At 69.1% G+C, this 57,671-nt stretch carries 47 protein-coding genes, 11 pseudogenes and 1 riboswitch (1 of these 59 running past the window's edge); of the genes and pseudogenes, 36 read left to right on the top strand and 22 right to left on the bottom strand.

Features of this window, described 5'->3' with window-relative positions; all coding sequences use genetic code 11:
* Positions 1–420 precede the first annotated feature (420 nt).
* A complete protein-coding gene (locus tag BW737_RS11315; protein ID WP_086615143.1) occupies positions 421–2,463 on the bottom strand; it encodes a glucose PTS transporter subunit IIA in 2,043 nt (680 codons plus the stop codon).
* A gap of 732 nt (positions 2,464–3,195) precedes the next feature.
* On the opposite strand from BW737_RS11315, the gene BW737_RS18565 reads away from it, so the two are divergent.
* From BW737_RS18565 to BW737_RS11340, 5 genes and pseudogenes are all read left to right on the top strand, one after another.
* The gene (locus BW737_RS18565; protein WP_257210758.1) at positions 3,196–3,576 is read left to right on the top strand and encodes a hypothetical protein; all 381 of its coding nucleotides are present in this window, start codon (positions 3,196–3,198) and stop codon (positions 3,574–3,576) included.
* 110 nt (positions 3,577–3,686) lie between these two features.
* Positions 3,687–5,345 (top strand): ABC-F family ATP-binding cassette domain-containing protein, encoded by a 1,659-nt coding sequence (locus BW737_RS11325; RefSeq protein ID WP_086615144.1) that lies wholly within the window; start codon positions 3,687–3,689, stop codon positions 5,343–5,345.
* A gap of 136 nt (positions 5,346–5,481) precedes the next feature.
* Positions 5,482–5,876, top strand: a pseudogene (locus BW737_RS11330) (HesB/IscA family protein).
* A 444-nt stretch (positions 5,877–6,320) separates the two neighbouring features.
* Entirely contained in the window at positions 6,321–6,569 is a 249-nt protein-coding gene (locus BW737_RS20030; RefSeq protein WP_420835748.1) for an FKBP-type peptidyl-prolyl cis-trans isomerase, read from the top strand.
* Positions 6,570–6,580: 11 nt separating this feature from the next.
* Entirely contained in the window at positions 6,581–7,018 is a 438-nt protein-coding gene (locus tag BW737_RS11340) for an FKBP-type peptidyl-prolyl cis-trans isomerase (RefSeq protein ID WP_086615145.1), read from the top strand.
* Between the two features lie 107 nt (positions 7,019–7,125).
* Here BW737_RS11340 and BW737_RS11345 read toward each other — a convergent pair whose 3' ends face one another.
* On the bottom strand, positions 7,126–7,773 hold the full coding sequence (locus tag BW737_RS11345; protein ID WP_086615146.1) for a superoxide dismutase: 648 nt from the start codon (positions 7,771–7,773) through the stop codon (positions 7,126–7,128).
* 188 nt (positions 7,774–7,961) lie between these two features.
* On the opposite strand from BW737_RS11345, the gene BW737_RS11350 reads away from it, so the two are divergent.
* Positions 7,962–8,405 carry a hypothetical protein gene (locus tag BW737_RS11350; RefSeq protein WP_086615147.1) on the top strand — a complete coding sequence of 148 codons (444 nt, stop codon included), beginning with the start codon at positions 7,962–7,964 and terminating at the stop codon, positions 8,403–8,405.
* Positions 8,406–8,445: 40 nt separating this feature from the next.
* Here BW737_RS11350 and BW737_RS19530 read toward each other — a convergent pair whose 3' ends face one another.
* Together BW737_RS19530 and BW737_RS19535 are read right to left on the bottom strand one after the other, a co-directional pair.
* Positions 8,446–9,258: a hypothetical protein gene (locus tag BW737_RS19530; RefSeq protein ID WP_338063918.1), complete on the bottom strand. Its 813-nt coding sequence runs from the start codon at positions 9,256–9,258 to the stop codon at positions 8,446–8,448.
* 115 nt (positions 9,259–9,373) lie between these two features.
* Positions 9,374–10,080 (bottom strand): annotated as a pseudogene (locus tag BW737_RS19535) (exonuclease domain-containing protein); the annotation flags it as partial.
* 231 nt (positions 10,081–10,311) lie between these two features.
* Between BW737_RS19535 and BW737_RS11360 the strand changes: the two are divergent.
* Positions 10,312–11,262 (top strand): lysophospholipid acyltransferase family protein, encoded by a 951-nt coding sequence (locus BW737_RS11360; RefSeq protein ID WP_086615148.1) that lies wholly within the window; start codon positions 10,312–10,314, stop codon positions 11,260–11,262.
* Between the two features lie 154 nt (positions 11,263–11,416).
* Here the strand turns inward: BW737_RS11360 and BW737_RS11365 are convergent, their stop codons facing one another.
* Positions 11,417–11,767, bottom strand: a complete 351-nt coding sequence (locus tag BW737_RS11365) for a HepT-like ribonuclease domain-containing protein (protein ID WP_180272206.1) — start codon at positions 11,765–11,767, stop codon at positions 11,417–11,419.
* The gene (locus tag BW737_RS11370) at positions 11,764–12,225 is read right to left on the bottom strand and encodes a helix-turn-helix domain-containing protein (RefSeq protein ID WP_257210760.1); all 462 of its coding nucleotides are present in this window, start codon (positions 12,223–12,225) and stop codon (positions 11,764–11,766) included. Before BW737_RS11370 ends, BW737_RS11365 begins: the two co-directional genes overlap by 4 nt.
* Before the next feature lie 220 nt (positions 12,226–12,445).
* Between BW737_RS11370 and BW737_RS11375 the strand changes: the two genes are divergently transcribed.
* Positions 12,446–13,678, top strand: coding sequence for a pyrophosphate--fructose-6-phosphate 1-phosphotransferase (locus tag BW737_RS11375; RefSeq protein WP_086615150.1), 1,233 nt, complete (start codon positions 12,446–12,448; stop codon positions 13,676–13,678).
* Between the two features lie 153 nt (positions 13,679–13,831).
* Positions 13,832–15,174, top strand: a pseudogene (locus BW737_RS11380) (class II 3-deoxy-7-phosphoheptulonate synthase).
* Between the two features lie 13 nt (positions 15,175–15,187).
* Here the strand turns inward: BW737_RS11380 and pknB are convergent.
* From pknB to BW737_RS11390, 4 genes and pseudogenes are all read right to left on the bottom strand, one after another.
* Positions 15,188–17,235, bottom strand: a pseudogene (gene pknB / locus BW737_RS11385) (Stk1 family PASTA domain-containing Ser/Thr kinase).
* Positions 17,236–17,293: 58 nt separating this feature from the next.
* Positions 17,294–17,473: a hypothetical protein gene (locus BW737_RS18575; protein WP_257210761.1), complete on the bottom strand. Its 180-nt coding sequence runs from the start codon at positions 17,471–17,473 to the stop codon at positions 17,294–17,296.
* On the bottom strand, positions 17,470–17,643 hold the full coding sequence (locus BW737_RS18580; protein ID WP_257210762.1) for a polyprenyl synthetase family protein: 174 nt from the start codon (positions 17,641–17,643) through the stop codon (positions 17,470–17,472). The genes BW737_RS18575 and BW737_RS18580 overlap by 4 nt, the downstream gene beginning before the upstream one ends.
* A complete protein-coding gene (locus BW737_RS11390) occupies positions 17,606–18,436 on the bottom strand; it encodes a polyprenyl synthetase family protein (RefSeq protein ID WP_257210763.1) in 831 nt (276 codons plus the stop codon). Before BW737_RS11390 ends, BW737_RS18580 begins: the two co-directional genes overlap by 38 nt.
* Positions 18,437–18,635: 199 nt before the next feature.
* Here BW737_RS11390 and BW737_RS19160 point away from each other — a divergent pair.
* The 6 genes and pseudogenes from BW737_RS19160 to thiD all read left to right on the top strand — a co-directional run bounded on the left by BW737_RS19160 (position 18,636) and on the right by thiD (position 22,790).
* A pseudogene (locus tag BW737_RS19160) lies at positions 18,636–20,302 on the top strand (RNA polymerase sigma factor).
* A gap of 83 nt (positions 20,303–20,385) precedes the next feature.
* A riboswitch (TPP riboswitch) is annotated at positions 20,386–20,474 on the top strand.
* The gene (locus BW737_RS20235) at positions 20,464–20,706 is read left to right on the top strand and encodes a hydroxyethylthiazole kinase (RefSeq protein WP_257210764.1); all 243 of its coding nucleotides are present in this window, start codon (positions 20,464–20,466) and stop codon (positions 20,704–20,706) included. (Overlaps the previous riboswitch by 11 nt.)
* 146 nt (positions 20,707–20,852) lie before the next feature.
* Positions 20,853–21,047 (top strand): hydroxyethylthiazole kinase, encoded by a 195-nt coding sequence (locus BW737_RS20240; RefSeq protein ID WP_257210765.1) that lies wholly within the window; start codon positions 20,853–20,855, stop codon positions 21,045–21,047.
* Between the two features lie 5 nt (positions 21,048–21,052).
* The gene (locus BW737_RS20245) at positions 21,053–21,313 is read left to right on the top strand and encodes a hydroxyethylthiazole kinase (RefSeq protein ID WP_257210766.1); all 261 of its coding nucleotides are present in this window, start codon (positions 21,053–21,055) and stop codon (positions 21,311–21,313) included.
* A 117-nt stretch (positions 21,314–21,430) separates the two neighbouring features.
* Positions 21,431–21,964 carry a thiamine phosphate synthase gene (locus tag BW737_RS11405; protein ID WP_257210767.1) on the top strand — a complete coding sequence of 178 codons (534 nt, stop codon included), beginning with the start codon at positions 21,431–21,433 and terminating at the stop codon, positions 21,962–21,964.
* Positions 21,961–22,790, top strand: a pseudogene (gene thiD, locus BW737_RS11410) (bifunctional hydroxymethylpyrimidine kinase/phosphomethylpyrimidine kinase). Before BW737_RS11405 ends, thiD begins: the two are co-directional and overlap by 4 nt.
* Before the next feature lie 31 nt (positions 22,791–22,821).
* Here thiD and BW737_RS11415 read toward each other — a convergent pair.
* Positions 22,822–23,100, bottom strand: a complete 279-nt coding sequence (locus BW737_RS11415) for a DUF7455 domain-containing protein (RefSeq protein WP_086615151.1) — start codon at positions 23,098–23,100, stop codon at positions 22,822–22,824.
* Positions 23,101–23,303: 203 nt separating this feature from the next.
* On the opposite strand from BW737_RS11415, the gene BW737_RS11420 reads away from it, so the two are divergent.
* The 17 genes and pseudogenes from BW737_RS11420 to BW737_RS11490 all read left to right on the top strand — a co-directional run bounded on the left by BW737_RS11420 (position 23,304) and on the right by BW737_RS11490 (position 41,763).
* Positions 23,304–25,136, top strand: a complete 1,833-nt coding sequence (locus BW737_RS11420; protein ID WP_257210768.1) for an ATP-binding protein — start codon at positions 23,304–23,306, stop codon at positions 25,134–25,136.
* Positions 25,124–25,519: a hypothetical protein gene (locus BW737_RS18605; protein WP_257210769.1), complete on the top strand. Its 396-nt coding sequence runs from the start codon at positions 25,124–25,126 to the stop codon at positions 25,517–25,519. Before BW737_RS11420 ends, BW737_RS18605 begins: the two co-directional genes overlap by 13 nt.
* A 52-nt stretch (positions 25,520–25,571) precedes the next feature.
* Positions 25,572–26,627 carry a GNAT family N-acetyltransferase gene (locus tag BW737_RS11425; protein ID WP_086615152.1) on the top strand — a complete coding sequence of 352 codons (1,056 nt, stop codon included), beginning with the start codon at positions 25,572–25,574 and terminating at the stop codon, positions 26,625–26,627.
* Positions 26,628–26,719: 92 nt separating this feature from the next.
* Positions 26,720–28,449 (top strand): annotated as a pseudogene (locus BW737_RS11430) (CTP synthase).
* Positions 28,450–28,687: 238 nt separating this feature from the next.
* Complete coding sequence (locus BW737_RS11435; RefSeq protein ID WP_086615153.1) at positions 28,688–29,695, top strand: LacI family DNA-binding transcriptional regulator; 1,008 nt, start codon at positions 28,688–28,690, stop codon at positions 29,693–29,695.
* A 100-nt stretch (positions 29,696–29,795) separates the two neighbouring features.
* Positions 29,796–31,091: an extracellular solute-binding protein gene (locus tag BW737_RS11440; RefSeq protein WP_086615154.1), complete on the top strand. Its 1,296-nt coding sequence runs from the start codon at positions 29,796–29,798 to the stop codon at positions 31,089–31,091.
* Positions 31,092–31,111: 20 nt separating this feature from the next.
* A complete protein-coding gene (locus tag BW737_RS11445; protein WP_257210770.1) occupies positions 31,112–32,023 on the top strand; it encodes a carbohydrate ABC transporter permease in 912 nt (303 codons plus the stop codon).
* 1 nt (position 32,024) lies between these two features.
* Positions 32,025–32,969 carry a carbohydrate ABC transporter permease gene (locus BW737_RS11450; protein WP_086615155.1) on the top strand — a complete coding sequence of 315 codons (945 nt, stop codon included), beginning with the start codon at positions 32,025–32,027 and terminating at the stop codon, positions 32,967–32,969.
* Between the two features lie 3 nt (positions 32,970–32,972).
* Positions 32,973–33,221, top strand: coding sequence for a glycoside hydrolase family protein (locus tag BW737_RS18610; protein ID WP_257210771.1), 249 nt, complete (start codon positions 32,973–32,975; stop codon positions 33,219–33,221).
* Positions 33,161–33,886, top strand: coding sequence for a glycoside hydrolase family protein (locus tag BW737_RS11455; protein ID WP_257210772.1), 726 nt, complete (start codon positions 33,161–33,163; stop codon positions 33,884–33,886). The genes BW737_RS18610 and BW737_RS11455 overlap by 61 nt, the downstream gene beginning before the upstream one ends.
* 1,244 nt (positions 33,887–35,130) lie before the next feature.
* The gene (locus BW737_RS11460; RefSeq protein WP_086615156.1) at positions 35,131–35,859 is read left to right on the top strand and encodes a helix-turn-helix transcriptional regulator; all 729 of its coding nucleotides are present in this window, start codon (positions 35,131–35,133) and stop codon (positions 35,857–35,859) included.
* A pseudogene (sufB, locus tag BW737_RS11465) lies at positions 35,859–37,297 on the top strand (Fe-S cluster assembly protein SufB). The gene BW737_RS11460 and the pseudogene sufB overlap by 1 nt, the downstream one beginning before the upstream one ends.
* Positions 37,298–37,359: 62 nt before the next feature.
* Positions 37,360–38,595 (top strand): Fe-S cluster assembly protein SufD, encoded by a 1,236-nt coding sequence (gene sufD, locus BW737_RS11470; protein WP_086615157.1) that lies wholly within the window; start codon positions 37,360–37,362, stop codon positions 38,593–38,595.
* Between the two features lie 77 nt (positions 38,596–38,672).
* A pseudogene (gene sufC / locus BW737_RS11475) lies at positions 38,673–39,421 on the top strand (Fe-S cluster assembly ATPase SufC).
* A gap of 61 nt (positions 39,422–39,482) precedes the next feature.
* Positions 39,483–40,850, top strand: coding sequence for an aminotransferase class V-fold PLP-dependent enzyme (locus tag BW737_RS11480; protein ID WP_086615159.1), 1,368 nt, complete (start codon positions 39,483–39,485; stop codon positions 40,848–40,850).
* Between the two features lie 2 nt (positions 40,851–40,852).
* Positions 40,853–41,319 (top strand): annotated as a pseudogene (sufU, locus tag BW737_RS11485) (Fe-S cluster assembly sulfur transfer protein SufU).
* A 72-nt stretch (positions 41,320–41,391) separates the two neighbouring features.
* Entirely contained in the window at positions 41,392–41,763 is a 372-nt protein-coding gene (locus BW737_RS11490) for a metal-sulfur cluster assembly factor (RefSeq protein WP_086615160.1), read from the top strand.
* Here the strand turns inward: BW737_RS11490 and BW737_RS11495 are convergent.
* From BW737_RS11495 to BW737_RS11515, 5 genes are read right to left on the bottom strand one after another with little or no spacing between them, the layout of a single operon-like run.
* On the bottom strand, positions 41,753–43,369 hold the full coding sequence (locus tag BW737_RS11495) for a hypothetical protein (protein ID WP_086615161.1): 1,617 nt from the start codon (positions 43,367–43,369) through the stop codon (positions 41,753–41,755). The genes BW737_RS11490 and BW737_RS11495 overlap by 11 nt on opposite strands.
* Positions 43,366–44,307, bottom strand: a complete 942-nt coding sequence (locus tag BW737_RS11500; protein ID WP_086615162.1) for an ABC transporter ATP-binding protein — start codon at positions 44,305–44,307, stop codon at positions 43,366–43,368. The genes BW737_RS11495 and BW737_RS11500 overlap by 4 nt, the downstream gene beginning before the upstream one ends.
* Before the next feature lie 33 nt (positions 44,308–44,340).
* Positions 44,341–45,135 (bottom strand): MerR family transcriptional regulator, encoded by a 795-nt coding sequence (locus tag BW737_RS11505; RefSeq protein ID WP_086615163.1) that lies wholly within the window; start codon positions 45,133–45,135, stop codon positions 44,341–44,343.
* 43 nt (positions 45,136–45,178) lie between these two features.
* Positions 45,179–45,604, bottom strand: coding sequence for a DUF488 domain-containing protein (locus tag BW737_RS11510; protein ID WP_180272207.1), 426 nt, complete (start codon positions 45,602–45,604; stop codon positions 45,179–45,181).
* Positions 45,605–45,635: 31 nt separating this feature from the next.
* Positions 45,636–46,154, bottom strand: coding sequence for a flavodoxin family protein (locus BW737_RS11515; protein WP_086615164.1), 519 nt, complete (start codon positions 46,152–46,154; stop codon positions 45,636–45,638).
* Positions 46,155–46,492: 338 nt separating this feature from the next.
* Between BW737_RS11515 and gap the strand changes: the two genes are divergently transcribed.
* Entirely contained in the window at positions 46,493–47,503 is a 1,011-nt protein-coding gene (gene gap, locus BW737_RS11520; protein WP_086615165.1) for a type I glyceraldehyde-3-phosphate dehydrogenase, read from the top strand.
* Between the two features lie 162 nt (positions 47,504–47,665).
* On the opposite strand, the gene ypfJ is transcribed toward gap, so the two are convergent.
* Positions 47,666–48,571, bottom strand: coding sequence for a KPN_02809 family neutral zinc metallopeptidase (gene ypfJ, locus BW737_RS11525; protein ID WP_086615166.1), 906 nt, complete (start codon positions 48,569–48,571; stop codon positions 47,666–47,668).
* 127 nt (positions 48,572–48,698) lie between these two features.
* Between ypfJ and BW737_RS11530 the strand changes: the two genes are divergently transcribed.
* Entirely contained in the window at positions 48,699–49,748 is a 1,050-nt protein-coding gene (locus tag BW737_RS11530; RefSeq protein WP_086615178.1) for a quinone-dependent dihydroorotate dehydrogenase, read from the top strand.
* A 134-nt stretch (positions 49,749–49,882) separates the two neighbouring features.
* On the opposite strand, the pseudogene BW737_RS11535 reads toward BW737_RS11530, so the two are convergent.
* Together BW737_RS11535 and BW737_RS11540 are read right to left on the bottom strand one after the other, a co-directional pair.
* Positions 49,883–50,889 (bottom strand): annotated as a pseudogene (locus BW737_RS11535) (aldo/keto reductase family protein).
* Between the two features lie 128 nt (positions 50,890–51,017).
* The gene (locus BW737_RS11540; RefSeq protein WP_257210773.1) at positions 51,018–51,644 is read right to left on the bottom strand and encodes a DUF3043 domain-containing protein; all 627 of its coding nucleotides are present in this window, start codon (positions 51,642–51,644) and stop codon (positions 51,018–51,020) included.
* A 41-nt stretch (positions 51,645–51,685) separates the two neighbouring features.
* On the opposite strand from BW737_RS11540, the gene BW737_RS11545 reads away from it, so the two are divergent.
* Both BW737_RS11545 and BW737_RS11550 read left to right on the top strand, forming a co-directional pair.
* A complete protein-coding gene (locus BW737_RS11545; RefSeq protein WP_086615167.1) occupies positions 51,686–53,071 on the top strand; it encodes a M20/M25/M40 family metallo-hydrolase in 1,386 nt (461 codons plus the stop codon).
* A 170-nt stretch (positions 53,072–53,241) separates the two neighbouring features.
* Complete coding sequence (locus BW737_RS11550; RefSeq protein ID WP_257210780.1) at positions 53,242–54,279, top strand: glycerate kinase; 1,038 nt, start codon at positions 53,242–53,244, stop codon at positions 54,277–54,279.
* Positions 54,280–54,365: 86 nt separating this feature from the next.
* Here the strand turns inward: BW737_RS11550 and BW737_RS11555 are convergent, their stop codons facing one another.
* The 3 genes from BW737_RS11555 to BW737_RS11565 form a co-directional block, all read right to left on the bottom strand.
* Complete coding sequence (locus tag BW737_RS11555; protein WP_086615180.1) at positions 54,366–55,388, bottom strand: LacI family DNA-binding transcriptional regulator; 1,023 nt, start codon at positions 55,386–55,388, stop codon at positions 54,366–54,368.
* Positions 55,389–55,474: 86 nt separating this feature from the next.
* On the bottom strand, positions 55,475–57,433 hold the full coding sequence (locus tag BW737_RS11560) for an alpha-amylase family glycosyl hydrolase (protein ID WP_086615168.1): 1,959 nt from the start codon (positions 57,431–57,433) through the stop codon (positions 55,475–55,477).
* A gap of 37 nt (positions 57,434–57,470) precedes the next feature.
* On the bottom strand, positions 57,471–57,671 hold the end of the coding sequence (locus BW737_RS11565; protein ID WP_086615169.1) for a sugar ABC transporter permease. Its footprint extends 735 nt past the window's final position; the window shows 201 of its 936 coding nt (coding positions 736–936); the start codon falls outside the window, past its right edge — the gene reads right to left on this strand; it ends in the stop codon at positions 57,471–57,473.

A 57,671-nucleotide genomic window follows, 5' to 3' on the forward strand; every position in this document is an offset into this window, starting at 1 on the left:
CCTGGCGCCGGGCCGCCGCCCCTGCCTGCCACCGCCCGGCCAGGCGCACCTCCAGCCCAGCCACTCATGCGCCGCGCCACCCCGAGTTTGAACCCCTTACGTCGGTTTGGACCCCTTACGTCGGTTTGGACCCCTTGCGTCGGTTTGGACCGCCCGCGTCGGTTTGGACCGCCCCAGTTGCACACAACGGCGGTCCAAACAGGGGACAGCGGTCCAAATAGACTTTCGCGGTCCAAACAGGGGACAACGGTCCAAACCGCGAAGACCGGCAGCGGGAATCCCCACGACACGCCGCTCTAAAGCACCACGCTCGCACCGATAACCCGAAGCCGCAAAAGAGTGCCGGTGGGCGACGCCCCGCAGAGGGGCGTCGCCCACCGGCACTCGGTCCGACCGGCGTCGTCGGCCGGCCGACACGGCTCAGGCGGTGAGCCGCAGCAGCGGGTCGCCCGGGGCGACCTCGCCGGAGGCGATCGCCTCCACGGAGGCGAAGGCCGCCGTGTTGGTGATCAGCACTGGCGTGGTCAGCGGGTGCCCGGCCTGCTCGACGGCGGCCCGGTCCACGCGCACCAGCTCCTGTCCCGCCGCGACGCGGTCGCCCTGCTTGACCAGGACCTCGAAGCCCTTGCCCTCCATCTCAACCGTGTCCAGGCCGACGTGGATGAGGACCTCGACGCCCGAGTCCAGGTTGATGCCGTAGGCGTGCCCGGACTCGGGTGCCACCACCACGGTTCCGGCCGCAGGGGCGGTGACTACGATCTGCTGCTCGGAGGGTTCGATACCGACGCCCTGGCCGACGGCGCCGCCGGCGAACACCGGGTCGGCGACTTCGGCGAGCGGCACCACGGTGCCGCGCACGGGGGAGACAAGCTCGGTGACCGCGCCCTCAGCCAATGCCGGCTTGGGCTGCTCGGCCTGGGCCTTGACCGCCGCCTCCAGCGCCAGGTCGGCGGCGGTCTCCTCCGGGGAGGCCTCGACCACGCCGCCGGCTGCCGCGAGTGCTTCGGCCTTCTCCTCGGCGGTGCGGTAGTCGGAGATGAACAGAATGATGAAGGAGGTGAAGAAGGCCGCTGCGATGCCGATCGCGTAAAGGGCCATGGGGCTGAACACCGGGATGGTCAGCAGCGAGGTGAACGCGAAGGTCTTGGCGTTCACACCGCCGCCCAGACCAATGACCAGACCGCCCACGGCGCAGCCGACCAGCATGCGCGGGTAGATGCGCTTGAAGCGCAGGTGAATACCGTACAGGCTCGGCTCGGAGATACCGCCGAACAGGCCGGCCACCAGGGCGCCGAAGGCGGTCTGCCGCATCTCGTTGTCACGGTCCCGGATGGAGATGGCCAGCACCGCCGCGGTAGCGCCGAAGCAGGCGAAGTTCCAGGCACCCATGGGGCCCTGAATGAAGTCGTAGCCCAAGGAGTCGAGGTTGGCCAGCATCAGGGCGTTGAGCGGCCAGTGCAGGCCCAGCGGCACCAGGAACGGATACAACAGCGGGATGATGATGGCGAAGACGACCGGTGCGGCGGTATTCAGCGTAGACAGCGCTGTACCCAGGGCCGTACCGAGCCAGATGCCGATGGGGCCGAGGAGGAACGCCGTGATCGGCATCATGATCACGAAGGACAGGAAGGGCACGAACACCATCTGCAGGTTCGGGGAGATGATCCGCGTCAGTCCCTTGTACAGCGGCGCCAGGAGCGCCACCATGATCAACGGCGTGAACACCTGGCCACCGTAGTCGTTGAGCTGCATGGGCAGCCCGAACACTGTGGCGGTGCAGAAGTCCTTGTCGAGGAGAGCATTGTGGGTGCAGACCACATTGGTCGTCTTCTCAAGGTTGCTCATGTCGATGAAGTTCGGTGTGAGGAGCGCTGCCATGATGGCCGTGCCCACCCACGGGTCGATCCGCAGCTTCTTGGAGGCGTTGTAGGCCACCATGATCGGCAGGAAGTAGAACACCGAACGGTACATCGCGTCCACGAAGGCCAGCCAGGCCGGCTTGACCTCGGCGCGGGTGTCGATGAGCCCGAAGGCCTCGGCCATCGCCTCGCCAGCGATGATCAGGGAGGTGCCCAGCAGCACCGGCAGCAGCGGCCGGAAGGAGTCGGACAGGTACTCGAAGAATGAGTCCACAAAGGCGTTCTTGCCGCGGGCCTTGGCGCGGGCGGCGGCTTTCACGTCGGCATTGGACTGTGCCGCCTTGCCGCCCTTCATGGCGGGCAGGTTCATTATCTCGTCGTACACGCCCTGGACGGCACCGCCGATGATGATCTGGTAGCGGTCGCCGGCCTGCGGCACTGCGCCCATGACCCCGGGGATCTTCTCGACCGTGGCCTTGTCGACCACGGAGGCGTCCTGGAGCTCAAAGCGCAATCGTGTGGCGCAATGGCTGAGGTTGACGATGTTCTCGGGGCCGCCTACGGCCTCAAGAATCGCTTCTGGAGCGGATGTGGTAGTTGCCATGTTGACCTTACCGTCGGCCGCCGGCCTCGCCCCGAAGGGAGGGACCGACGGGCTGGGGTGAAGGGGCCCGGTTGCATAAGACCCCGTGCGCCAGAGTAGCGCCCCTGAAGGTGATCTGGGGCATATTTCCTTGCCCGACCGCGCGTCGCTGGGCGACACGCCGAATGCCGCTGGTGAGCGGCTTGTGAGCCCATGACCGTCTGCTGGTGACGGCCCGAGAACTCACCGAAGTCCACCGGTGAGCTTCGCGGCACCCTCGGCGATCCGTATTCACAGGGGCTCGGCGCCCGGCCCCCGGGGTGGCACAGGCTGGGAGGCGACGGCGACGCCGCCGCCGTCGTAGCACCCCAATCTGAGGAGACTGATCATGACCCCGCTTGCATCCACCCCGATCAATGCACCCACTGGGGCCGAGGCGCCGCCGACACCGCGACCCACACCGCCTTCGGCGCGCGACAGGGACCAGGAGCCCGGCTTGTACGGGCCACGCGGGTGGACGGTACGCGCCGGCGTGTGGCACGCCCTCGCCGACTGTCGTGACGAGCTGCGTTCCACCGTGATCCCGGCGCAATTCGCTTCGCCCCCGCCGGCATCATTACCGACGGCACGCCGGAGGATGATTACACGCCCTTCCACGACCTGGGTCCGAGCACTGCCAGGCGCCTGCTGGAGATTCTGCCCGCCGAACAACTCGCCGACCGGCAGAATCTCGGCCCCAGCCTGGGCTCCCTCTTGCGCGCCTGCATTCGCGCCGACGGGCGGGTACGCCTATCGGGCTACGGCATTGGTCCGCAGCGAAAGGATGAACGCGTCAGTGTGGAAGGACTGTGGATCGCCGACCCCGACCTGCTCGACGCCCTGTTTGAGGTGATCGACGGCCTCGATGACGACGACGAGGACAACGACGATGAAGACTACTGCTGGGCATGTGAGGATCGCGACCCCTACGACGCCGAGGAACTGGAGGCGTTGGTCGCCCTGGGCCTGCGGGAGGTGTGGTGCTGCGTGGCCGAGCGCTATCAGTTGGACGCTCACGCCGACCCCGATGAACTCAAGCCTCTACATCGCCACTGGACCCACGGGCCGCTCGGCACCTGGCTGTGGTGGGACTGATCTTCCCGGGGCGCCGGGCTCGTCCGCGTCCTGAAGATGTGACGGACAACCGGGGTGGCCGTCGCGCTCCGACGGGTGGGTGACCTCCCCGATGCCCGTACCATGCGGGCGTGATCAACGTCCAGAACCTCACCATGCGCATCGGCGCCCGGCAACTAGTAGCCGACGCCTCCTTTCGGGTGGACAAGGGCATGCGCATCGGACTGGTCGGACGCAACGGGGCAGGCAAGACCACCATGACCAAGCTCCTGGCCGCCGCCTCGGTGGCGCAGGGCACCAGCCAGGCGGTCGCAGATGCTGACGAGCGCCATGGTCTCGAGGCCGTCGAGCACGAGGGCCTGATCACCTGCAACGGCTCGGTCGGCTACCTGCCGCAGGACACTCGGGTCGGGGACCTGAACGAGATCACTCGCGACCGGGTCCTGTCCGCCCGCGGCATCGACGCCCTGCTCGCACGCATTCGCCGGGCCGAGGAGAAGATCGCTACCACCACCGGCAACGCGCAGGCCAAGGCCCTGGACCGCTACACCCGGATCGACCACGAGTTCACCATGGCGGGCGGCTACGCCGCCGCCAGTGAGGCCGCCCGCATCTGTGCCTCCCTGGGGCTGCCCGACCGGGTGCTTGACCAGCCGATCGGCACCCTGTCCGGGGGCCAGCGCCGGCGCGTGGAGCTGGCCCGGGTGCTGTTCCAACAGCCCGACACGCTGCTCCTGGACGAGCCCACCAACCACCTGGACCACGACTCGATCCTGTGGCTGCGCGACCACCTGCGCGCCTACTCGGGCGGCTTCATCGTTATCAGCCACGACGTCGAGCTGCTGCGCGACACCGTCAACCAGATCATGTATCTGGACGCCGGCCGCGGTGTCCTCGACGTCTACCACCTCGGCTGGGACGCCTACCTCAAGCAGCGCGCCAACGATGAGAATCGGCGTCGCCGCGAACGTGCCAACGCCGAGAAGAAGGCGGCGGCACTGCGCGCCCAGGGGGAGAAGATGCGCGCCAAGGCCACCAAGGCGGTGGCTGCGCAGCAGATGTTCAAGCGTGCCGACCGCCTCATGGCGGGCCTGGAGGCCGAGCGCGCCCAGGAGAAGGTCGCCCACCTGCGCTTCCCCGACCCTGCGCCCTGCGGCAAAGTGCCGCTGCGCGCGGACGGACTGTCCAAGGCCTACGGCTCGCTGGAGGTGTTCGCCGGCGTCGACCTGGCCATCGACCGCGGCAGCCGCGTGGTGGTCCTCGGACTCAACGGCGCCGGGAAGACCACGCTCCTGCGCCTGCTCGCAGGCATTGAGCCCCCAGACTCCGGGCAGGTCGTGGCCGGCACCGGCCTCAAGCTCGGCTACTACGCCCAGGAGCACGAGACCATCGACGATTCGCGCACCGTGGTGGAGAACCTGCGCAGCGCCGCCCCCGGCCTGGACGACACCGAGGTGCGCAGCGTGCTGGGCTCCTTCCTGTTCTCCGGTGCGGACGCCGACAAGCCCGCCAGCGTGCTGTCCGGCGGGGAAAAGACCCGACTGGCCCTGGCCCTGCTGGTGGTCTCCAGCGCCAACGTGCTGCTGCTGGATGAGCCGACCAACAACCTCGATCCCGCCAGCCGGGAGGAGATTCTGCGTGCTCTGAGCACGTTCGTCGGCGCCGTCGTCCTGGTTACGCACGACGAGGGGGCGGTCAAGGCGCTGGACCCCGATCGGGTACTGCTGCTGCCCGACGGCGACGAGGACCTGTGGAGCGAGGACTACCTCGAACTGGTCACGCTCGCCTGAGACACCCGGCACGGTGAGTGCCATCACGCCCGCCGGTGTTCCTGTTCACCATGCGGCCCGACGTAGGGTGAGGGGAACATCTCGGACCGTCGGCGTGTTCGCCCCGGTGTAAGGCACCCCTTAGGAGGAGACAGACATGGCTCAGACCACCGTGACCGAGGCTTCCAGCGACACGACCGCTCCCACCCACGAGGTCTTCCTCACCGAGGCCGCCGCGGCCAAGGTCGCCGGCCTGCTGATCCAGGAGGCCGCGATGATCTGCGCCTGCGCGTGGCCGTGCAGCCGGGCGGCTGCTCCGGGCTCGTGTACCAACTCTACTTCGACGAGCGTGTCCTGGACGGCGACGCCATCCGCTCTTTCGCCACCGGCGACGCGGAGTTGGCGTCCGTGGAGGTGGTCGTGGACCGTATGAGCGTGCCTTACCTGAACGGCGCCACCATCGACTTCTCCGACACGATCGAGAAGCAGGGGTTCACCATCGACAACCCCAATGCCGTGGGCACCTGCGCCTGCGGTGAGTCCTTCCACTGAGCACACCGGGCGCTGACTGTCCTGTCCCACGTGCAGCCGGCACACGGGTGTCGGTGCCGTCAAGCGCCGGGGTGGCGCAGCGGACGCACGTTTCCCGCCTCACCCCGTCGCTATTCGCACGCATCCGAGGAGTGTTCAATTGCGCCGTGCCGCAACCATCCTGCCCGCTCTGGCTCTGACCGCTTGTCTGACCCTGGTGGGCTGCTCTGATTCGTCCGGGGGAGCCAGCGCCTCTGCGTCGGCCGAGGCCACCGTCACTCCCTTGAGCAGCGTTGATTGCTCCACGTTGACGATTGACGATGACTCCGACTCCCTGCCCACTCTCGAAGGGGAGGCTGGATCCGAGCCCACCATCACCTGGGGCGACGGCGACGCACCCGCCAACCTGACCGTCAAGACCCTTGACGCGGGAGACGGCGCCGAGGTGACCGAGGCTCCATCGTCATCGCCAACTACGCCGGCTGGGAGTGGGGCGCCACCGAGGCCTTCGACTCCTCCTATGCGCGGGGAGAGGCGACGCCGTTCAGCCTGCAGGGGGTCATCTCCGGCTGGCGTTGCGGGCTGAGCGGGCACCGTGTCGGTGACCGCCTGGAAATCGCCATTCCGGCGGAACTCGGCTACGGTCAGCCGGCGAGTTCGCCGAACGCTCCGTCCGGCGCCTGGTGTTTGTTGTCGAAATCAGGCATGCGGTAGCGACCTCCGAAGTGACAGAGACTGCCGAGTCAGCTGCTACGGCATCGAAGGATGCGGTTGCCGATCCCCAGGCGGAACAGGCACTGGCGGATCGTGGCGTAACCGTCTCCGGCGACCTCGGCGCCGCAGCCACCGTCTCGGTGGCGGACGACGCTGAAGCGCCTACCGAGCAGGAGACCTTCGTTCTGGCGCGCGGCACGGGGGAACCGGTTGCCGACGGCGACTACGTGTTGCTACACATGGCCTTTGTCAATTGGGATGACCCGGGTTCCCTGCAGTCCTCCTGGGACGCCGGTGCCGCGCAAGACATGGTGATCTCGGGGAACTCGCCCGCCGGCGCCTTGATCGATATCCCGGTGGGTTCCCGCGTGGTGTTCCTTATCCCCGGTGACGAATCCCAGGAGACAGTGCCTGCGGCCTTTGTCATGGACATCGCCGCGATTCTGTAGGTGACTCCCAAACGCCTGTGGCCCTCCCACACCGAAAGTCGGCGGGGGAGGGCCACTGCTTTTGCGTACGGGGCTGGGGCGCCGCACGTATTCGATTCGGTCAGGCCTCAGCGCACGATCAGACCCTCGGCATGGGCGACGGCGTTCGCCAGGCGCTCGGTGACGTCCTCCCAGTTGACGATCTGCCAGATGGCCGCCAGGTAGTCGGCCTTGACGTTGAGGTAGTCCAGGTAGAAGGCGTGCTCCCACATGTCGATCTGGAACAGCGGGATGGTCCCCACGGGTACGTTCCCCTGCTGGTCGGACAGCTGGAAGGTGACCAGCTTGCCGGACAGGGAGTCGTAGGCCAGTACCGCCCAGCCCGAGCCCTGGATGCCCAGCGCGGCGGCGTTCAGCTGTTGCTTGAGGGCGGCGAAAGAACCGAAGGAGTCCTTGATGGCCTCGGCCAGCTCGCCCTCGGGCTCGCCGCCGCCGTTGGGGGAGAGGTTCTTCCAGAAGATCGAGTGGTTGATGTGCCCGCCGAGGTTGAAGGCCAGGTTCTTCTCCCACAGGTTGATGGCGGCGAAATCGCCGGTGGCGCGGGCCGCGGCCAGCTGCTCCAGGGCGGCGTTCGCGCCGGTTACGTAGGCGGCGTGGTGGCGATCGTGGTGGAGCTCCATAATGCGTCCGGAGATGTGCGGTTCCAGGGCGGCGTAGTCATAGGGGAGCTCGGGCAGCGTGTACTTCGGAGTGTTGATGTCGGTCGGTGCGCTCATAGCGTCCTGCCTCGCGGTGTGCGGTTGTCGATACTGACGTCGCGGTACGCAGCCTCACTCATGGGTGCGACTGAAGTCCTAGACGCAATTCATCGTAGACGGTGATCGATTGGCTTTGAAGAGGGCGACGCCGCTTCGCGTCGCGATTACACTGACCGCTAAAGCCCCGTCGTCCACTGGAGGACCGCATGACCGATCAGGCAGCACCCGCCACCCTTGACCTTCTCGTCTTCTCCGACGACGCCACCGTGCGTCAGCAGGTGATGAACGGCGTTGGCCGCCGTCCCGCCAAGGGGATGCCACTGGTGTCCTGGACCGAGGCCGCTACCGCCGAGGGTGTCCGCCTGGCCATGAAGGACCGGCAGCAGGCCGGGCAGGATCCCTTTGCCGCGCTGGTACTGGACGCCGAGACGAAGAAGCTCGGCGGCATGGGATTGGCGCACGAGCTGTTCACCGAGCTCGAGCAGCGGCCCCCGGTGGTGCTGCTGACCGCCCGCCCCCAGGACGACTGGCTGGCCGCCTGGGCCAAGGCGGAAGTCGTGGTGCCGCGCCCCCTGGACCCGCTCGGCCTGCAGGAGGGTGTGGCCAAGGCGCTGCGGGCGCGACGCGGCTCCGTGACTCCGGCCGGCTGACCGACGGCTGCCAAAGGGGACGCTGCCGAGCCCAGTCGCATCAGGTCTCGGCATTGAGAACGCGCCGGTGTCTGGCGGCGGCTCCCACCGGCCAACACAGCGCGGCGCCGGTGCCGTCCGCCTGGGCAGCGTCGTCGAGCCCCTCGACCTCCACCAGGCGTGCCCCGGCATCCAGCACCCAGTCGGCTAGCAGTGCCGTCTCCTCCACACTCGTATCCGTCCCGATGCGCGCGGGTCGCTCCACCACCTGCGCGGTGGCGCGCAGCGTGGCAATGGTGGGGCGGGGATCCGCTCCGGGAGGAGTGACCGCCGAGCCCGCCAGGCGCCCCCAGCGCACGGTCACTAGTTCCCAGCCGCCGCGCTCGCGCCGTCGGGCCGCCATCAGGTGCGGGCAGGTCAGCAGCGGACGGACCTTCTCCGCCCGGCACGCCCCTACCAACAGCGCCCGCAGCCGCTGCGTCCACAGTCCCGCCTCCTCGTAGCGCTCCTCGTCCGACAGCTCGCCGATACGCTCCAGCAGCGGAAGCGCCACCAGATCGATCTCTCCCGCCAGCGCCCGCTCGGCTGTATCGGCATCGGCGGGTGTATCGGAGCGGCGCACCGCGCGGGCAGTGCGCCCGTCCCAGACCTCCAGGCGCAGCACCGACTCCGCTGCCCGCTGGGCTTCCCGCGCCGCGGTGCGCGAACTGAAGGGGCCGACGGCGCGGTCCGCCTCTGCCAGCGGCAGTGTGGTCGTCAGCGCCAGATGCGGGCGCGGGGAGTTGGACAAGTGCAGCCAGGGGCGGCGCTGTGGGGCGCGGGAACGGCGGTTGACCGGCGGATCCAGCTCCGCGATGAGGCGCAACTCGCGCACGCGCGCTCGATCTCGGTGGCGTCTCAATCGCCCGCACCGCCACGGTCGTGTCCAGCATGTGCGCCACTTTGGTGCGCTTCTCCGTAGCCGTGAAGTACGAGCGCACCCGCCGGTGCAGGTTCACGGCGCTGCCCACGTACAGCACCTGCCCGGCGGGGGAGAGGAACTGGTACACGCCGGGGGCGGCGGGCAGGTCGTCGGCGAGCCGGCTCTTAACCCGCCGGGATGCGGGTACGGGGTCGGTGGCAGTGGCCAGATCCTCCAGGTGAGTCACGCCCTGAGGGGCGAGCCGCTCCAGGGCGGCGTGCAGCACATTCACGGTGGCGCGGGCATCGTCCAGCGCGCGGTGGGTGGGCGCCGTCGGAGAACCCACGAGGGCGGCGAGCGTGCCCAGCTTATGGTTGGGTACCTCGGTGCGGTCCCAGGCTCGGCGGGCCAACGCCAGTGTGTCCAGCACGACCGGCTCATGCCAGTTCAGGCCGAGGGCGTGGGCCGCACCACGCAGGTGTCCGAGGTCGAAGCGGGCGTTGTGGGCGACCGCTACCGTGGTCGGTTCGGTCAGGTGTGCCCAGGCCAGGAAGGCGGCCACCGCCTGCTCCACCGCGGGGGCGTCTACCACCATGCGTTGGTGATGCCGGTCAACACGGTGATTTGGGCGGGAATGACGGAACCCGGATTTACGAGCGTGGAGAATTCTGAATTGACCACGCCGTCGCGTACCTTGACCGCGCCGATCTCGGTGATCGCGTGCGCGCCCGGGCCGCCTCCGGTGGTCTCCAGGTCGACGACGACGAAGGTCACGTCGCGAAGCGCCGTTCCCATGTCCGTGAAGGCCGCCTGGACCGGCTGAGACTGCGGGAGCGGCGTTCGCGCCGGCTCGCGCTGCCCCCGGTCGACGGCGATGCCGACGGACGGGGGCGGCGAGAGCACCTGTTGGACCACACCGCGAGGCTAGACTTGATCAGCAGCCGATCCAGCCGCGGACACGCCCGACGCGTGTACCCGGACGGCCCGGCCAGTTCCCGACCGCGGATGCACACAGGAGGTCCCACAGTGGGTTACCGAGGTATCAAGGCCGCCGTCGGCCCGGCCATGGAGATGCTGTACCAGCCCTGGATCCGCGGCGAGGAGAACATTCCCGCCGAGGGGCCGGCCATCCTGGCCTCTAACCACCTGGCTGTGATCGACTCCTTCTTCCTGCCGCTGCTGATGGATCGCGAGGTTGCCTTCATCGGCAAGTCCGACTACTTCACCGGCAAGGGCATCAAGGGCTGGGCGGTGAAGAACTTCATGACGGCCGTCGGCACCATCCCGGTGGATCGTTCCGGGGGCAAGGCCTCCATGGCGGCCCTGCAGGCCGGCATCGACCGGCTGCGCTCGGGGGAGCTGTTCGGCATCTACCCCGAGGGCACGCGCAGCCCCGACGGGCGTCTATACCGCGGCAAGACCGGGGTGGCGCGTGTCGCCCTGGCCACTGGTGCGCCGGTGATCCCGGTGGCCATGATTGGTTCCAACCTGGCCCAGCCCATTGGTCAGGTGGTCCCCTCCACCCGGCACCGGGTGGGCATCGTCGTCGGCGAGCCGCTGGACTTCTCTCGCTATCAGGGCCTGGAGAACGACCGCTTCGTGCTGCGCTCCATCACCGACGAGATCATGTACGCGCTGATGTCCCTGTCCGGTCAGGAGTATGTGGATCTGTACGCCGCGGACGTGAAGAAGGCGATGGACGCGGAGAAGAAGACGGCTGAGGAAGTCGTTAACGAAATGCTGGAAGAACTGGCCGCCAAGCGTCCCGCCGCCGCGCCCGTGGAGGCGCCCGGCGGCCGCCCCGCCCCCGACGTCGAGATCCCCGAGCCCCCGGCGGAGCCGGATGACGCTGCCGAATCGGAGGATGACCAGGCCGAGGGCTCCGAGAGGGCGCAGACGAATCCGGCTGATTCGTCGGCAGACATTGCGACGCCCGGGCAAGACGCGGACGATGAGCCGCACGTGAACGAGTCCTGACGGACCCTGCTTAAGAAAATGTCCAAGATCGGCATAAACAAGCGGTCCGCGCCGGTCGGCGCTTTCGGGAGGGTTGAAACCATGCGGTTTCTCCAAGTCGCACCGAGCATGCCGACGCCGTTCGTGCCGAATCCGGACAGTACGCCGAGCCCGTTCACAGTCCGAGCGCGGTCAGCAGGCCGGGGATGCGAACTTCGAGTGCGCGGAACATCAGATCATCATTGACCTTGTCGTAGTGGTGCGCGACCAGGTTTCGCATGCGCATGATCCCTACCCAGTCGACGTTGGGGAACTGCGCCTTGTACTCCCGGGGTAGTTTCTCGACGACAGTGGCGATCTTGATCAGCACCCGTTCACCGGCATTGCGCAGCAGCGCTCCTTCCATCGAGTCTGCTGCATATGCGTCGAAGCCGTGGCTGACAATGAAGGCGGCCTCGGCTCCGAAGCGTCTCAGATCCGCCAGGCGTCGTTCCACTCGGTCCGTGGGCGATGATGTAGTACTCATATCCCTACCGACTCCAGGGAAGTCCCGGACGTCGCGACTGAGCCGCTGCTGGCCGAGATCACGTCGACGGGCACCGTCAGAAGATCCGACAGCTCTTCCTCAAGCTCCAACAGGTCGAGGATGTCCGCATCTGCTGGAAAGCGGACCAGCAAGTCGATGTCTGATTCAGGGCGATCCTCGCCGCTGGCAACGGAGCCGAAGACTCCGATGACTTGGCATCCATGCGCAGCGGCCAACGCGATGACCTCCTGGCGTGCAGCGTGCAGCAGGTCCGAAGGACGCACCTGCAACGCCTGTGTCAGCCGCTGCAGTGTGCTCCGGGAGGCACGACGCACGCCGGACTCAATGGCTGCGATGAGTGGCTGGCTGACACCCGCAAGATCCGCAAGCTCGCGCTGGCTCAGCCCCGCCGCGTGGCGACGGAAGCGGATCCACTCACGTTCGGTGCGCTGTGTCACCCACTCATGATAACGCATATGTGATCGCCAACTGGGGCCGCCAGGGCGGTAGTCCGACCGGCCTTGGCCGGTTCCGGCACGTCACTTCCACCGGTCTCGGTGCGTAACGGGTGCCGGTCTCGGCGGGTGTTGAGGTTGGGGTGGAACGATCTGGCCGCACGGCGGCGGCATCCCGGTAGGATGACCGCGTCAAGCCCCATCAACTGACGAAAGGTTTCCGATGTCGATCCGTCGCGTCGCCCTCCTCACCGCGGGCGGCTTCGCCCCCTGTCTCTCCGCCGCCGTCGGCGACCTCATCGAGCGCTACACCGAGGTCGCCCCCGACGTCGAGATCATCGCCTACCAGTACGGTTACCACGGCCTGCTCACCGGCAACTACGTCGTCATCGACGAGGCGGCTCGCAAGAACGCGGGCGTGCTGCGTCAGTACGGCGGCTCCCCGATCGGCAACTCGCGTGTCAAGCTCACCAACGCCAAGAACCTGGTCGAGCGCGGCCTGGTCGAAGAGGGCGTGGACCCGCTCGCCTTCGCCGCCGAGCGGCTGCGCGAGGACGGCGTCGACGTGCTGCACACCATTGGCGGAGACGACACCAACACCACCGCCGCCGACCTGGCCGCCTACCTGCGCGACCACGACTACGACCTGACCGTCGTCGGCCTGCCCAAGACCATCGACAACGACATCGTCCCGATCCGGCAGTCGCTGGGCGCCTGGACCGCCGCCGAGCAGGGCGCCGGCTTCGCCTTCAATGTCATCGGCGAGCACCGTTCCAACCCGCGCATGCTGATCGTCCACGAGTGCATGGGGCGCAACTGCGGCTACCTCACCGCCGAGACCGCCCGCCGCTACCACGAGCTGCTCAAGGACCGTCAGTGGGCCCCCTCGCTGGGCCTGACCAAGGAACGCTGGGACGTGCACGCCGTCTTCGTGCCCGAGGCCAAACTGGACATCGCCGCCGAGGCCGAACGTCTCAAGGCCATCATGGACGAGCAGGGCAACGTCAACATCTTCCTGTCCGAGGGCGCCGGTGTGCCCGAGATCATTGCGGAGATGGAGGCCAAGGGCGAGGAGGTCCAGCGCGACCCCTTCGGCCACGTCAAGCTCGACACCATCAACCCCGGTCAGTGGTTCGCCCGTCAGTTCGCCGACCTGATCGGCGCCGAGAAGGTCATGGTGCAGAAGTCCGGCTACTACTCGCGCGCCGCCGCCGCCAACGAGCAGGACCTGGCCCTGATCAAGCAGATGTGCGACCTGGCCGTCGAGTGCGCGCTGCGCGGCGAGCCCGGCGTCATCGGCCAGGACGAGGAGAACGGCGATCAGCTCGGCGCCATCGCCTTCGAGCGGATCGCCGGCGGCAAGCCCTTCGACATCACCCAGCAGTGGTTCGTTGACCTGATGGCCGAGCTCGGCCAGACCCTCGAGCCCGCCGCTCCCAGCGACGGCGAGGCCTGAGACGCGCGCGCAACGGGCGCGAGTAGCCCGGCACTCCCGGTAGGCGGGTCGCCGGACGTGATCCCTCACGTCCGGCCGACCCGGCCGCGTGCCCTGCGTCCCACCTTTTGGCGTGACGGTTCGGCGGGGGCTCCGCACGCCTATGCTGAGCTCATGATGAACGAGCTCCAGGTACCCGGCGGGGCGGCCGGCTGGCGCCAGCACCACGCCGCCCAACAGCCCCGCTACCCGGACCCGCAGGCGCTTGCCGACGCCGCGGCCGACCTGCGTACCCGCCCGCCACTGGTGTTCGCCGGTGAGGTCGACTCACTGCGCGAGAAGATGGTGCTGGCCTCCCAGGGGCGCGCCTTCGTGCTCATGGGCGGGGACTGTGCCGAGTCCTTCCACGACAACACCGCCGTAAACATCCGCTTGAAGCTGCAGACCCTCCTGCAAATGGCAGCCGTGCTCACCTACGGCGCCTCCACCCCGGTGGTCAAGATCGGCCGCATGGCCGGCCAGTACGCCAAGCCCCGCAGCTCGGACACCGAGACCCGCGACGGCGTCACCCTGCCCTCCTACCGCGGTGACTCGGTCAACGACCATGCCTTCACCGCGGAGGCCCGCATCCCCGACCCGCAGCGCATGGTCGACGCCTACCTGCGCGCCGGCACCACCCTGAACCTGATCCGCTCCTTCACCATGGGCGGGTACGCGGACCTGCGCGAGGTCCACTCCTGGAACCGCGGCTTCACCGCCAACCCCGCCTACAAGCGCTTCGAGTCCTTCGCCGAGGAGATCGACCGGGCCATGCGCTTCATGGAGCCGCCGGCGTCGACTTCGAGGCGCTGCGGCAGGTCGACTTCTACGCCGCCCACGAGGCCCTCCTGCTGGAGTACGAGGACGCCATGACGCGGGAGGACTCCCGCAGCGGGCGCCTGTACGACACCTCCGCCCACTTCCTGTGGGTGGGGGAGCGCACCCGCGGCGCCGACGACGCCCATGTCGCGCTGCTGGCGGGCGTCCACAACCCGGTGGGCGTCAAGATCGGCCCGACGACGACCCGCGATGAGCTGCTGTCCCTCATCGACCACCTCAACCCGGAGGGGGACCCCGGTCGGCTCAGTCTGATCACCCGCATGGGCGCGGGCCGCATCCGCGACGTGCTGCCGCCCCTGGTGGAGATTGTCCGCGCCGACGGCCGGCCGGTCACCTGGATCACTGACCCCATGCACGGCAACACCATCACCTCCGAAAACGGCTACAAGACCCGCCGCTTCGACACGATCATGGACGAGGTGCGCGGCTTCTTCGAGGTGCACCGCTCCCTGGGCACCGTGCCCGCCGGCATTCACGTGGAACTCACCGGCGACGATGTCACCGAGGTCCTCGGCGGCGGCGAGCACATCGACGAGGCCGGGCTGGCGCGCCGCTACGAGACGCTCGTAGACCCGCGGCTGAACCACCAGCAATCCCTGGAGATGGCATTCGAGGTGGCGGAGATGCTGCGCGGCTGACCCCACCCGGGTTTCAGACCACGTTCACCGTCACCTGCGATCCCTTCTCCACGCTCTGCCCGGCAGGCGGGTCGGTGGAGCGGACCGTGTCGAACAAGCCGCCCATGAGGCGGGAGACGTGCGGATCGAGCCCTGCGTCCTCGAGCGCGGTGACGGCTTCGTTCTCGCTCATACCCACGACGTCAGGCACGCTCACCATCTCCGGTCCCTTGGACACCACCACGTCCACCGCGTCGCCGTGGTAGTAGCCCTCCGCCCCCGAGGCCGGGGTGGAGGAAATGATGATCCCCGAGGCCACATCGTCGGAGTAGGCCTCCGACTGAGTGCCGAGCGTGAGCCCGGCCGCCTCCAGCGTGGTGGTGGCATTGTCCACGCTCATGCCGGTCACGTCCGGGACGGTGGCGGGCTGGCGCCCAAGGGACACGACGATCGCCACCGCGGAGGAATGATCACCGTGGTGCCCGACTGCGGCTCGCAGGAAATCACCATGCCGGAGGCGACATCGTCGGAGTAGGTCTTGGTCACCGCCCCAAGCGTCAGCCCCGCGTCCACGATCGCGTCGGTGGCGTCCTCCTGCGTGGAGCCGACGACGTCGGGCACGACCTTCTGCTCAATGCCGCCGGATATCACCGGCGTAACCGCCTGGCCCAGGTGCAGACGGGTGCCGGCGTCGGGGGAGCAGGAAATCACCGAGTCCGCGGGCACCGTGTCGGAGTAGGCATGGGTGGGTGTGCCCCACACCAGCCCGGCCGCCTCGACCGCGTCCTGCGCCTCCTGCGCGCTCATACCCTGGATCTGCGGCACCGGGACGGTGCGGCCGGGCCCGGCGGCGAAGTACCAGGCGCCCCCGCCCCCGGCGGCCGCCAACAGCAGTCCGGCGGCGATCATGGCACGCCGACGCGGGCGCCGCGCGGAGTGGCGGGCCACCTGCTGCGTATCCCGCTCGTCCCCGCCATGGGGCAGTCGGCTGCGGTCCAGGGCACGCGTGGTGCCGTCCCGGCCCCCGCCGGCACCGTCCGGGGCGATGGAGCCGATGGGCAGGGACACGGTGCGCAGCCCGGCGCCCGGTGTGGCCGCGTCGGCGGGGACCTCGTCATCGGCATCGGGTTCGGCGCCGTCGGTGACCAGCATCGCCGTGCGGGCCGCCTCAGCGTTGGCGGCCAGCACCTCCTGGGTGCGCACCGATCCGGTGGCGCCGCCGCGTTTGACCGCCAGCTCGGCCTCACTCAGGGTGGAGACGACCTGCCGTAGCCGGTCCAGGGCGGCATCGGCGTCGGCTAGCCGGGAGTGGGAATCGCGGCGCGTCATCGCGGCCACCAGTGTGTCCACGGTCTCGGGCAGGTCGGGTACCCGCAGCGAGGGGGCGGGGATGTCCTCGTGCACGTTGCGGAAGGCGATCTGGATGGGGGCGTCTGCCTCGAAGGGCTGGGCGCCGGTCAGCAGCTCATACAGGATCACGCCGACGGAGAAGACATCGGCGCAGGGCGCGGAGGAACCGGTCGTGATCAGCTCCGGCGCCAGGTAGGCGACCGTGCCCAACACGTTCCCGGTGGTGGTCTGGGCGACCTCGGTAACGGCTCGGGCCAGTCCGAAGTCGGCGACCTTGGCCACCGAGCCGTCGGCGGGCAGTAACACGTTCTCCGGTTTGACGTCGCGATGGACCAGGCCGGCACGGTGAGCGGCACCCAGGGGCCCCAGAATCTGGGCGGTAAGCCCGAGCGCCTCGCGCACGGTGAGCGGGCCGGAGGCGATCAGGTCACGCAGATTCGGGCCCTCCACCAGCTCCATCACCAGATAGGCGATGCCGTCCAGGCTGCCCTGGTCGTAGACGGCCACCACTCCCGGGTTGGACAGCCTCGCCGCCGCGCGGGCCTCGCGGCGGAACCGGGCCACGAAGTCCGGGGAGTCCGCCAGATGCGGGTGCATCAGCTTCAGGGCCACCATGCGGTCCAGGCGGCGGTCATGCGCCCGGTAGATGGTGGCCATGCCTCCACGGGCGACGCGGTCGACGATCTCGTAGCGAGCGTCGACCAGCCGGCCGATGAGAGGATCCTTGGTCACGTAGCTGAGTGTACGGGGCCCGCGCACCCCAGCGCGTCCACGGCCGGTCCGTCCACGATCAGCTGCGCCGGGCGGTCAGCAGCTCCGCCAGGCCTTGCAGCGTGTGCCGCGAGCGCTCCGTCAGGGCCTGCGGGGCGGCCTCCAGCGCGGCCAGGCCGGTTGCGGTGTGGGCGGCAATCTCATCCTCATGCGCGGCCAGGGCCCCGCAGTCGCGGATCAGTGCGGCGGCAGCGGTCACATCCGCAGCATGGCGGCCCCGTCCCCGGCCAGCACCCGGGTCAGCAGTTTCCGGCCCGCATCGTTGCAACGCTGCCAAGCCAGGGCCACCAGCACCGTGCGCTTGCCCTCGCGCAGGTCGTCGCCGGCAGGCTTACCCGTCAGGCCGGATCGCCGAATACGCCAGAACATCGTCGCGCAGCTGGAAGGCGATCCCGATCTCCTCACCGAAGACTTCCAGGGCGGCCAGCAGCTCACCGTCCGACGCAGCGCCGGCCAGCAACGCCCCAATCAGCAGCGGATACATCACCGAATAGCGGGCCGACTTGTGGCGTACCACCTCCAGCGCGTCCTCACGCATGGCAGCGCCCGCCGCCACCGGTTGGTCCGCCGGGTCCGGCAGGGGCATCACCTCTTGGTGCACGTCCAGGAATTGACCGATGGCGACCTCGGCCGTCATGGCGTCGAAGGCGTCCCGGGCGGCCCGCGCCGCGCCGCGTTCACAGCCGGCCGCCGCCTGGCCCAGTTGTGCGGTGGCGGCCGATATCAGCAGGTCGCCCAGGAGGATCGCGGCGCTGACGCCGTAGCCGTCGGCCGAGCCGGTCCAGCCGGCCTGGCGGTGGCGGGTCGCGTAATGGCGGTGTGCGGCCGGCTGGCCACGGCGGGTGTCGGCGGCGTCGATGACGTCGTCGTGTACAAGCGCGCTCGCCTGGTACAGCTCCAGGGCAGCGCCCAACCGGGCTGCGGTGGGGCCGGCCGCCACGGTGGCGGGGTCGGCGTCTCCGCCCGCCAGGGCCAGCCCCACCGTGCCCAGCACCGCTCGCATTCGCTTCCCGCCCGCCAGGGCTGTGGCGGCGGCGGCGAACAGCTCATCGGTGACGGCGGGTGAGTCTTGCCACTGAGCGCGCAGCCGCGTCAGCACCTCATCCAGGCGGGCATCGACGGCGCCGCGCACAAGCGGCAACAGGGCATCCACGTCGGTCATGGACCAGGCTAGATGATCGGACCCGGGAATAGACACGGCGTTCGCATCGTTGCTCTTCGCGCTGGCAGTGGTGGCCGGATCTCGTTCGTAGTCCTTGTGCGTGGCGCGCGCCGGTGAGACCGTTTGGGGTCTCGCGTAGACTACGCCGAGGCTCCGTGCGCCGCTCCGGCCGAACCGTCTGCTCCGCGAAAGGAAATCCGTGGCTACTTCCACAGCTGCTCCTGCTCCCACAACCAGGCGGGAGCGTGTCGAATTCGCCGACGACGTTGACGAGGCCCTTGAGGAGAAGCAGGACGTCGACCTGGACGACCTCGACGAGGAGGACGACCTCGTAGAGGATGAGGACGACGACTTGGTGGAGGACGACGTTGACGACGACGTCGACGAGGATGAAGAGGACTCCGATGCGGACGAGCCGGAGGACTCCGAGGAATCTGAGGCCCCTGCCCCCGAGTTGCGCGACTACTACCTGGACGTGTCCTTGGAGGAGAACGGCGACGGCACCAAGCGCCACCCCTTCAACACTCCCGCCGCGCTGAAGAACGTGCGGCTGGCGCCCGGCGCCACCCTGTTCGTGCGCAGCCGCACCGTCGTCGAGGGCCTGGAGATCTCCGGTGACGGCACCCTGGAGGACCCGATCACCCTGGCCCCCTATGGGCACGGGCCGGTGCCCCGCTTCATCATCCCCGGCGAGGAGGAGCCCGTCGTCGCCCGTGAGTTCCTCACCCAGAACGGCTACATCTTCCGCGGTTGGGTGATCAAGGGAATCAAGATGAACCCCTCCATCGCCGCCCTGACCGGCGAGCTGGACCGCATCCGCCGGGAAGAGGCGGAGAAGGCGGCCAACAAGAAGTCGCGGAAGTCCAAGGGGGATAAGGACAAGGACGGCTCCTTCACGGTCTCCGACTCCGACGAGGGCGACGAGCCCGCACAGAAGGTCGTCACCGCCGGCGCCACCGCGGACCCAGTCAAGGACTACCTAAAGCAGATCGGCAAGGTCGCCCTCCTCAACGCCGCGCAGGAGGTCGAGCTCGCCAAGCGCATTGAAGCGGGTCTGTACGCCGAGCACCTGCTGGCCACCGAGGGCAACGACCTGGACGCCAAGTACCGCCGCGAGCTGCACTGGGTGGCTCAGGACGGCCAGCGCGCCAAGAACCACCTGCTGGAGGCCAACCTGCGCCTGGTCGTCTCCCTGGCCAAGCGCTACACCGGCCGCGGCATGCTCTTCCTGGACCTGATCCAGGAGGCAACCTCGGTCTGATCCGCGCCGTGGAGAAGTTCGACTACACCAAGGGCTACAAGTTCTCCACCTACGCCACCTGGTGGATCCGCCAGGCCATCACCCGCGCCATGGCGGACCAGGCGCGCACCATCCGCATCCCCGTCCACATGGTCGAGGTCATCAACAAGCTCGCCCGCGTCCAGCGGCAGATGCTGCAGGACCTGGGGCGCGAGCCCACCCCGGAGGAGCTCGCCGTCGAACTGGACATGACGCCCGAGAAGGTCGTCGAGGTGCAGAAGTACGGGCGCGAGCCCATCTCCCTGCACACCCCGCTCGGTGAGGACGGCGACAGCGAGTTCGGGGACCTGATCGAGGACTCCGAGGCCGTTGTTCCCGCCGACGCCGTGTCCTTCACGCTGCTGCAGGAGCAGCTGCACGCCGTCCTGGACACCCTGTCCGAACGGGAGGCGGGCGTGGTCTCCATGCGCTTCGGCCTGACCGACGGCCAGCCCAAGACGCTGGACGAGATCGGCAAGGTCTATGGGGTGACCCGCGAGCGTATCCGCCAGATCGAGTCCAAGACCATGAGCAAGCTGCGTCACCCCAGCCGCTCCCAGGTGCTGCGCGACTACCTGGACGACTGAGCCGCAGACCATCGCATCGGCCCGCAGCCCAACCGCCCCGGAACCACCCGGTTCCGGGGCGGCCTTCTGCTTGCTATCGTTGTGCCCACGACACGGGGTGCCGCAAGGCTGAGAACAAACCCGTTGAACCTGTTCAGATAATGCTGACGAAGGGATGTCGCATGACGCAGCACGCGTGTATCAACACGCATCCGAAGGAACGCCCGGCGGCTGCGGCACCGTCCTCGGGCCCCGCGGCTTTGCTGCAGGCCTTGCGTGCCGATACGCCACTGGTGGCCTGCATCACCAACGCGGTCGCCACGAACTTCACCGCCAATGTGCTTCTGGCCGTCGGGGCCGCGCCCGCCATGGTTGACATCACCGGGGAGGCGGGTCCCTTTGCCGCCGGCGCTCCGCCCTGCTGATCAATCTGGCACGCCCCAGCCTGAACAGCGCGCCGCCGCTTTGGAGGCCGCCGTCGCCGCGCGCGTCGCCGCCGTCCCCTGGGTGCTGGACCCGGTTGGCGTCGGCACCCTGGTTCACCGCACCGGGCTCGCTCACCGGCTGCTGGATGAGCAGCCACCGTTATCCGTGGCAACGCTCGGAGATCATCGCCCTGGCCGCGGGCGGTGCCGGCGGGCGTGGGGTGGAGACCGCCGACACCGTGGATTCCGCCCTGGATGCCGCCCGGGCACTGTCGGCGCGGACCGGTGCCGTCATCGCCATCTCCGGTCCCGTTGACGCCGTCGTCGACGCGCCCGAGTAACCCGGGTGGGCGGGGGCTCCGCCCTGCTGACCCGCGTCACCGGGGGCGGCTGCGCCCTGGGCGCCCTGGTGGCCGGGTTCATCGCCGCCGGACGCACCGTAGGTGCCGATGCCCACGCCGCAACCGTGGCCGGTCACGCCGTCTACAGTGCGGCGGCCGAGATTGCCGCCGAGACCGCCGCGGGTCCCGGCTCCTTCCAGATCGCCCTCCTGGACGCCCTCTACGCCCTGGATGCCGACGACGTCGCCAGGGTCCCGATCTCATGAGGCCCGCTCCCGACCTGCGGGTCTACCTGGTCACCGACGCGACCAGTGCGGCTCCCGAGGCCGCACCGTCGCCGACACGGCCCGGGCGCCGTAGCCGGCGGTGCCACCTGCGTGCAGGTGCGCGCCAAGCACGCCGGCGGTGCCGACTTCCTCACCCAGGTGCTCGCCGTAGCCCGCGCCGTGGGCGAAGCGGTCCCGGTGATCGTCAACGACCGCGTCGACGTGTTCCTGGCTGCCCGCCGCCTGGGGGCGCCGGTGGCGGGCGTGCACGTGGGCCAGAGCGATCTGCCTGCCGCCGTGGTGCGCGAGCTCATTGGCGACGGCGCCTACCTGGGCCTGTCCGCCGCCGCCCCCGAGGAGCTGCGTGCGGCGCAGGAGGAGGACGTGTGTGATCATGTGGGCATCGGTGTCGTGCGGGCCACCGCCACCAAGGCCGACTCCCCGCCTGGGCTGGGCGTGCATGGCGTCTCGCGCCTGGCCGCCTGCATCGACCTGCCGTGCGTCGCCATCGGTGGTGTCACCGCAGCCGATCTGCCCGCCCTGCGCGCCGGCGGACTGGCCGGGGCCGCCGTCGTATCCGCCATCTGCCGGGCGGATGATCCGCGGGAGGCCGCACAGCAGCTGCGTGAGGCGTGGGAGGCCCGGCCATGACCGCCCCGATCCCCAGGGCACTGACCATTGCCGGATCCGACCCCTCCGGGGGCGCCGGCATCCAGGCGGACCTGAAGACCATGGGGGCCCTCGGCGCCTACGGCATGAGCGTGGTGACGGCGCTGACCGCCCAGTCCACCCGTGGAGTCGCCGGCGTGCACGCCGTGCCCGCGGACTTCGTGCGCCTGCAACTGGACACACTGTTGGCGGACATCACCCCCGACGCACCAAGATCGGCATGCTCGCCACCACCGACCTGGCCGAAGCGGTGGGGGAGTACCTGCCCGGTCTGGCCAACACCGTCCTGGACCCGGTCATGGTGGCCACCTCCGGGGACCGCCTGCTGGGCGCCGGCGCCCTGGCGGCGCTGCGCCGCCTGTGCACACGGGCGGACCTGATCACCCCGAATCTGGCGGAAGCGGCCGCACTGCTGGGCTGCGAGCCGGCCGTGAACACCACCGAGATGCGTCGCCAGGCGGAGGCGCTGCTCGCCTCCGGCGTGCGGCGGGTACTGCTCAAGGGCGGCCACCTGGCCGTGCATGCCGCCGACGTGTACGCCGACGCCGACGGCACGGTGCTGCTGCCCGGTCGGCGCGTGCACACTCACAACACCCACGGCACGGGCTGCACGCTGTCGGCCGCCGTCGCCGCCCTGCGTCCGCAGCGGGACGACTGGATTGCGGCGGTACGGGACGCCAAGACGTACCTGACCGGGGCGCTCGCGCACGCCGATACGCTCGGCGTCGGCCACGGACACGGCCCCGTGCACCACTACTACGCCCTCTGGCCGATCCGGCCAGAGGGCGTAGGCAGCAAGTCGGGATAAGCCGGCAGACACGCCGGCGGTCGACAGTCGGTCAGGCGACCTCGTCGGGGCGGGTCAGGCGGTCGGACTCATCCTGGATGAACAGGGCCTGGTGCTCGAGGGCATCCCGGTGAGCGTTGCCGTGGTGGGCGCAGAACAGCAGCTCTCCGGAGGCGAGAACCACGCGCAGGTACGCCTGTGCACCGCAGACATCGCAACGATCGGCGGTGGTGAGCGGACGCGTCTCGGTCGCCGCGGAGGGGCCGGTGGCCTGTGCGGGCGCGGTCGTCGGAGCGGCGACCGTGGGGGAGATTGGAGTTGTCGTGCTCATGGCTCGATTCCACCATCATCCGGCCCCTCCGCCAACGCCGGGCAGCCCATTTCCGCCCGGGGCGCACCCCCTGCGCCCACGGCGAACGGCGGGAATCCGACCGCTGGTCGCGGACCCGCCGGTCCCGGCTCCGGACGAATGCCACATCCGCGGCAACGGCGCGGGTTTCCGCTCCCGCCCCCGTAATCGGCTAAGTTCGGGGCGTGCCAGATTCCTCCCAGTCCTACTCCGCCCGCCACCTCTCCGTCCTGGAGGGGCTCGAGGCCGTACGCAAGCGCCCTGGCATGTACATCGGCTCCACCGACCAGCGGGGCTTGATGCACTGCGTGTGGGAGATCATCGACAACGGCGTGGACGAGGCCCTGGAAGGCTACGGCGATCGCATTGACGTGGTGGTCCACGCCGACGGCTCCATCGAGGTGCGGGACACCGGACGGGGCGTGCCGGTGGACGTCGAGCCCTCCTCCGGCCTGACCGGCGTCGAGCTGGTCTACACCAAGTTGCACGCTGGGGGGAAGTTCGGTGGCGGCTCCTACGGCTCGGCCGGCGGCCTGCACGGCGTGGGCGCCAGCGTGGTCAACGCCCTGAGTGCGCGCATGGACGTGGAGGTGGACCGCGGCGGCAAGACCTATGCCATGAGCTTCAGGCGCGGCGTACCCGGCGTCTTCACCGATCCTGCCGCCGGCCCCACTCCCGCCGCCCCCTTCGCGGAATACACCGAGGCCTCCCAGCTGCGCGTGGTGGGCAAGGTGCGCCGCGGCGTCACCGGCACCCGGGTGCGCTACTGGGCCGACCCGGAGATCTTCCCCGCACCCGCCCAGTACGACATCACCGCCCTGCGCGCCCGGCTGCGGCAGACCAGCTTCCTCGTGCCCGGGCTCACCCTCACCCTCACCGACGAGCGCGCCCCGGAGGCGATCGCCGCCGCCTCCGGCCCCGCCGCAGGCGACCCGGCTCTGAGCGTCAAGGCCGCGCACGCCTCGGCGTCGGCGGGAGACCTGTTCACCGCGGGTGCTGCGGAGCGGGAGGGGACGGAGGTCTTCCACGCCGAGGGCGGCACCGCCGACTTCGTCGACTTCCTGGCCACCGACGGTTCCGTTACCGACACCTTCCGCCTGACCGGCGAGGGCACCTACACCGAGACCGTCCAGCAGCTCGATAAGCGCAGCGGGCACCTGCGGCCCACCGAGGTGGAGCGCACCTGCACCGTGGATGTCGCCCTGCGCTGGGGCATCGGCTACGACACCACCGAGCGTTCCTTTGTCAACATCATCGCCACCCCCATGGGCGGCACCCACCTGACCGGCTTCGAGCAGGCCGTCACCAAGGTGCTGCGCAAGCAGATCGACGCCAATTCCCGCGCGCTGAAGGTGACCAGCCGCGACGGGCGCATCGAGAAGGACGACATCCTGGCCGGGATGACGGCTGTCATCACCGTGCGCGTGCCCGAGCCTCAGTTCGAGGGACAGACCAAGGAAGTGCTGGGAACCGCGCCCGTGCGGCAGATCGTCGCGCGAGTGGTGGAGAAGGAACTCACCGCCCTGCTGACCTCCTCCAAACGGGACCTGAAGACCCAGTCGCGCGCCCTGCAGGAGAAGATCGTCGGGGAGATGCGCGCCCGCGTATCCGCCCGCATGCACAAGGAGATCACTCGCCGCAAGACGGCCCTGGAGACCTCCACCCTGCCCGCCAAGCTGGCCGACTGCCGCTCCGACGACGTCGCCTCCTCCGAGCTGTTCATCGTCGAGGGCGATTCGGCCCTGGGGACCGCCAAGAACGCCCGCAACAGCGAGTTCCAGGCCCTGCTGCCCATCCGCGGCAAGATCCTCAACGTGCAGAAGGCCTCCCAGGCGGACATGCTGCGCAACGCCGAGTGCTCCGCCATCATTCAGGTGGTCGGGGCCGGTTCGGGGCGCACCTTCGACTTGGACGCCGCCCGCTACGGCAAGGTCATCCTCATGACCGACGCGACGTCGACGGCGCCCACATCCGCACTCTGCTGCTTACACTCTTCTTCCGCTACATGCGCCCCATGATCGAGGCCGGTCGGGTCTTCGCCGCCGTTCCCCCGCTGCACCGCATCGAGGTTTCCGCCCAGGGGCGACGCAAGCGCGAGGTCATTTATACCTACTCCGACGAGGAACTGGTCACCACGCTGCGCAAGCTGGAGAAGCAGGGCCGCACCTTCAAGGAGCCGCAGCGATACAAGGGCCTGGGGGAGATGGACGCCCACCAGCTGGCCGAGACCACCATGGAGCCCGAGCACCGCACCCTGCGGCGCATCACCCTGAGTGATGAGGCTGAACTGGCCGAGGCGGAGAACGTGTTCGAGTTGCTCATGGGCTCCAACGTGGAGCCGCGACGCGACTTCATCATTGAGGGCGCCGCTGACATCGATCGCGAACGCATCGACGCCTGAGCCATTTGCCCGTACCCTTAAAATCGGCCCGGTCTCGTCGAAGGAGACGCATATGACACCTGTTTACGGCTCAACGCGCCGCACCGGCCCGGGCGGTCCTTGGTCGATGCTTCGTCCCGGCCCGCGCTCTGCGCTGCCCCGCATGCTCACCTGGGCGCCACTGGGTCCGCGCGACAATGCCGAGCTGGCCGAGTTGATCGCCCGTTCCGAGGCGGCGGACAACCCCCCGTACCGCACCAGCGCCCAGGAGACCGCCGAGTACTTTGTGGACCCCACCTATTCTGGGGTGGCCGGCCGGGATGAGAACGGGGTCATGCGCGCCTTCGGGCTGGTGCGACTGCGACCGGCCGGGGAGATCTATGCCTCTATGACCGGGACGGTGGATCCGCAGTGGCGCCGTCGCGGCATCGGGGTGGCGCTGCTGCACTGGCAGACCGAGCGGGCCCGCCACCTGATCGGTGCCGAGCGGGCTGGCGTATCCGCGGGGTCCGCGGCCGCCACCGCGCCCGCACACATCGTCACCACGGTTCTGGAAGACGATGAGCGGATGAAGGACCACCTGGCCGAACTGCGCTTCGAACCGCGTCGCTGGTATCGGGAGGTGCGCCGTTCGCTGGCCGAGCCCATCCCGGAGGTGGACCTGGACGGCTTTCTGACCATTGAGCCGTGGGCGGAGGAACTCGACGACGCCGTGCGCCGCGCCCACAACCAGGCCTTCGCCGACTCCGGCGGCGGCAGCATGAGCCCGGAGGAGTGGCGAGCCGGGCGCGCCTACTTCGCGCCCCAGTGGAGCTTCGTGGCGCTGGACCGATCCGGGGACCGTGCCCGGGTGGCCGGCTATGCGCTCTCCAGCCGCTACGAGCAGGACTGGGAGGCGCTCGGTTGGCGGGAGGGCTACACCGATGTGATCGGCGTGTTGGCCGACTACCGCCCCCGCGACGTCGGACCGGCGCTCCTGTGCGCCGTCATGCGCGCCTATGCGGCCGACGGCATGGAGTATGCCGCGGCCGGATTCGAGTCCGACGACCCGAGCGGCGCCGTCGACCTGTTTCTTGACCTGGGGTACACCGCCACCCGCGGCACCATCCTGTACGGCCTGGACATGTAGGTACCGGCCCGGCTGAAGTGGGCGGTCGCCGGACAGTCGCTGGAGGACGTATGCGTCGGGCGTGTTTCATCTAGGTGCTACGTTGGAGGTCCGTGAACCACACCCCTGCACGTCCGGGCGGGAAGACCCCCGCCATCCCCCGCCACATCTTCGTCACCGGCGGTGTCGTATCCTCTCTCGGCAAGGGTCTGACCGCCTCCAGCCTGGGGCGCCTGCTGCGGTCTCGCGGCATCAGCGTCGCCATGCAGAAGCTCGACCCGTACATCAACGTCGACCCGGGCACGATGAACCCCTTCCAACATGGGGAGGTCTTCGTGACCGAGGACGGGGCCGAAACCGATCTGGACATCGGCCACTATGAGCGCTTCCTCGACGTGAACCTGTCCGGGGCCGCCAACGCCACCACCGGTCAGATCTACTCCACCGTGATCGCCAAGGAGCGGCGCGGGGAGTACCTGGGGGACACCGTCCAGGTCATCCCGCACATTACCGACGAGATCAAGCGGGTCATGCGCGCCCAGGCGGAGCCGGATGAGAACGGCGCCGTCCCCGACGTGATCATCACCGAGATCGGCGGCACCGTGGGCGACATCGAGTCCCAGCCCTTCCTGGAGGCCGCCCGGCAGGTGCGCGCCGACCTGGGGCGGGACAACGTCGCCTTCGTGCACGTATCCCTGATCCCCTTCCTGCCCGCGGCCGGCGAGCTCAAGACCAAGCCCACGCAGCACTCGGTGGCCGCACTGCGCAGCATCGGCATTCAGCCCGACGCGCTCGTGCTGCGCACCGACCGGCCCCTGCCGGACGGTATTAAGAGCAAGGTCTCGCTCATGTGCGACGTCGAGCGGGACGCCGTCGTGGAGTGCAGAGACGTCGACAGCATCTACGAGGTGCCGCCCACCCTGCACCGTGAGGGCCTGGACGCTACCTGGTCCAGCGCCTGAACCTGGCCTTCCGGGATGTGGATTGGACCGAGTGGAACGCCCTGCTGGAACGGGTGCACGCCCCGAAGCACCGCCTGGAGGTGGCGCTCGTCGGCAAGTACATCGACCTGCACGACGCCTACCTGTCCGTCACCGAGGCGATCCGGCACGGCGGCTTCGCCTGCGACGCTCATGTGGACATCCGCTGGATCGCCTCCGACACCTGCGAGACGCCCGAGGGAGCCCAGCGGTGCCTGGCCGGGGTCGGTGCCGTCGTAGTCCCCGGCGGCTTCGGGGTGCGCGGCATCGAGGGCAAGGTGGGTGCCCTCCGCTGGGCCCGCGAGCACCAGGTGCCCACGCTCGGCCTGTGCCTGGGACTGCAGTGCATGGTGATCGAGGCGTCCCGCAACCTGTTGGGCCTGAGCGGCGCCTCCTCCACCGAGATGGAGCCGGACACGCCCGACCCGGTGGTCACCACCCTGGACTCCCAGCGCCGCTTCGTCACCGGTGGGGGAGACCTGGGCGGGACCATGCGCCTGGGCGCCTATCCGGCGGTGCTCACGTCCGGCTCCCTGGTCGCGGAGGCCTACGGCGCCACCGAGGTATCCGAACGGCACCGGCACCGTTTCGAGGTCAATGGTGCCTACCGCGAGCGGCTGGAGGAGGCGGGGCTGCACATCTCGGGTACCTCCCCGGACGGGCAGTTGGCCGAGTTCGTTGAGCTCGATAGGTCGCTGCACCCCTATTACGTGGCCACACAGGCGCATCCGGAGTTCAAGTCGCGCCCCACCCACGCCCACCCCCTGTTCGCCGGACTTATCCGGGCCGCCCTGGAGCGGCGCCGCGGCGTGTACGCATCCCACCGTGGCGCCGACGCGGCCGATTCCGCTTCGGTCGACTAGACGCCCGAACCGTGCCGGTGGCGGCGGCGACGAGGTGCTCTGCTGACGGGTCCGAATGCCTGGTGCGCGGGGCGCGCAGCTGGGCCACTGCCAACGGCTGAGCGGCCATGTCCCGTGACTCGCACCTTAGCTATATCTATCCGTGACGTTAATCGATTGACTTAACTTCGTCGAGGGTCGCACACTCATGCCAACGGGCGAAACAGCCCGGCTCGCTGATGAGCTGACAGGAGGAGCGATGACGACTCTCGCCGATGTTGCGGATGCCGCGCAGGTCTCCACTGCTGCTGCCTCATTGGTGCTTTCCGGCAAGGCGAAGGGACGGGTCTCGGCGCAGACCGCTGCACGCGTACGCGCGGCGGCCGACGAACTCGGCTATGTGCGTGATGCGCTGGCCGGCGGCATGCGCAACCGGCGCACCCACACCGTCGGGGTGCTCGGCGAGAGCGTGCTGTCAACCCCTTATGCGGTTGCCATGATCGACGCCATCCTCACCGCCAGTCGGGAACTCGGCTGGTCTGTGCTACTGACCGACTCCGGGGGAGATGCGGAACAGACCCGCCGGGCCGTGCGCGAGCTGCGCTCGCGCCGAGTGGACGTAATCGTCCATGCCGCGATGTACCACCAGCAGGTGCACGTCCCCGCCGAACTGAACAATGTGGCGGTGCTGAACGGCTTCGCGGATCGGGATGACGTCGTCGGCGTCGTACCGGATGAGGAGGCTGCCGCCCGGGACGCCGTGACCCACCTGCTGGACCTGGGGCACCGCAGGATCGGGCACATCACCCACGACGACACCACCATCGCCATCGGGCTGCGGCGCACCGCCTACGAGGACGCGCTGCGCGAGGCGGGAATCACCCCCGATCCCTCCCTCGTGATCAGCGGCGGCAATAACCCCGAGGGGGCCGACGCCTCCGCCCGGCTCCTGCTCGAGCGGACGGATCGTCCCACCGCCGTGTTCTGCTACAACGACGGCATGGCCGCGGGTGTGTATCGCGTGGCCGCCGCGCTGGGCCTGTCCATACCGGAGGACCTGTCCGTGGTCGGCTTCGACGACCTGCGGCTGATCTCCACCAACCTGTCGCCGCAACTGACCACCATGCGGCTGCCCCACTACGAGATGGCCGACTGGCTGGTGCGCCGTCTCATTACGGGTGACCTGCCCGACCCGGTCGCCACCCACCGCTTCCCCTGCCAGCTCATTATCCGCGACTCCACCGCTCCGGCGCCCGTCGGAGCCTGAGACCGCTGAGGGCCCGGCCCTCCCACTAAGCCCCGGGATCGCCCCGATCCCGGTCAACCATCCCGGTTAACCATCGCAATGACACACGAAGGAGTGTTCCATGTCCACCTCCCGCCGCACCTTCCTAGGCCTCGGCGCCACCGCCGCCGTGGCCGCAACCCTCGCCGCCTGCTCCTCCCAGCAGGGCAGCTCCGGATCCGCCTCCTCCGGCACCATCAGCCTGTGGACCCACAACGGCGGCAACAAGGAGGAGCTCGCCGTCGTCAAGAAGGCGGTCGCCGCCTTCAACGCGGCCAACCCCGACACCCCCGTCGAGATTAAGGACTATCCGCAGGCCTCCTACAACGACTCCATCGCCGCCGCGGCCGTGGCCGGCGACCTGCCCGACATCCTCGACCTGGACGGCCCCATCATGCCCAACTGGGCCTGGGCCGGCTACCTCGCCCCGCTGCAGATCTCCTCCGAGCTGGAGGAGAGCATCATCGACTCCGCCAAGGGCTACTGGAACGACACCCTGTACTCGGTGGGGCCCTACGACACCTCCCTGTGCTTCCTGGGCCGCAAGTCCGCCTTCGAGGCCGCCGACGTCCCGATCCCCACGATTGACAAGCCCTGGACCAAGGACGAGTTCGACGACGCCCTGGCCAAGCTGGCCGAGCTGCCCGACTACGAGTACGCCATTGACTTCTCGGTAGCGGACACCGCGGAGTGGTGGCCCTACGCCTATGCCCCCATGCTCCAGTCCTTCGGCGGTGACCTGATCGACCGGGAGACCTTCGCCACCGCCGAGGGCTTCCTCAACGGTGACGCCGCCGTGCAGTGGGGCGAGTGGTTCCGCTCCTGCTTCACCAATGGCTACGCCTCGCAGACTCCCGCCACGGACGGGCAGGACTTCCTGCAGGGTAAGGTCCCGCTCTACTACGCCGGTGGTTGGAAGGTGCTCCAGTCGCAGGAGACCTTCGGTGAGGACGAGGTCCTCATCCTCCCGCCCGTCGACTTCGGCCAGGGCGCGCACGTGGGCGGCGGCTCCTGGCAGTGGGGCGTTTCCGCCACCAGCTCCAACCCGACGGCGGCCAACGCGTTCATCGAGTTCCTCATGCGAGACGAGTACCTGGTCGAGTACTCCAACGCGATTGGCAACTTCCCCTCCGTGCCCTCGGCTACGCCCAGCACCGAGTACTACGCCGAGGGTGGTGCGCTCGAGCCCGTCTACGAGATCGGCACCAAGTACGCGCTGCTGCGTCCCGCCACGCCCGGGTACAAGGTGATCTCCTCGATCTTCGACAAGGCCGCCCGCGACATCGTGTCCGGCGCCGACGTGAAGTCCACCCTCGACCAGGCGGTCAAGGACATCGACGCCGACATCAAGTCCAACAACGGCTACCAACAGGGCTGATGCTCATGTCCATCGCATCCGTGAAACCTGCGAAGCTGCGCGGCGGGCGCTCTGCCGCGCTGCGCAAGGAGGCGCGCACGGCCTGGCTGATGTCCTCGCCGGCTCTGCTGCTGCTCCTGCTGTTCCTGGGCATCCCGATCGTGCTGACATTCGTGCTGAGCTTCACTAACGCACGCTTGATCTCGCCGAACCCGCCCGAGTTCATCGGACTGAACAACTTCATTCGTGCCTTCAGCGCGGACCCGACCTTTATCCGCTCACTGACCAACACGGCCTTCTTCGCGCTCATCGTGGTGCCGTGTCAGTCTGGGCTTGCCTTGGCGCTGGCGATCCTGGTCAACCAGAAGGTCAAGGGGGTGACGGCCTTCCGCACCATGATCTTCATGCCGGTGGTCACCTCCATGGTGGTCGTCTCCATCCTGTGGAGCTTCTTCTACCAGGACAACGGTCTGTTCAACTCCGTGCTCAACACCCTCACCGGCGGCGGCTGGTCCGCCGTCGCCTGGCTGAACAACCCCGGCACGGCCATGCCAGCCATCATCGTGCTGTCCATCTGGCAGGCCGTCGGCCTGCACATGATCATCTGGCTGTCAGGGCTGCAGGGCATCGACCCGGCGCTGTACGAGGCGGCCGCCCTGGACGGCGTCAACGGCTGGCAGCGCTTCCGCTACGTGACCTGGCCCGGGCTGCACTCCACCATGGTGTTCATCCTGGTCACCATTACCATCGCCGCACTCGGACTGTTCGTGCAGGTCGACGTCATGACCTCAGGCGGCCCGCAGGACGCCACCTCCACGCTCGTCTACCACGCCGTGCGCAAGGGCTACCGGGAGCAGGACATGGGCTACGGCAGCGCGATCTCACTGATCTTCTTCATCGCCGTGCTGGTGATCAGCCTGATCCAGCGCCGCCTCACCAGGGAGAGTGACTGACATGACCACGGCAGTGACCAAAAGCAGTAACGCCCCCTCTGTGGAGCGCTCCTCTCGCCGGCGAGGCCGCCTCGCCACCAAACGCCGCTCCAAGGTCCTGACCTACATCGGGCTGACCGTGGCGGCCATAGTCGCCGTCTTCCCCCTGCTGTTCATGATCTTCTCCTCCTTCAAGAGCGACAGCCAGATCTTCGCCGACCTCGGCTCGCTCAAGGCGTTCCTGCCGGTGGGGGATTTGAGCCTGGACAACTACGCGGGCGTGTTCGATCGCGTACCCGCCGGACGCTTCATCGCCAACTCGGTGATCGTAACCGTGGCGATCGTGGGCCTGGGCCTGATCGTCAACTCCATGATTGGCTTCGCCATCTCGCGCATGCGGTGGAAGGGCAAGAACATCGTGCTCTCCCTGGTGCTGGCGACGCTGATGGTGCCCTTCGAGACCATCGCCGTCCCGCTGGTGTTCTGGGTGGCGAAGCTGCCCTCCATCCAGTGGGCCGTCGACGGCTTCCTGCTCAAGCAGGGCATGCTCAACACCTACCAGGTGCAGATCCTGCCCTACATCGCCAACGCCCTGGCCATCTTCCTGTTCGCCCAGCACTTCGGTGACATCCCCAAGGAGATCGACGAGGCGGCGCGGGTGGACGGTGCGAGCTGGTGGACCATCTACCGCAAGATCATCGTCCCGCTGTCAGGCCCCACATTTGCAACGGTCGCGATCATCACCATGCTGCCCGCGTGGAACTCCTACCTGTGGCCGCTAATGGTGGTGCAGCAGGAGTCCATGCGTCCGGTGAGCGTCGGAATGCAGTACTTCTTCCAGCTCAACCCCGTGTGGGGGCAGATCATGGCCTACGGCACGCTGATCACCCTGCCCGTGCTGATCATCTTCGTCATCTTCCAGCGGTCCTTTGTGCAGTCGCTCGCGGGCACCGCGGTAAAGGGGTGAGCAATGGCACTGGCGCTGGCAGACCATTGGCTCTGGGATCACTGGCTCGCAGACGACGGCGAGTACTACCACCTGTTCTTCCTGCGGGCCTCCCGGGCGCTGCACAATCCCGACCGGCGCCACTGGCGCGCCGCCCTGGGGCACGCCATCTCCGACGATGCGCGCAACTGGCGGCTGCTTCCAGACGCCTGGTGCACTCCGACGGACCGGCCTTCGACGACCAGGCCATCTGGACCGGCTGCACCGTCATGAAGCCCGACGGCGGCATGCGCGTGTTCTACACGGGCATCTCCCGTGCGGAGCGCGGCATGGTGCAGCGGATCGGTTGGGCGGACTCCGCCGACGGCGTCACCTTCGAGCGCTGCTGCGTGCAGCCGCTCGAGGCGGATGGGCGCTGGTATGAGAAGTGGAACCCGGAATCCGGCTTCGACGAACCGTGGCGGGATCCCTTCGTGTTCCGCCACGCCGGGCGCTGGCACATGCTGATCACCGCCCGCGCCCGCGGCGTGGACCGCAAGCGTGCAGGGGTGATCGGACATGCCGTCTCTGACGATCTCGATCATTGGGAGGTACTGCCCCCGCTGACCGAACCGAGCGCCTTCGGCCAGCTGGAGGTCAGCCAGTCCCGCTGTGTGAATGGTCGGCACCTGCTGGTGTTCTCCTGCGGGCAGGACATGCAGGCCGACCCGGGGCCCGGGTGCGTGTGGATCGCCGAGGGGGAGGGGCCGCTGGGCCCCTGGAACGTCGCCGCCGCGCGGTACGTGCGCCCCGAGCACCTGTACGCCGGCCAGCTGTTCCGGCTGCGTGACGGGCAGTGGATTCTCACGGGATTCAACGACGTCGTCGACGGCGCCTTCGTCGGCACCGCGCCCGACCCACTGCCATGGGCCGCGATCGAGCTCGCGCAACGGCCGTAGCGGATGCGCTGACCGGCCACGCGCAGCGGCGGCCCGGAGGTCCATGAGGCGTCCGGGCCGCCATCTCGTGTGGTGATCTCGACGGGAGCTTCGACCGACCCTGACGGTAGGGGCGTTCCGGTTATGTGGCTCTTCGGGTTTGAGGGTGTGGCGCCCGTGTGGCGGTTCTGGCCCGGGGCGGTGGTCTGGTGTCGTGTTCGGGTGTGCGCGGTGGCTGTCGGGTGGGCGGGCTGGTTCGAGGACGTGGGCTGGCCCGCGAGGACGTGGTCCGACCCTCCAAGAGTCTGCCCGGGAGGGCGTTCTCGACGGCCGGCCGGCGTCCTGGAGGTCTAACCCGCGTCCTCGATTGGCCCCGGCCCGGAAGCGACACCGACCCAGCCGGCCCGAAAGCGTCCCCGCCTGCCCGAAAGCGTCCCCGCCTGCCCGAGCACGGCCCCTCCCACCTCAGCCCCGTGCCGAGCCACGGGATATCGGCTCGAGCGTGGTGCTTAGCCCTGGTGTGTAGTGGGCAGGCCTGCTGTCAACCCCCTCGGCTCAGACTGCGTTTCTGCGCTTGGACCGGGTTTCTTCAGTTGGACCGCGCTCTTGCACTTGGACCGGGTTTCTTCAATTGGACCGTCTGAGAGTGGGTCTGAGGCAGTCCAACCGCAGACAGACGGTCCAACCGCAGACAGACGGTCCAACCGCAGGCGGGCGGTCCAACTGGATGCGGGTGGTCCGAGTCCGAGACCAAGGCAGTGCCGGCGAGCGTATGGGAGTAGGTCTTGTCTGCGGCAGGCGGGCGGGGTGGGACATGCCGGCACCAGGCACCCCGGCGGCGACCCCCTGCCACCAGGGAACCAGACTGGTCGGCCCGAGACTGCCTTGCCTGCGGGGAACAGTACTCACAGCCTCTGTGGCCGCACCGGACCCGGGAACGCCACGCACCGCGCCCGACCCGTTGCTTTGGGAACAGGTTGAACTCATGGCGCGCACTTGACAGCCAGGCTGGCGTGTCCGGCAGGAGCGCGGACCACAGTGGTCCGGAGGTTTGGTGAGTGCCTCCGGGCCGGTGGTTTGTGCACGCAAAACGGTTGAGCTGCAGCGCTGACCGGCAACGTGCTCCATCGCACGTGCCGACGCCGCGGCAGAAACTTGCGAGACCGGAATTTGGGAACAAAGATGTTCGTTAAAATCTGGTGCACGCAGGCGGAGTCGACCGGAGCTCCGCTACCGCATCGCGCAGCCGCGGAGAGGAGCCAACCATGGGTCAGCCAGACGACGACTCGACCCGCTCCCGGGTCCTTGACCTTATCGCCGAGAAGGGCCCTGTATCCGCCGCACAACTGGCCAAGGTTCTGGATCTGACCCCCGCGGCCGTGCGGCGCCACATCACCGCCCTGGAGCAGAACGGTGAGATTGAGGCCCACGCCCCTTCTTCCGGCGGCAAACGCCGTCGCGGCCGCCCCGCACGCTTCTACGTCGCCACCGCCCAAGCCCGCACCACCTTCGGAGAGGGCTACTCGGAACTGGCCAACCGTGCCCTGTCCTACCTCTCGCAGATCGGTGGGGAAAAGGCCGTTGACTCCTTCGCCGCTTCCCGTGGGCGTGATCTCGAGCGCCGCTACATGCCGATCGTGGAGGCTGCCGGCAAGGACCCCGCCGACCGGGCACGCGCTCTGGCGGACGCCCTGACCCTGGACGGCTACGCCGCCACGGTCCGCGACGTGGGCGATGGCACCTTTGCGGTGCAACTGTGTCAGGGCCACTGCCCGGTGCGCGACGTCGCCGGACACTTCCACGAGCTATGCGACGCCGAGACCCGCACCTTCGCCCGTCTGCTCGGCGTGCCCGTGCAACGCCTGGCCACTCTCGCCGGCGGCGAGCACGTGTGCACCACCCATGTACCTATCGCCATGCCCACCCTGCGCAAGCGCGCGGTCCGGGCGGCAGATCAGCGGAGCCGTCGGCCCCGTACAACGGAAGGAAACTGATGACAGCACCCGTGACGGAAACCGTGCGCAGTAGCGACGACGAGATCATCGACTCGATCTCTGAAACCTATGAGTACGGCTGGCGCGACTCCGACGCCGCCGGTCTGTCCGCCCGGCGCGGCTTGGACGAACAGGTGGTCCGCGAGATCTCCGCACTCAAGGGCGAACCCGAATGGATGCTGCAGAAACGGCTGAAGGCCTACGAGATTTTCAAGCGTAAGCCCATGCCCACGTGGGGCGTGGACCTGTCAGACCTGGACATGGACCAGGTCAAGTACTTCGTGCGTTCCACGGACAGGCCGGCCTCCTCCTGGGAGGACCTGCCCGAGGACATCCGCAACACCTACGACCGGCTGGGCATCCCCCAGGCGGAGCGCGACCGCCTCGTAGCCGGCGTAGCCGCTCAGTACGAGTCCGAGGTCGTCTACGAGCAGATTCGTGAGGACCTGCAGCAGCAGGGCGTCATCTTCCTGGACACCGACTCCGCCCTGAAGCAGTACCCCGAACTGTTCAAGGAGTACTTCGGCTCCGTCGTCCCCGCCGGCGACAACAAGTTCGCCGCTCTGAACACGGCCGTCTGGTCGGGTGGCTCCTTCATCTACGTGCCGCCGGGCGTGCAGGTGGAGATCCCCCTGCAGGCCTACTTCCGCATCAACACCGAAAACATGGGCCAGTTCGAGCGCACCCTGATCATCGCCGACGAAGGCTCCTACGTGCACTACGTGGAGGGCTGCACCGCACCCATCTACTCCACCGACTCCCTGCACTCGGCCATCGTGGAGATCATCGTCAAGAAGAACGCGCGCGTGCGCTACACGACCATCCAGAACTGGTCCAACAACGTCTACAACCTGGTCACCCAGCGGGCCACCTGCGCCGAGGGCGCCACCATGGAATGGGTGGACGGCAACATCGGCTCCAAGCGGAACATGAAGTACCCGGCCGTCTTCCTCATGGGCCCCACGCCCGCGGTGAGGCCCTGTCCATCGCCTTCGCCGGCGCCGGGCAGCACCAGGACACGGGCGCCAAGATGGTTCACATGGCGCCCCACACCTCCAGCCACATCGTGTCCAAGTCGATCTCCCGCGGGGGCGGCCGCTCCGGCTACCGCGGCCTGGTGCAGGTGCAGAAGAACGCCCGGCACTCCAAGTCCAACGTGCTGTGCGACGCCCTGCTGGTCGATGAGATCTCCCGCTCGGACACCTACCCGTACGTGGACGTGCGCACCGACGACGTCGAGATGGGACACGAGGCCACCGTCTCCAAGGTGAGTGCCGACCAGCTGTTCTACCTGATGCAGCGCGGACTCACGGAGACCGAGGCCATGGCCACCATCGTGCGCGGCTTCGTGGAGCCGATTGCCCGCGAGCTGCCCATGGAGTACGCCCTGGAGCTCAACCGGCTCATTGAGCTGCAGATGGAGAACTCCGTCGGCTGACGCCGTACCCCCGTACCCTCCCCGACCACGAGCCGCCGGCAGAGCGCCGGCAAGGAGCACCAATGCCCGAACTGAAAACCGACCACTCGCGTGCAGCGCTGGAGGGGGCCCATTCGCACGGCCAGCGCCGCTATGTCTCGTCCCGCGCCGACCGGCCCACCTCCTTCGACCCGGCCGACATCCCCGCGCCTCACGGGCGCGAGGAGGAGTGGCGCTTCACCCCCATCAAGCGCTTCGCGCCCCTGTTCGACCTCGACGCCGTTGCCGCCGGCACCGCCGCGGATCCGCTGAGCGTGGATGTTGACGCCCCGGCGGGAGTCGGCGTGGAGACCGTCCCCCGTGAGGACCCGCGGTTGGGCGTCGTCGGCGCTCCCGTGGACCGCACCGGCGTCGTCGCCTGGGCCGCCTTCCGCAACTCCACCGTCGTCACCCTGCCGGCGGGTGCCGGGCTGGAGCGGGCGGTGCGCGTGACCACCACGGGCACCGACGCGGGCCTGGAACACCCTGCCGCCCAACACATCCGCGTCGCCGCCGAGAAGGACGCCGTCGGCACGGTTGTGCTCGACCACCGCGGCACCGCGGCACTGACCCAGACCGTTGAGGCCACCGTCGCCGACGGCGCCGAACTGACCCTGGTAACCATCCAGGGGTGGGAGGACGCCGCAATCCATGCCTCCAACCACCGCGTGCGGGTGGAGGGGCGCGGCACCCTCAAGCACGTCGTCGTCTCTTTGGGCGGAGACGTGCGCATCTGCTCCGACCTCGGCTTCAAGGGCGAGGGCGGGCACATCGACGCCTACGGCGTGTATTTCACCGACGCCGGCCAGCACCAGGAGCACCGCCCCTACGTGGCCCACACCGAGCCGCACTGCTACTCTCGGGTCGCCTACAAGGGCGCTCTACAGGGCCAGGGCGCACACTCGGTGTGGGTGGGTGACTGCCTGATCGGTGCCGGTGCCCGCGGTACTGACACCTACGAGCTCAACCGGAACCTGGTGCTCACCGAGGGCGCCAAGGCGGACTCCATCCCCAACCTGGAGATCGAGAACGGCAACATCGAGGGGGCCGGACACGCCTCCGCCACCGGCCGCTTCGACGACGAGCAGCTGTTCTATCTGCGCGCCCGCGGCATTCCTGAGATGGAGGCCCGCCGCCTGGTGGTACTCGGCTTCTTCAACGAGATCGTCGCCGAGATCGGCGTTCCGGAGGTGGAGGAGCGGCTCATGGCCGCCATTGAGCAGGAGCTTGAGCTGAACGCGCTCGTCACCGCCCGCGAGCAGGCCCCGACGGCCGTATAGCCCTGCGTCATCTGCCCGGCCACCCCGGCAAACCACGAACCAATCAGCCTTACGGATAAAGAAGAAGACAAGCAGCGATGAGCACTCTCGAGATCAAGAACCTCCACGTCCAGGTCGCCACCAACGACGGCCCCAAGCCCATCCTCAAGGGCGTCGACCTCACCGTCGCCTCCGGCGAGGTGCACGCCATCATGGGTCCCAACGGCTCCGGCAAGTCCACCCTGGCCTACTCCATCGCCGGTCACCCCGACTACGAGGTCACCGACGGTGAGGTGCTGCTCGACGGCGTGAACCTGCTGGACCTGACCGTTGACGAGCGCGCCCGGGCCGGCCTGTTCCTGGCCATGCAATATCCCGTGGAGGTCCCCGGCGTAACGGTGTCCAACTTCCTGCGCACCGCCAAGACCGCCATCGACGGTGAGGCCCCCAAGGTGCGCCAGTGGATCGGGCAGGTCAACCAGGCCATGGAGAACCTGCGCATGGACCCGGCCTTCGCCCAGCGCGACGTCAACGCCGGCTTCTCCGGCGGTGAGAAGAAGCGCTTCGAGATCCTGCAGATGGAGCTGCTGCGCCCCCGCTTCGCCATCCTGGACGAGACCGACTCCGGCCTGGACATCGACGCCCTGCGCATCGTCTCCGAGGGCGTCAACCGCCTGCACGACTCCTCCGACGCCGGCTTCCTGCTGATCACCCACTACACGCGCATCCTGCGTTACATCAAGCCCAGCCACATCCACGTGTTCGTGGACGGGCAGGTCGCCGAGGAGGGCGGCCCGGACCTGGCCGACCGGCTGGAAGAAGAGGCTACGACCGCTTCATCGCCTGAGCGCTCCTAATCCGCCCACGTCTCGCCAAAACCCATTCCTCCAGCAGGAGAGCAACCGCAAATGATCGAAACGCCCCAGTCGGCCCAGCGCCACGTGGGCGCCGTCCCCGCCGCGGACACGCCGCTGACCGCGGCCGAGGTCGACTCGCTGCGCGCCGACTTCCCCTACCTGGAACGTCCGGCCCGCAATGGCCAGCCGCTGGCCTACCTCGACTGGGCCGCCACCAGCCAGAAGCCGGCCGGCGTCATCCTGGCGGAGGCCGACTTCTATCGCCGTTCCAACGGCGCCGCGGGGCGCTCCACCTACCAGCTGGCCGATGAGGCGACCGCCGTGTGGGAGGACGCCCGGGACACCGTCGCCGGCTTCGTAGGTGCCCGCGGCAGCCAACTGGTGTTCACCAAGAACGCCACCGAGGCAGTCAACCTGGTGGCGCTCGCCATCGGCCACGCCAGCGTGTCCCGGGCGGCGAGCCACGGCGGGCCGGCCGCGAGGGACACCGATCCCTCCGCCCGGCTGCGCCTTCACCCCGGCGACGAGATCGTGGTGACCGTGGCCGAGCACCACGCCAACCTGGTGCCCTGGCAGGAGCTGGCCGCCCGCACCGGCGCCACCCTGCGGTGGCTGGACCTGACCGAGGACGGGCGCATCGACCCGGGGACCATCTCCGTGATCAACGATCGCACCCGGGTGCTCGCCCTTACTCACGCCTCCAACGTCACCGGCGCGGTCACCCCGCTGGAGCAGATCCTGCCCGCCGCCCGCAGCGCCGGCGCCCTGGTGGTGCTGGACACCTGCCAGTCCGCTCCGCACCTGCCCCTGGACTTCGCGGCGCTGTCCGCCGCCGGAGTGGACGCCATGGTGCTTTCCAGCCACAAGCTGCTGGGCCCGACCGGTATTGGCGCCCTGGTGGCCACCGAGGAGCTGTTGGACGCGATGCCGCCGGTGCTCACCGGCGGCTCCATGATCGAGACCGTCACCATGGCCTCCTCCACCTATATGCCGGCGCCCGCGCGGTTTGAGGCCGGCAGCCAGCCGCTGGCACAGGCGGCCGGCTGGCACGCGGCCGTCGACTATCTGGCCGAGGTGGACCTGGGACGGTTGTACGCCCGTGAGCAGACGCTCCTGGACCGGGCCCTGCGGGGCATGGCGGATGTGCCCGGGCTGCGGCTCCTCGGCCCCGCTGAGTCCCGCGACCGCCTCGGCGTGGTCGCGTTCACTCTCGACGGAGTGCATCCGCACGACGTCGGTCAGGTGCTGGATGCCGCCGGCGTGGCGGTGCGCACCGGCCATCACTGCGCCCAACCGATTCACGCCCACTTCGGGGTACCTTCCTCTTCGCGCATATCCTTCGGTCCGATAACCACGCCCGAGGAGATCGACCGCTTCCTCGAAGCCGTCGCCTCCGTCCGCGGATACTTCCAGAGGTGAACATGAACGATCTTGATCAGCTCTATCAGCAGGTAATCCTCGACCACTCGCGTGAGCGCCACGGCTCCGGCGCGTTGGACGCCCCCGACTCCACCTCCACCAGGTCAACCCGACCTGCGGGGATGAGGTCACGCTGGGTGTGCGCGTGATTGACGGGCGCGTCGAAGCCATCGGCTGGGAGGGGGACGGCTGTTCCATCTCCCAGGCCTCCATCTCCATCATGCACGACCTCGTCGCCGGGGCCGACCTGGATACCGTAGCTCGGCTCGAGGCCGACTTCGATTCCCTCATGCATTCGCGCGGCCGTGGCGTCGACGACTCGGTGCTGAATGAGCTGGAGGACGCCGCCGCCTTCGAGGGCGTGTCCAAGTACCCCAATCGCATTAAGTGCGCGTTGTTGGGATGGATCGCGCTCAAAGATGCGTTGCTGAAGGCAGGCGTCCCGTTGGACGCCGCCCCGGGGAACTGAACCCCCGCGGTCCGGATTCAGCCCGGCCGCCCCACTGACTACAGCCCCTGTCAGAACTCACCAGGAGGAGTTATGAGCGAGACCGCTCCGGCCACCAACCCGATGGCCGCGCAGCATACGCCCGCCAGCATCGCAGACGTGGACGTCGCCGCTGTTGAGGAGGCGCTGCGCGACGTCGTCGACCCCGAGCTGGGCATTAACGTCGTCGACCTCGGCCTGCTGTACGGCGTCTCGATCGAGCCCGACGGTACCGTCGTGCTCGACATGACCCTGACCACTGCCGCCTGCCCGCTCACCGACGTGATCGAGGAACAGGTTCAGCAGGCGCTCGGCCTCATCGTCGACAAGGTACGTGTGCAGTGGGTGTGGCTGCCGCCGTGGGGCCCGGACCGAATCACCCCGGAGGGCCGCGACCAGCTGCGCGCCCTCGGTTTCAACGTCTGAGCGGCGCGCGAACCGAGCTGGGTTGCCTCCCGCCGGAGGGCCGCAGATCGCGGTGGTGTGCCGCCACCGCGCCCAGCGCGACCCCGACCACGCCGATCAGCAGCAGCCAGGTAGATGCACCCTTGCCCGCCTGGGCGAACAGGCCCGCATCAATGACCGACCGCGGCAGGTTCAGGCTGGGACCAAGCTGGGCGATTCCCAGGCCAGCGAGCAACGGCACCCACGCCAGCCACCGCGCCTGAGGCAAGAGCCCGCCCAGCAGCGCGGCGATGCCCGCGCTGGCCGCTGTGGCGGGCCACTGCCCGGCCACGAGCCGCAGCGCGTCACTTGCGGTGGTTTCCAGCAACCGGGCTCCCACCAGCCCGCTGACGAGAGCCGTCGCGCCGAGCGTAAGCGCCGTCGCCAGTAGAGCGACCAGGCACCAGGAGGCCACCAGTCGCGCCGGCCCGGCCCCGGTACCGCGCACCGCCTCCACCAGCCCGGATTGCTCCTCGGCGGCGAAACGCCCGGCCAGCACCACCGCCTGTGCGCAGGCCATCGCCGCCGCCAGCACGCCGATGTAGCCGAGGAATCCCGCGCCCGGATCGCCACCGCCCAGTTGCGAGCCGAGCACGCCCCCGTCCACCGCGCCCTTCCGAGCGAAGTCGACCATGTTCTCGCCCATGGCCGTGAGCACCCCGGCGATGGCGGCGGTCGCCACCGCCCACGCCAGCAGTTGCACGCGCACCAACCGCAGTGCCAGCGTCACCGGCCCGCGTACCCGCAACGGGCGTCGACGCCGCAGCTCAATCCGAATCAACCCGGCACCCAGGTCCCGGCGATGCACAGCGGCCGCGGCCGCGGCGAGCAGTACCAGCAGTGCCGCACCCGCCACCAGCAGCGGACGCCAATCGTTCTTACCGCCGGGGTCGATTGCGCTGCGCAGCGCAAAGGGCGACCAGGCACCGGCCCACGCCCAGCCCTCGGCGGCCCATGCGCCGTGCCCGGCATACAGCAATCCCAGGGCAGCCAGCCCGGCGCCGCGCGCACCGGTGGCGTCGGCGGTGAACTGCGCCAACAGCAGGGTAACGGCGCCAAGCAGGGCGCAGGTACCGCACACCGCGGCCCCGTAGGCGAGGGCATCCGCGCGGTTCGCCCCATCCAACGCCGCCATGCCCGCTCCGGCGCACACGCCGAGCAGAAGGCAATGAGCGGCGAGCACCAGGCAAGACGCGGCCAACTCGCCGACCGGACCGGTACCGGCTCCGCGCAGCAGCTCCGAGCGTCCGCTGTCCTCCTGTGCGCGGGAGACGGCCACCGCGCGCAGCACCACCACGATCCCCAGCAGCAGGCAGGTCAGTGCCCCGAGCTCCCAGACCCCGAGCTGCACGACGTCAGCATCCGCGGGCAGCTCGCCGTACAGAGCGGCGGTGGTCTTTGACATCCTCAATCCTGCCACGGCGCGCGCCAGATCTGCGGCAGTGGCGTAAGTGGTCGCGTAGCCGGGGGCGAGTAGGCAGGTCAACAGGGCGACCGCCGCCGGCAGGGTTACCAGCCAGGCACGTTCCTCACGGGCGAGCAGACGGGCGGTGCGTATGACGCGCCTCGATGCGAGATGCGGGGTCATCGCGCTTGACCCTCGTAATGCCGCAGGAACAGGTCCTCCAGGGACGCCGGGGTGCAGGTGAGCCCTTGGGCGCCCGCGGCAATGAGGGCGCTCAACGTCTCCGAGAGCTCGGCGGAGGGCACGGACATGCGGGTGACGCCGTCGCCGTCCGCCGGCGGCGGGGCGGTACCCCGGGGCAGCGCCGCGTGGGCGCCGTCGGGCAGCCGACAGGTGATGGTCGAGTCACGCAGGTGCCGCAGTGAGGCCAACGTGCCGGACTCCACGGTGCGCCCGTCCTTAATAATGGTGACCGCGTCGCACACGTGGTCGACCTCGTCCAGCAGGTGGGAGGACAGCAGCACCGTGCGGCCCGCATCGGCGGCGGCGCGTACGCAGGCCTGGAAGATCGCCTCCTGCAGCGGATCGAGCCCGCTGCTGGGCTCATCCAGGATGAGCAGATCGCAAGGCGCGGCCAACGCGGCGATGAGGGCCACCTTCTGCCGGTTGCCCTTGGAATAGCCGTGCACCGGCTTGGACGGGTCCAGGTTGAAGGCGTCGATCAACTCCGCTTCGCGGCGTCGGTCGCGGCGGCCGCGCAGGACGGCGAGGGCATCCAGGGTCTGCGCCCCGGTCAGGGTCGGCCACAAGGCAACGTCCCCGGGCACGTAGGCGGTGCGGCGGGTGATGGCGCTCGCCGCGCGCGCCGGATCGAGTCCCAGCACCCGCACCCGCCCGGCGCTCCGGCGGTACATGCCCAGCAGCACGCGAATCGTGGTGGACTTGCCGGCGCCGTTAGGGCCGAGGAAGCCGTGGACCTCGCCGCGGCGCACCTGCAGGTTCAGACCGTCAACGGCATGCAGGCGTCCGAAGGTCTTGATCAGGCCGGAGACCTCAATGGCACCCCCGGGAGCGCGGGAGTCGACAGCGGCGGGCTTGGTAGCGGAGGCGATATGCGGCATGCGCCCAGGCTTGGGTGCGACGTCGCGTCGCAGTCAAGGTGTTGTGCGCCAGCGGGCGATCGCCTCTGTCAGCAGCCTTTCCATTGCCTCCGCCATCCGCTCATAGCCCGGCTCCACCGCGGCAATCAGCTGGAACAAGGGGCGGATACTGGCAGTGTCGAAGTGTCCGGCGAGGTCCCGGCAGCGCTGCGGCCCCAGTACCCGCTCGAAGCGCGCGATGTTGTCTGCGGCCCGCTCCCGTATCTGTGCATCGGTCAGCCCCGCAGTGTCGCGGCCATGCGCGGCCAGGGCGCCGTCGTCCTCCCCGTCCTCCGGTCCCGGGAAGAGCAACTCGGCCTCGGGCGGCATGCGTCCGCTGTAGCAGGCCACATCCACCAGGTCGCGCTCCCGGCGCACGGCCGCCCGGGTCCGCTCGTCCGGGCATGCGGCCTCCAACCGGTCGAAGAAGGCAACCATGCGCGGCGGCATGGGGGAGACGGTCAGCCCGTCGCGGGCGCGCGTCAGCAGCGAGGTGAGCATGTCGCGCTGGCGGGTCGTCTCAGCGAGGTGTTCCTCAATGGCGGCGAGCGCTCCGGACAGGTCTTCGATCACGGTCACATCTTCTGAGGACGCGTCAACGGCGGGGGAGTCCAGGATGCCGGCGATGGCCTTCAACGGCACACCGGCCTGGACCAGCCAGCGGATGCGTGACAGGCGGGCGACGTGGCTCAGGTCGTAGTCGCGCCAGCCGCCACGCTCCTCGGGCACGGGCAGCAGGCCCAGCTGATGGTAGTAGCGCACGGTGCGAACGGAGGTGCGGGTGAGTCGGGCGATTTCGGCGACGCGCATGGGACGGGTTGTCTTTCCTTCGGTTGTGTCGGGACGTCCCGGCTCAGGGCAGGTTCGGGTCTGGGGTGCCCAGGATGGCCTCGCGCAGCACCCGGGCGTGGCTGCGCAGGTGATCGTGCCCGGCGAACAACAGCGTCACCCGGCCGGTTAGCGCACGGCCGCGCAGTTCCGCGACGGCGGCCGCTGCCTCGGGCCGCTTGACCAGCTCGGCGCGGTAGGCGTCAACGAACTGCGGCCAGGCCAGCTCCCCGGAGTGGAATGCCTTGCGCAGCGCCGTGGTGGGGGCGGCGTCCTGCGCCCACTGATCCAGCGCGGCCCGCTGCTTGCTCACGCCCCGAGGCCACAGCCGGTCCACCAGGACGCGCAGGCCGTCGTCGGGCGTCGGCTCCTCACGCACACCCTTCAGCACGACGGCGTCGGGGGAGGGCAGGGCGGCGGACGGAGCGACAGCACCGGAGGCAGGAGTCATGGCACCACCGTATGCGCCTGTGGCCCCGCCGTCACCGGGCCGAGCGGCCGCTGGTTGAGTCCTCCAGGGCACGCCCCCAGGCGCGGGCGGACGTCTCCTCGCCGTCGGCCAGCGGACCCGACTGCCCCTGAACCAGGAAGCTGCCGACCACGGCCGTATCCCGGCCCCGCCCGCGCCGCAGGGCCTTGGCGATCGCCTCGGCCGCGGAGCCGCTCAGCCAGGTCCTGGAGGTCACCGTGTCGAAGACGGCAACGGGCAGGGCGGCCGGAATAGCGGTGCGTGCCAGCCATTCGCGCATGCCGCCGCTCGATGCGGTGGTTCCACCCTGCCTATGGGCCTGGGCGCGTGTGGCCGCGGTCGGCAGCCCGCGGTTGTGAGTGGGGGCGCCCAGGATCAGCAGGTCGATGCCCGCGGGCAGGGCGGTGGGTGCCTGGGCGACGTCGAAGACCCGTGCGTCCGTCCCGCCGTCCTTGAGCCCGGCGGCGACGGCCTCGGCGATCAGCCGGGTATTGCCGGAGCAGGACTCGATGACGATGAGCGCGGTGTTCATGGTTTCCTCCCGGTTGCCGACGGTGCCCCGGGTGGGGCGGACGCACTCAGCGTCGGGTGTGACGTGGCGTCGCAGGCAAGCGGGTGTCGGCCGCGAGGGCCCGGCTCAGGCTGGTAGCCGGTCCGGTGGTGAAGAGTCTCCGAGTCGAGCCGCAGCTCACTTAACTGTGTGCCCGGAGTTAGGCACTGCCTGCCACCTTGCCAGTGGGCCCGCAGAGGACTTGCAGCTCCATGTCGTGGGATGGACAGCGGCACGCCGTCGGCCTCTGCCAGCAAGCCGTTCACGGACGCGTCCGTGAACGCTACACATCCACGACCAGCAGACCAGGGAGCACAGGCATGACTGTACGAATCGGAATCAACGGCTTCGGCCGAATCGGCCGCACCTATCTCAGGGCGGCGATGGCCAATCACGCGGACGTCGAGGTCGTTGCCGTCAACGACCTAGCGGACGCCGCCACACTGGCTGTCCTACTCGAGTGGGACTCCATCAGCGGCCGCCTGGATGGCGTGCACGTTGACGGCAACGTGCTCGTGGTGGGAGGCCGACGCATCACGGTGTTCTCCGAGCCCGATCCCGCCGGTATCCCGTGGGGCAGCGTGGGGGCCGATGTGGTCATCGAGTCCACCGGTTTCTTCACCGACGGCGTCAAGGCCGCCGGACACCTGCAGGGCGGGGCCAAGAAGGTGATTGTCTCCGCCCCCGCGAAGGGAGAGGTCCCCACCTTCGTCCTCGGCGTCAACGACAGCGAGCTCGATGTCAACGCGGCGGACGTGTTCTCCAACGGCTCGTGCACGACGAACTCGTTGGGGCCGCTCGCCAAGGTCCTCAACGATCTGGTGGGTATTGAAACCGGCCTCATGACCACGGTTCACGCCTACACGGGCGACCAGCGCCTGCACGACGCCCCACACCGCGACCTGCGTCGTGCCCGCGCCGCCGCAGAGTCGATCGTCCCGACGTCGTCGGGGGCGGCCAGCGCCATCGGGGTGGTCATTCCCGAGCTGGATGGTCGCCTGACCGGGGCCGCGCTGCGCGTACCGATTCCCGTCGGCTCAATCACCGACCTGACCGTCGTCGCCGGCCGGGCCACGTCTGCGGAGGAGGTCAATGCGGCCTTCCGGGAGGCCGCGCTCAGCGGTCCGCTCGCCGGGTACCTGGAGTACTCCGAGGCGCCCATCGTCTCTCGCGACATTGTTGGCAACCCGCACTCCTTGATCTTCGACGCCCCGCTGACCGCCGTAATAGGCAACGAGGTGAAGGTCTTCGGCTGGTACGACAACGAGTGGGGATTCTCGAACCGGCTCGTCGAGTTCTCCTACATGATCGGCTCACAGCTGGCCGCCTGACGTACGACTTCTCGTCACACGTACGCGTTTTGGAGGTTTCCCCGCGCCGGGACGTCGAATACCTCACGCGTACGTGAGAGACGGAACCGTACGTGAGAGGCAAACGCGTACGCGAGATGGAGTGCGGCTACCGCGGTTGGACCCGAGCCGCGCCGGTCCGGCTCAGAGCTGGGAGCCGGCGACGGCGAAGGTGTCGCACTGCTCCAGGGAGCCAGAGTTCATGCCGGTGGTGAACCAGCGCACCCGCTGCTCGGAGGAGCCGTGCGTCCAGGTGTCGGAGTTGACGGTGCCGCTGGAGCGCTGCTGGATGTGGTCGTCACCCACGGACTCGGCGGCGTTAATCGCGGTGGCAATCTCCTCCTGGCTGGGCTCGACGAGGAAGGCGGTGCCGGTATCAGGGTCGACCGTGGTGGCCGCGTAGTGCACCCACACGCCCGCGTAGCAATCGGCCTGCAGCTCGGTGCGCACCGAGTCGGAGTCGGCGCCCGTGCCCGAGCGGTCGGTGGACTCCATAACGCCCAACAGGTTCTGAATGTGGTGGCCGAATTCGTGGGCGACGATGTATTCCTCCGCCAGTGGGGTGTCCTGTGCGCCGAGCGTGGATTCCATGTCGGAGAAGAAGCTCATGTCCAGGTACACGTTGGAGTCGCCCGGGCAGTAGAAGGGGCCGACGGCACTGGTGGCCGAGCCGCACGCGGTCGACACCGACTGCCCGTCCCACAGGATGAATCCCGGCTCGGCATAGGTACGGCCGCCCTGTGCGGGCAGCTGCTCGCCCCACACCGCGTCCAGCGACTCGGCGGTGGCGACCATGCGGCACTGGGTGTACTGGTTGGCGGCCTCGCCGCTGGTGCACATGGAGGTGTCGATCGTGGAGGCGGTGGAAGTGCCGGAGGCGGCGTCCTGGTCGCCCAGCAGGCCGGTCAGGTCCACGCCGGTCACCTGCGAGAGCAGGAACACGGCCAGGACGGCCAGCACCGAGCCGCCGCCGATCGCGGCGCCCCGGCGACCCCCGGAGCGCGTCTGCACCCGGTTGGGGTCGAGTTTGATATTGCGGTTGAATGACACGGAACCCACCTCATTGCCTAGCGTCGCTGCGCCGATCATCTGCGGTCTGCGCCCAAGGCTAGTGGACGGGGCAGACCGCGGTGACGCATCTGTGCGTCGTAGCCGTTACGACGAGTACGCTGGTGCCGTGCTGTACGACCTGCTGTACAAGACCGTCTTCAACCGGATCGACCCCGAGGCCATCCACGACGCATGCATGGAGGCGATCGAGGTCACCAGCAAGGTGCCCTTCGTGCGCGACGTCGTCCGGCAGGCCTTCGGGCGCCGCCCCGCCTTCCCCGTACCGTCCGCCAACCAGGGCGGACCGTTCGTGCGCCCTGTCCCCGGGATCCTCGGCCTGGCCGCGGGCATGGACAAGGAGGGGCAGGCCGTTGAGGGCATGGACATGCTCGGTTTCGGATTCGTGGAGGTCGGCACCTTCACCGCTCATCCACAGCCGGGCAACGATAAGCCGCGCATGTGGCGCTATCCGACCATCCGCGCCATCCGCAACCGCATGGGCTTCAACAACTCCGGCGCCGATGAGGCGGCTGAACGGCTGCGGCGGTTGCGCTCGACCGTGCGGGGCCGCTCGATCGTGGTTGGCGCCAACATCGGCAAGACCAAGACCACCCCGCTGGACCAGGCCGCCGAGGACTACGCCTACTCCGCGTCGAAGGTCGCCCGCTGGGTCGACTACCTGGTGGTCAACGTCTCCAGCCCCAACACCCCCGGGCTGCGCAGCCTGCAAGACGTCGAGGCCCTGCGGCCGATCCTGTCTGCTGTGCGCGAGGCCGCCGACGCCGCCGCCCACCGCCACGTGCCGCTACTGGTCAAGATTGCCCCGGACCTGGCCGACGAGGACGTCGACGCCGTCGCCGACCTGGTCCTGGACATGAAACTGGACGGGGTGGTCGCCACCAACACCACCATCGACCACGACCTGGGGGAGGGCGGCCTGTCCGGCGCGCCCCTGCTGCCGCGCTCGTTGCAGGTCGTGCGCCGCCTGCGGACGCGCCTGGGGGACAAGCCGACCATCATCGGCGTCGGCGGCATCTCCTCCGTCATGGACGCCGAACTCATGCTCGACGCCGGCGCCGATCTGCTGCAGGCATACACCGCCTTCATCTACAACGGCCCGGCCTGGCCCGGTCGCATCAACCGCGCCCTGGCCACGGTGCCGCGCCACCCCCGCTGACCCCACCCGGCACAGCCAACTCACCGAGATCGGCAGAAGTTACGTGCCGAAATCGGTAGAAACGACCATCGAGGTCGGTAGAAGCGGCTCGCCGCTTCTACCGACCTCGATTATCCGCTTCTGAGGAGTACGCCTCAGGCCGGGCGCTGCTCGGGGGAGACGGTCAGCGCCGGGTCGCGCTCGACGACGTCGCCGAGCGCCTGATCGATGGCGGTCATCACGTCCTCGCCCAGCTGGACGCCGGAGGCCTTGACGTTCTCCACCAGCTGCTCGGGACGCGAGGCGCCCACCAGTGCGGCGGAGATGAAGTCGTGCTGGAGTACCCAGCGATGGCCAGCTGCGGCATGGTGAGCCCGGCGTCGTCGGCGATGGGCTTGAGCCTCTGGACGGCGGTGAGCACGTCGTCACGCATCCAGCGGCTGATCATCTCCCTGCCGCCCTTCTCGTCCGTGGCGCGGGATCCCGCCGGCGGCTGCTGCCCGGGCAGGTACTTGCCGGACAGTACGCCCTCGGCCATCGGAGACCAGACGATCTGGCCCATACCGAGCTCGGTGGAGGTGGGCACCACCTTGTCCTCGATAATGCGCCATAGGGCGGAGTACTGCGGCTGGTTGGACACCAGGCGGAAGCCCATCTGCGTAGCGAGCTCCTGACCGGCGCGGATCTGCTCGGCCGTCCACTCCGAGACGCCGATGTACAGGGCCTTGCCGGCGCGCACGACGTCGGCGAAGGCCTGCATGGTCTCCTCCAGCGGCGTGGCGTAGTCGTAGCGGTGCGCCTGGTACAGGTCGACGTAGTCCATGCCCAGGCGGCGCAGGGAGCCGTCGATGCCCTCCATGATGTGCTTGCGGGACAGGCCCACGTCGTTGGGCCCCTTGGGGCCGATGGGCCAGTAAACCTTGGTGAAGATCTCCAGGGACTCGCGGCGCTGCCCCTTCAGCGCCTGCCCCAGAACCTCCTCCGCCACCGTGTTGGCGTACACGTCGGCGGTGTCGAAGCTGGTGATGCCCAGGTCGAGTGCGGTGTGCACGCACTTGACGGCGGTGTCCGCCTCCACCTGGGAGCCGTGGGTGAGCCAGTTGCCGTAGGTGATTTCGGTGATCTTGAGTCCGGAGCTGCCGAGATGACGATATGCGACCATGACCACAGCCTAACCCGGTAAGTACGTCCGTGCAACTATTTTCTGTGGGGACGCGATGCGCCGCTGCGGCCGACACAGGCGGCCTGCTGGTGGTGCCGGCCCAGGCCAGGCAGGGGAGGTGCCCGGGCTCACTCGGGGTACTGGCGGCGTGCCACCTGGGGAGCGGGCTGGCGCCAGCGCCGCAGGTTGAAGCAGCGCGAGAAGATGTACCAGAAAATGTGTCCCTGCTCCTGGACCTTCTCCCGGCCGAACTTCGCGTACAGGCGGCGCCGCAGCAGCTGCCAGCAGATCACGGCGTCGGCGATCGACACGAACAGGAACAGGTAGATCGCCAGCATGAAGTAGAAGCTGAGCAGGGTCTGCCGAGATGAGAAGGCGACGAACACGATCAGCAGCACCAGGGTCAGCGGCATGAACAGCTCACCCAACGAGTAGCGGGCATCGATGTAGTCGCGGATGTATCGCTTGATCGGGCCCTTGTCCCGGGGAGGCAGGTAGCGCTCGTCGCCGGTCTGCATGGCGATTCTCTGACGCTCCCAGGCCTCATCCTGTTTGGCGCGCGCCTCGCGCTTGGCCGCCTTGCGGTCCGCGGGCACGATCGGGTGCACATTGCGGGCCTGCGCATCCTTGCGCTTGGGCGTGGGGCGGCCCTTCTTGCCGGACGCCTTGGCGGTGGCGGCCGCGGCGGCCGTGGCCGCGGCGTCCTCGCCCGACCGGTCGCGCTTCTTGAACGGCAGCTTCTCTAACAGACTCACAGGCGACAGGTTAGCGGCTCGACCGCGCTACCCTGCAACTCATGATCAATGCCGACGCCGTTTCCGCCGCCGTCCACGACTCCTTCGACCGGATTGTCCACGACCTGACCGAGCTGGTCGCCATCCCCTCCGTTTCCGCCGCCGGGCACGATCCCGCCCAGGTGGAGCGTTCCGCCGAGCACGTGGCCGGCCTGCTGCGCGACGTCGGCCTGGAGGCCCGCGTCACCTCGGTGCCCGGCCCCGACGGCCCCGGACGTCCGGCCGTACTCGCGCACCGGGACGGCCCCGTCGGTTCCCCACGCGTGCTGCTGTACGCCCACCACGATGTCCAGCCCGTCGGCGACCCCTCCAAGTGGCGCCAGGCCGATCCCTTCACCGCCGAGCGGCGCGGACAGCGGCTGTATGGCCGGGGCACGGCCGACGACGGCGCCGGCGTCATCTCCCTGGTGCACGCCCTGCGGCTGGCCGCCGAGCTTAACGACGGCGAACTGCCCTGCTCGGTAACCGTGTTCATCGAGGGCGAGGAGGAGGTGGGCTCGCCATCCTTCGAAGCGTTCCTGGAGGCCTACCGCGAACAGTTGGACGCCGATGTGATCGTGGTGGCCGACTCCTCCAACTGGCGGGTGGGGGTGCCTGCGCTGACCACCTCACTGCGCGGCGTGATCCAGGTGGATGTGCGCCTGGACGTGCTCGACCACGCCCTCCACTCCGGCCAGTACGGCGGTCCGATCATCGACGCCGTCACCGCCATGTGCCGGCTGGTGTCCACCCTGCACGACGACGCCGGCGACGTCGCCGTGCCCGGCCTCGTCTCCCGCCCCGTGGCGGTTGGTGCCCCGGCCTACTCCGAGGCCGATTTCCGGGGCGACGCCGGCGTTCTGGACGGCGTGCAGCTGGCCGGCAGCGGCGACTTGACCGCCCGGCTGTGGACCAAGCCGGCCCTCGCCGTGATCGGCATGGACGTGACCCCGCTGTCGGTGGCGGGAAATGTGCTCGCCCCCTCCTGTACCGCCCGCCTGTCTATGCGCATCGCCCCCGGGCAGGACCCGGCCGCCGCGCTGGCGGCTCTGACCACGCACCTGCAGGTCCACGCTCCATTCGGGGCGCGGGTGACGGTGAGTGCGGGCGAGATGGGGCCCGCCTTCGACGGCGCCGCCGACACCCCGGCCGCTCGCGCCGCCCGCTGGGCGCTGACCGAGGCCTTCGGCACCGAGGCGGTCAATATCGGCCAGGGCGGCTCCATTCCCTTCATCGCCACGCTGAAGCAGACCTTCCCGGACGCCCAGGTACTGGTCACCGGCATTGAGGACCCGGACACCCGGGCCCACAGCGAGGACGAGTCCATGCACCTGGGCGACCTCGAGCGCATCGTCGCCGCCGACGTGCTGCTGCTGGCGCGCCTCGGCGGCGTGGCGGACGCGGACTGACGCCGCATAGGCGGACACCCAAATGCGCGTGCTTTTGGCGCCCGGCCCCATGTACCCCGAGCCCGGCGGCATCCCGCTGGTAGCCCCGGGAACCGGGCTGGGCGCGGGGGGCCGTCGCCGAGGCGCTCGCCTGCGGCTGGGCGCGTGAGCGCCCCGACGACACGCTCACGCTGCTGCCGCTGCCCGACGGCGGCCCCGGCACCGCGCAGGCGGTCCCCGCAGATCGGATCGACTCCCGCACGGTGCTGCAGGCCGCTGGGCCGCTGGGACAGGTCCGTGAGATCGACCTGCTGCGCCTGCGGTCGGCCGCCTCGCCCTGCGCGGGCACGACGGGAGCCACCTGGCTGCTTGACGCCGCCCGCCTGGTCGGCCTGCCGGCCGACCGCGATGAGGCGGCCCGTGAGGCCGAGACCGGGACGACGACGGGGCTCGGGCGGGCACTGGCCGCTGCACTGAATGCCATCGCTCCCGGCGACACGCTCATTGCGACCCTGGCATCCGCAGCCGTGCACGACGGCGGAGCGGGCGCGCTGGAGGGCCTGGGCGGACTGGCTGCCGCCCGCTCGTCGCTCGGCGGACGCGAGCTGGTGTTGGCCCTGGCCGACGACACGCCGCTCGGAGGTGTGTCGGGTGCGGGACAGAACCTGACCGCCGTAACCACCCTGACAGGGGAACGGGCCCAGGATCTGAACCGGCAGGCCTGCGCTGCGGCGTCGAGCATCGCCTCCCAAGTCGCGGTGCCGCGCAGCGCTACCCTGCCGGTGGTGGGCGGTGAGCCGGCGCAGACACTGTCGGCCACATCCCGGGGCACCGGCGCCGGCGGGGGAGCGGCCCTGGCGCTGCGCGCGCTCGGGGCCCGCACTCTGCCCGCCACGCGCGTCATGGCCCGGCTGTTGGAGCTGGATGAGGCCGTGGCCGGCCAGGATCTGGTGGTGACTGCCACCGGCGAGGCATACGACGTCGTCGCCGACTCCGTGACGGCGGTGGTCGGCGAGGCGGCGGGGAACTTGGCGCTGCCGACCGTGCTGGTTGCGGGCCGGCTGGCGGTGCCGCGCGGCGAGCTTGCCGAGGCGGGGGTGGTGTCCGCGTACTCGCTTGAGGCGCTCGGTGCGGTTCGAAACGAAACTTGGAATGACGGTGGCGCGCCCGCGCTGCGCGAGCGGCTGGTGGCAGCCGGCGCGCGCTTGGCCCGCACCTGGTCGCGTTGAAGCCCCATACTGCCGACCGACCTCGGCAGGTGACATCCACCGACCCCGGCGAGGGGAATCAGGGGATTAGGGGATCAATTAGGAGCTTAGGAGACCATGGTGTGCGGCGCGGGGGCCGTGGAGCCGCGCACGATCAGGTCGGGGGTGAACAGCAGTTCGGTGTCGGCGGGCTGCTCGCCGCCGATGGCGGACAGCAGTGTGGTCACCGCCGCCCGACAGATCGCCGCCACGGGCTGGCGCACGGTGGTCAGTGGCGGGTTCGTCATGGGGATCAGCGGGGAGTCGTCATAGCCGATGACGGAAACGTCCTGTGGGACGGTCTTGCCCGCGGCCCGCACCCCCGAGATGACGCCGAGCGCCATGATGTCCGAGCCGCAGATGATGCCGGTGCAGTCCTGCTCCAGGAGCCGGGCCGCGGCGCTGGCGCCACCCTCATAGGTGTACAGCGTCTCCACAATGCGCAACGGCTGGTCCGGCAGGTTGGCATGCATGCCGTCCTCGTAGCCGGCGCGCTTGCGCTGGGCGGGCACCATCCGGCCCGGCCCGATCGCCAGGCCGATGCGAGTGTGCCCCAGACTGGCGAGGTGGTCCACAGCCATGCGGGATGCCGCCCGATCATCGGTGGCGAAGCCGGGGACCTTGATCGTGGAGGCATTGCCGTTGATCGTCACTAAAGGCACGCCCCGGTCACGCAACCGCTGGTAGCGCGTGACATCTCCGCCGGTGTCGGAGTGGCGGCCGGACACGAAGATGATGCCGGCCACGCCCCGGTCCACGAGCATCTCGATGTACTCGTCCTCGCTAGTGCCACCCGGTGTCTGGGTGCACAGCAGTGGGGTGTGACCGCTGGGGGCGAGTAATTGCTCGATCTCCTGAGCGTATAGCGGGAAGATCGGGTTGGTGAGTTCGGGGACGATCAACCCCACCAAGCCTTTTGAGGTCTGGCGGAGTGATTCTGGACGTTCGTAACCGAGCAGGTCGAGGGCGACCAGCACCTGACGTCGGGTCGCTTCGGCTACATTCGACTTACCGTTGAGAACCCGTGACACGGTCGCCGTGGAGACGCCCGCCTGCTCGGCGATGTCGGCGAGGGTGATGCGCTGTTGCACGATGCCCATCCTAAAGGGAAACCAACTGATACTGCCGCCATGCGGCGGTACTTGGTACGGGTTGAGACGAGCCATGCATATCGTGCCTAGTGCGTGCGGACCTTGTCGGTGCGGGGAAGCGCCGCTTTCAGCGTGACGATGGCCGAACCGGGCCCGGTGGCGTTTACCGTCAGGTGGCCGTCGGCATCGCCGGAAGCGGTTATGTCTACGCCGTCCATCGCATACACGGCGTCTACGGTCCCGGCCGGCAGGCAGCCCAGCGGCAGATCCACCGTGGCACCGCCCGCCCGGGCCAGGGCCACCAGCGCATCGCCATCGGGGTGGGTGCGCAGCCAGACCAACAGGTCGTCGTCGGCGTACACCCAGCGCATGCCCCCGCGACGCAGCGCGGGCAGCTCGTGGCGCAGTCGCCCCAGGTGCCGGTAACGCTCCAGGACGGCGCGGTCCACCGGCCCCCAAGCCCCGGTCGAGCCGAGTTCGTCGGTGGGGGCGGCGCCCGGCGGGGCGGTCCACGGCATGGTGGTGCGGGAGTGCTCTCCGGTGCGGCCCGTGGCTCCAAGCTCGTCGCCGGAGAACACCGTCGGCACTCCCGGCGCGGCGAACAGGGCGGTGGCGGCTACCAGTTGCGCCTCCCGGGAGCCGACGACGGTACGGATACGCGGTGTGTCGTGTGATCCCAGCAGGTTCATGGAGTGGGTGATGGAGGTGGCCGGCATGTGCGCGGCGTACTCGCGCACCCCCCGGGAGATCGGCCCGCCCGGTAGCCGCGGTATGCCGGTGGGGATGCCCAGCCAGTTCAGGCCGTCGGCGGGGTCGGGGTGGGACAGCCAGGACCACAGTGGCCGAGTGAACCCGTGGTAGTTCATGGTGCCCTGCCAGCCCGCGCCGGTCAGGTCGCCGGAGGCGTCGTGCCCGTGCTCGGCCACCAGCCACAGCTCGCGCCCGGTGTCCGCCTGCACCTGCCGCATGGTGGCGCGCATATCCGCCGCGGCCTGGTGGGCTAGGTCGACCATGCCGGCGCGGCCGGTCATATTGGCCACGTCCGTGCGCCAACCGTCGGCGCTGTAGGGCGGGCGCAGCCAGTGGGCCGTCACCGACTCGGGGCCCCGCACCAGCCGGTCGCGCATGGCTCCACTGCGGTGGTCGAGCTTGGGCATCGATTCCACATTCATCCAACTCACGTACTGGTCGGGGTAGTGGTCGAAGGAGTAGAAGCCGGCCTCGGGGGAGTCGGCGTCGGTGATGGCCCGCCGGAACCAGTCGTGGGTGACGCCCGTGTGGTTGGTGGTCAGGTCTAGCACCAACCGCATGTCGCGTTCGTGCAGCGCCTGACTCAGTCGCGCCAGTGCCGCGTCGCCGCCCAGGAGATCGTCCACGTGCTCGAAACTGGTGGAGTCGTAGCGGTGCACGGAACCGGCCGGGAACACCGGGGTCAGGTAGACGGTGTTGACCCCGAGGCCCTGGAGGTAGTCCAGATGATCGGCGATGCCGTCAAGATCGCCGCCGTACCAGGCTGCACCGCTGGGATCCCCCGCGAGCGGCGGCTCGTCGAGCCAGGCGTGTGCCTGTGCCCAGGCGGGGGCGGTGCGCTCGCACGGTGGGGTATGGGCGGAGAAACGATCCGGGAAGATCTGATAGCAAACGGCGTCGAGCACCCAATCAGGGGCGTCGTCGTCGGCCAGGACTCGGAAGTCCGTGGCGTCGGGAACGTCGTGGTCGGCCAGTCCGGCGGCGTGGAACCAGACATAGGGGCGGTCGGAGTCCGGCGTCAGCAGCAGGAACCGGTAGTGATTAGTGGGGTTGACGAGCCGGATGGTCGCCTCCCACCAGGCCCCGGCGTCGGTGCGGGCCACCAGCTGCGCGGCGGACAGGGTCGGCTCGCCGTCAACCACCTGGCGCAGAATGATGCGCTCGGGCTCCCAGGGGGCGGGGACCCACACCCTGGCGGTGAGTTCGGCTCCGGGGCGGCGCGTACCCAGCAGGTAGGCCGGTCCGGTGTCGTGGTGCGGCTGGCTCAGATAGTGCGTGGTGTTCAGACAGGTCATCGATCAGTTCTTGGTATGGCCCCACGGGCGTCGTGGCTCAGCCCTTGACGGCGCCGGCGGTGGCGCCGCCGACGATGTACTTCTGCAGGTACTGGAACAGGGCGATTACCGGCACCATGGTCATGACCGAGCCGGCGGCGAAGACGCCGAGGTTGTTGGAGCGGTCGCCGGAGAGCATGCCGTACAGGCCGACGGCGAGGGTCTTCTTGGAGTCGTCGGTCAGGAAGATCGAGCCCAG

It is taken from the genome of Actinomyces ruminis (genome assembly GCF_002154335.2).
Classification (GTDB): Bacteria; Actinomycetota; Actinomycetes; order Actinomycetales; family Actinomycetaceae; genus Actinomyces; species Actinomyces ruminis.

Bases quoted from the DNA above. Each gene is read 5' to 3' on its own strand.
- BW737_RS11315 (WP_086615143.1), bottom strand. From the start codon at position 2,463: ATGGCAACTACCACATCCGCTCCAGAAGCGATTCTTGAGGCCGTAGGC.
- BW737_RS11345 (WP_086615146.1), bottom strand. From the start codon at position 7,773: ATGAGCGCACCGACCGACATCAACACTCCGAAGTACACGCTGCCCGAG.
- BW737_RS11350 (WP_086615147.1), top strand. From the start codon at position 7,962: ATGACCGATCAGGCAGCACCCGCCACCCTTGACCTTCTCGTCTTCTCC.
- BW737_RS11365 (WP_180272206.1), bottom strand. From the start codon at position 11,767: ATGAGTACTACATCATCGCCCACGGACCGAGTGGAACGACGCCTGGCG.
- BW737_RS11375 (WP_086615150.1), top strand. From the start codon at position 12,446: ATGTCGATCCGTCGCGTCGCCCTCCTCACCGCGGGCGGCTTCGCCCCC.
- BW737_RS18580 (WP_257210762.1), bottom strand. From the start codon at position 17,643: ATGTTCTGGCGTATTCGGCGATCCGGCCTGACGGGTAAGCCTGCCGGC.
- BW737_RS11390 (WP_257210763.1), bottom strand. From the start codon at position 18,436: ATGACCGACGTGGATGCCCTGTTGCCGCTTGTGCGCGGCGCCGTCGAT.
- BW737_RS20235 (WP_257210764.1), top strand. From the start codon at position 20,464: ATGACGCAGCACGCGTGTATCAACACGCATCCGAAGGAACGCCCGGCG.
- BW737_RS20240 (WP_257210765.1), top strand. From the start codon at position 20,853: ATGAGCAGCCACCGTTATCCGTGGCAACGCTCGGAGATCATCGCCCTG.
- BW737_RS11415 (WP_086615151.1), bottom strand. From the start codon at position 23,100: ATGAGCACGACAACTCCAATCTCCCCCACGGTCGCCGCTCCGACGACC.
- BW737_RS18605 (WP_257210769.1), top strand. From the start codon at position 25,124: ATGCGCCCCATGATCGAGGCCGGTCGGGTCTTCGCCGCCGTTCCCCCG.
- BW737_RS11425 (WP_086615152.1), top strand. From the start codon at position 25,572: ATGACACCTGTTTACGGCTCAACGCGCCGCACCGGCCCGGGCGGTCCT.
- BW737_RS11435 (WP_086615153.1), top strand. From the start codon at position 28,688: ATGACGACTCTCGCCGATGTTGCGGATGCCGCGCAGGTCTCCACTGCT.
- BW737_RS11440 (WP_086615154.1), top strand. From the start codon at position 29,796: ATGTCCACCTCCCGCCGCACCTTCCTAGGCCTCGGCGCCACCGCCGCC.
- BW737_RS11450 (WP_086615155.1), top strand. From the start codon at position 32,025: ATGACCACGGCAGTGACCAAAAGCAGTAACGCCCCCTCTGTGGAGCGC.
- BW737_RS18610 (WP_257210771.1), top strand. From the start codon at position 32,973: ATGGCACTGGCGCTGGCAGACCATTGGCTCTGGGATCACTGGCTCGCA.
- BW737_RS11460 (WP_086615156.1), top strand. From the start codon at position 35,131: ATGGGTCAGCCAGACGACGACTCGACCCGCTCCCGGGTCCTTGACCTT.
- sufD (WP_086615157.1), top strand. From the start codon at position 37,360: ATGCCCGAACTGAAAACCGACCACTCGCGTGCAGCGCTGGAGGGGGCC.
- BW737_RS11480 (WP_086615159.1), top strand. From the start codon at position 39,483: ATGATCGAAACGCCCCAGTCGGCCCAGCGCCACGTGGGCGCCGTCCCC.
- BW737_RS11490 (WP_086615160.1), top strand. From the start codon at position 41,392: ATGAGCGAGACCGCTCCGGCCACCAACCCGATGGCCGCGCAGCATACG.
- BW737_RS11495 (WP_086615161.1), bottom strand. From the start codon at position 43,369: ATGACCCCGCATCTCGCATCGAGGCGCGTCATACGCACCGCCCGTCTG.
- BW737_RS11500 (WP_086615162.1), bottom strand. From the start codon at position 44,307: ATGCCGCATATCGCCTCCGCTACCAAGCCCGCCGCTGTCGACTCCCGC.
- BW737_RS11505 (WP_086615163.1), bottom strand. From the start codon at position 45,135: ATGCGCGTCGCCGAAATCGCCCGACTCACCCGCACCTCCGTTCGCACC.
- BW737_RS11510 (WP_180272207.1), bottom strand. From the start codon at position 45,604: ATGACTCCTGCCTCCGGTGCTGTCGCTCCGTCCGCCGCCCTGCCCTCC.
- BW737_RS11515 (WP_086615164.1), bottom strand. From the start codon at position 46,154: ATGAACACCGCGCTCATCGTCATCGAGTCCTGCTCCGGCAATACCCGG.
- gap (WP_086615165.1), top strand. From the start codon at position 46,493: ATGACTGTACGAATCGGAATCAACGGCTTCGGCCGAATCGGCCGCACC.
- BW737_RS11545 (WP_086615167.1), top strand. From the start codon at position 51,686: ATGATCAATGCCGACGCCGTTTCCGCCGCCGTCCACGACTCCTTCGAC.
- BW737_RS11560 (WP_086615168.1), bottom strand. From the start codon at position 57,433: ATGACCTGTCTGAACACCACGCACTATCTGAGCCAGCCGCACCACGAC.